Annotated in this window: 47 protein-coding genes (1 of these 47 only partly in view); 28 read left to right on the top strand and 19 right to left on the bottom strand. The window is 73.7% G+C overall.

The features are described 5' to 3' along the window. Window positions 1–233: hypothetical protein (locus ABZ321_RS45200; RefSeq protein WP_354902172.1), on the bottom strand; the 233-nt coding region annotated here is incomplete at its 3' end. Window positions 234–285: 52 nt separating this feature from the next. Further along, window positions 286–1,038: a tRNA(His) guanylyltransferase Thg1 family protein gene (locus ABZ321_RS45195; protein WP_354902169.1), complete on the bottom strand. Its 753-nt coding sequence runs from the start codon at window positions 1,036–1,038 to the stop codon at window positions 286–288. 150 nt (window positions 1,039–1,188) lie between these two features. On the opposite strand from ABZ321_RS45195, the gene ABZ321_RS45190 reads away from it, so the two are divergent. Further along, entirely contained in the window at window positions 1,189–2,358 is a 1,170-nt protein-coding gene (locus tag ABZ321_RS45190; protein ID WP_354902166.1) for a barstar family protein, read from the top strand. On the opposite strand, the gene ABZ321_RS45185 is transcribed toward ABZ321_RS45190, so the two are convergent. Continuing rightward, the gene (locus ABZ321_RS45185) at window positions 2,359–3,237 is read right to left on the bottom strand and encodes a helix-turn-helix domain-containing GNAT family N-acetyltransferase (RefSeq protein ID WP_354902163.1); all 879 of its coding nucleotides are present in this window, start codon (window positions 3,235–3,237) and stop codon (window positions 2,359–2,361) included. It abuts the gene before it with no gap. A 58-nt stretch (window positions 3,238–3,295) separates the two neighbouring features. On the opposite strand from ABZ321_RS45185, the gene ABZ321_RS45180 reads away from it, so the two are divergent. The 6 genes from ABZ321_RS45180 to ABZ321_RS45155 all read left to right on the top strand — a co-directional run bounded on the left by ABZ321_RS45180 (window position 3,296) and on the right by ABZ321_RS45155 (window position 8,392). After that, window positions 3,296–3,868, top strand: coding sequence for a hypothetical protein (locus ABZ321_RS45180; RefSeq protein WP_354902161.1), 573 nt, complete (start codon window positions 3,296–3,298; stop codon window positions 3,866–3,868). Then, complete coding sequence (locus ABZ321_RS45175) at window positions 3,861–4,268, top strand: DUF2809 domain-containing protein (RefSeq protein ID WP_354902158.1); 408 nt, start codon at window positions 3,861–3,863, stop codon at window positions 4,266–4,268. The genes ABZ321_RS45180 and ABZ321_RS45175 overlap by 8 nt, the downstream gene beginning before the upstream one ends. Before the next feature lie 66 nt (window positions 4,269–4,334). Next, window positions 4,335–7,145: a glycoside hydrolase family 9 protein gene (locus ABZ321_RS45170; protein WP_354902156.1), complete on the top strand. Its 2,811-nt coding sequence runs from the start codon at window positions 4,335–4,337 to the stop codon at window positions 7,143–7,145. A 53-nt stretch (window positions 7,146–7,198) separates the two neighbouring features. After that, entirely contained in the window at window positions 7,199–7,477 is a 279-nt protein-coding gene (locus ABZ321_RS45165; protein ID WP_344504059.1) for a hypothetical protein, read from the top strand. After that, on the top strand, window positions 7,477–7,998 hold the full coding sequence (locus tag ABZ321_RS45160) for an adenylyl-sulfate kinase (RefSeq protein WP_354902152.1): 522 nt from the start codon (window positions 7,477–7,479) through the stop codon (window positions 7,996–7,998). Before ABZ321_RS45165 ends, ABZ321_RS45160 begins: the two co-directional genes overlap by 1 nt. Before the next feature lie 31 nt (window positions 7,999–8,029). Then, window positions 8,030–8,392 carry a VOC family protein gene (locus tag ABZ321_RS45155; protein WP_344504057.1) on the top strand — a complete coding sequence of 121 codons (363 nt, stop codon included), beginning with the start codon at window positions 8,030–8,032 and terminating at the stop codon, window positions 8,390–8,392. 186 nt (window positions 8,393–8,578) lie between these two features. Here ABZ321_RS45155 and ABZ321_RS45150 read toward each other — a convergent pair whose 3' ends face one another. Beyond that, a complete protein-coding gene (locus ABZ321_RS45150; protein ID WP_354902149.1) occupies window positions 8,579–8,956 on the bottom strand; it encodes a nuclear transport factor 2 family protein in 378 nt (125 codons plus the stop codon). A gap of 216 nt (window positions 8,957–9,172) precedes the next feature. Here ABZ321_RS45150 and ABZ321_RS45145 point away from each other — a divergent pair, with 216 nt between their 5' ends. The 13 genes from ABZ321_RS45145 to ABZ321_RS45085 are packed head-to-tail and all read left to right on the top strand — an operon-like array spanning window position 9,173 to window position 20,983. Further along, window positions 9,173–9,868 carry a carboxypeptidase regulatory-like domain-containing protein gene (locus ABZ321_RS45145; RefSeq protein ID WP_354902146.1) on the top strand — a complete coding sequence of 232 codons (696 nt, stop codon included), beginning with the start codon at window positions 9,173–9,175 and terminating at the stop codon, window positions 9,866–9,868. Window position 9,869: 1 nt separating this feature from the next. Continuing rightward, a complete protein-coding gene (locus ABZ321_RS45140) occupies window positions 9,870–11,093 on the top strand; it encodes a phage tail sheath subtilisin-like domain-containing protein (RefSeq protein ID WP_354902144.1) in 1,224 nt (407 codons plus the stop codon). Window positions 11,094–11,105: 12 nt separating this feature from the next. Continuing rightward, window positions 11,106–11,594 (top strand): phage tail protein, encoded by a 489-nt coding sequence (locus tag ABZ321_RS45135; protein WP_344504053.1) that lies wholly within the window; start codon window positions 11,106–11,108, stop codon window positions 11,592–11,594. Next, a complete protein-coding gene (locus ABZ321_RS45130) occupies window positions 11,575–12,711 on the top strand; it encodes a hypothetical protein (protein WP_354902141.1) in 1,137 nt (378 codons plus the stop codon). The genes ABZ321_RS45135 and ABZ321_RS45130 overlap by 20 nt, the downstream gene beginning before the upstream one ends. Beyond that, window positions 12,699–13,424 (top strand): hypothetical protein, encoded by a 726-nt coding sequence (locus tag ABZ321_RS45125; RefSeq protein ID WP_344504051.1) that lies wholly within the window; start codon window positions 12,699–12,701, stop codon window positions 13,422–13,424. Before ABZ321_RS45130 ends, ABZ321_RS45125 begins: the two co-directional genes overlap by 13 nt. Before the next feature lie 8 nt (window positions 13,425–13,432). Next, complete coding sequence (locus ABZ321_RS45120; RefSeq protein WP_354902138.1) at window positions 13,433–14,917, top strand: phage baseplate assembly protein V; 1,485 nt, start codon at window positions 13,433–13,435, stop codon at window positions 14,915–14,917. Then, window positions 14,914–15,252 (top strand): hypothetical protein, encoded by a 339-nt coding sequence (locus tag ABZ321_RS45115; protein WP_354902136.1) that lies wholly within the window; start codon window positions 14,914–14,916, stop codon window positions 15,250–15,252. The genes ABZ321_RS45120 and ABZ321_RS45115 overlap by 4 nt, the downstream gene beginning before the upstream one ends. Continuing rightward, complete coding sequence (locus ABZ321_RS45110) at window positions 15,249–15,641, top strand: GPW/gp25 family protein (protein WP_354902133.1); 393 nt, start codon at window positions 15,249–15,251, stop codon at window positions 15,639–15,641. Before ABZ321_RS45115 ends, ABZ321_RS45110 begins: the two co-directional genes overlap by 4 nt. After that, window positions 15,638–18,229, top strand: a complete 2,592-nt coding sequence (locus ABZ321_RS45105) for a putative baseplate assembly protein (RefSeq protein ID WP_354902131.1) — start codon at window positions 15,638–15,640, stop codon at window positions 18,227–18,229. The genes ABZ321_RS45110 and ABZ321_RS45105 overlap by 4 nt, the downstream gene beginning before the upstream one ends. Beyond that, window positions 18,219–18,686 (top strand): phage tail protein, encoded by a 468-nt coding sequence (locus ABZ321_RS45100; RefSeq protein ID WP_354902128.1) that lies wholly within the window; start codon window positions 18,219–18,221, stop codon window positions 18,684–18,686. The genes ABZ321_RS45105 and ABZ321_RS45100 overlap by 11 nt, the downstream gene beginning before the upstream one ends. Window positions 18,687–18,698: 12 nt before the next feature. After that, on the top strand, window positions 18,699–19,757 hold the full coding sequence (locus tag ABZ321_RS45095) for a PASTA domain-containing protein (RefSeq protein ID WP_344504045.1): 1,059 nt from the start codon (window positions 18,699–18,701) through the stop codon (window positions 19,755–19,757). After that, entirely contained in the window at window positions 19,757–20,200 is a 444-nt protein-coding gene (locus ABZ321_RS45090; protein ID WP_344504044.1) for a hypothetical protein, read from the top strand. Before ABZ321_RS45095 ends, ABZ321_RS45090 begins: the two co-directional genes overlap by 1 nt. Window positions 20,201–20,203: 3 nt before the next feature. Beyond that, window positions 20,204–20,983 carry a hypothetical protein gene (locus ABZ321_RS45085; RefSeq protein ID WP_354902124.1) on the top strand — a complete coding sequence of 260 codons (780 nt, stop codon included), beginning with the start codon at window positions 20,204–20,206 and terminating at the stop codon, window positions 20,981–20,983. A gap of 1,234 nt (window positions 20,984–22,217) precedes the next feature. Here the strand turns inward: ABZ321_RS45085 and ABZ321_RS45080 are convergent. Next, on the bottom strand, window positions 22,218–24,869 hold the full coding sequence (locus ABZ321_RS45080) for a CHAT domain-containing protein (protein WP_354902122.1): 2,652 nt from the start codon (window positions 24,867–24,869) through the stop codon (window positions 22,218–22,220). A gap of 77 nt (window positions 24,870–24,946) precedes the next feature. Between ABZ321_RS45080 and ABZ321_RS45075 the strand changes: the two genes are divergently transcribed. From ABZ321_RS45075 to ABZ321_RS45065, 3 genes are read left to right on the top strand one after another with little or no spacing between them, the layout of a single operon-like run. Continuing rightward, window positions 24,947–26,131 carry a S8/S53 family peptidase gene (locus ABZ321_RS45075; RefSeq protein WP_354902120.1) on the top strand — a complete coding sequence of 395 codons (1,185 nt, stop codon included), beginning with the start codon at window positions 24,947–24,949 and terminating at the stop codon, window positions 26,129–26,131. After that, window positions 26,128–26,787, top strand: a complete 660-nt coding sequence (locus tag ABZ321_RS45070) for a sigma-70 family RNA polymerase sigma factor (RefSeq protein WP_344502350.1) — start codon at window positions 26,128–26,130, stop codon at window positions 26,785–26,787. Before ABZ321_RS45075 ends, ABZ321_RS45070 begins: the two co-directional genes overlap by 4 nt. Further along, complete coding sequence (locus tag ABZ321_RS45065) at window positions 26,765–27,250, top strand: hypothetical protein (protein WP_344502351.1); 486 nt, start codon at window positions 26,765–26,767, stop codon at window positions 27,248–27,250. The genes ABZ321_RS45070 and ABZ321_RS45065 overlap by 23 nt, the downstream gene beginning before the upstream one ends. 40 nt (window positions 27,251–27,290) lie before the next feature. Here the strand turns inward: ABZ321_RS45065 and ABZ321_RS45060 are convergent, their stop codons facing one another. The 5 genes from ABZ321_RS45060 to ABZ321_RS45040 form a co-directional block, all read right to left on the bottom strand. Beyond that, window positions 27,291–28,457, bottom strand: a complete 1,167-nt coding sequence (locus tag ABZ321_RS45060; RefSeq protein WP_354902117.1) for an RICIN domain-containing protein — start codon at window positions 28,455–28,457, stop codon at window positions 27,291–27,293. 144 nt (window positions 28,458–28,601) lie between these two features. Continuing rightward, complete coding sequence (locus ABZ321_RS45055) at window positions 28,602–29,618, bottom strand: ABC transporter substrate-binding protein (protein WP_354902115.1); 1,017 nt, start codon at window positions 29,616–29,618, stop codon at window positions 28,602–28,604. Between the two features lie 19 nt (window positions 29,619–29,637). After that, window positions 29,638–30,417 (bottom strand): amino acid ABC transporter ATP-binding protein, encoded by a 780-nt coding sequence (locus tag ABZ321_RS45050; protein WP_344502354.1) that lies wholly within the window; start codon window positions 30,415–30,417, stop codon window positions 29,638–29,640. After that, window positions 30,418–31,401: an amino acid ABC transporter permease gene (locus ABZ321_RS45045; protein ID WP_344502355.1), complete on the bottom strand. Its 984-nt coding sequence runs from the start codon at window positions 31,399–31,401 to the stop codon at window positions 30,418–30,420. Between the two features lie 176 nt (window positions 31,402–31,577). Continuing rightward, the gene (locus tag ABZ321_RS45040) at window positions 31,578–32,345 is read right to left on the bottom strand and encodes an alpha/beta hydrolase family protein (protein WP_344502356.1); all 768 of its coding nucleotides are present in this window, start codon (window positions 32,343–32,345) and stop codon (window positions 31,578–31,580) included. A 34-nt stretch (window positions 32,346–32,379) separates the two neighbouring features. Between ABZ321_RS45040 and ABZ321_RS45035 the strand changes: the two genes are divergently transcribed. The 4 genes from ABZ321_RS45035 (at window position 32,380) to ABZ321_RS45020 (ending at window position 39,167) form a co-directional block, all read left to right on the top strand. Next, the gene (locus ABZ321_RS45035; protein WP_354902111.1) at window positions 32,380–33,618 is read left to right on the top strand and encodes an MFS transporter; all 1,239 of its coding nucleotides are present in this window, start codon (window positions 32,380–32,382) and stop codon (window positions 33,616–33,618) included. A gap of 217 nt (window positions 33,619–33,835) precedes the next feature. Further along, window positions 33,836–35,743, top strand: a complete 1,908-nt coding sequence (locus ABZ321_RS45030) for a glycosyltransferase (protein WP_344502358.1) — start codon at window positions 33,836–33,838, stop codon at window positions 35,741–35,743. Next, window positions 35,740–36,852, top strand: a complete 1,113-nt coding sequence (locus tag ABZ321_RS45025) for a glycosyl hydrolase (protein WP_354902109.1) — start codon at window positions 35,740–35,742, stop codon at window positions 36,850–36,852. The genes ABZ321_RS45030 and ABZ321_RS45025 overlap by 4 nt, the downstream gene beginning before the upstream one ends. Continuing rightward, window positions 36,849–39,167, top strand: coding sequence for an Hsp70 family protein (locus tag ABZ321_RS45020; RefSeq protein WP_354902107.1), 2,319 nt, complete (start codon window positions 36,849–36,851; stop codon window positions 39,165–39,167). The genes ABZ321_RS45025 and ABZ321_RS45020 overlap by 4 nt, the downstream gene beginning before the upstream one ends. A gap of 16 nt (window positions 39,168–39,183) precedes the next feature. Here ABZ321_RS45020 and ABZ321_RS45015 read toward each other — a convergent pair whose 3' ends face one another. Continuing rightward, window positions 39,184–40,092, bottom strand: a complete 909-nt coding sequence (locus ABZ321_RS45015) for an MBL fold metallo-hydrolase (RefSeq protein WP_354902104.1) — start codon at window positions 40,090–40,092, stop codon at window positions 39,184–39,186. A gap of 92 nt (window positions 40,093–40,184) precedes the next feature. Then, window positions 40,185–41,132, bottom strand: coding sequence for an Lrp/AsnC family transcriptional regulator (locus ABZ321_RS45010; RefSeq protein WP_344502362.1), 948 nt, complete (start codon window positions 41,130–41,132; stop codon window positions 40,185–40,187). A gap of 85 nt (window positions 41,133–41,217) precedes the next feature. Here ABZ321_RS45010 and ABZ321_RS45005 point away from each other — a divergent pair, with 85 nt between their 5' ends. Next, the gene (locus ABZ321_RS45005; RefSeq protein ID WP_354902101.1) at window positions 41,218–42,657 is read left to right on the top strand and encodes an MFS transporter; all 1,440 of its coding nucleotides are present in this window, start codon (window positions 41,218–41,220) and stop codon (window positions 42,655–42,657) included. Window positions 42,658–42,818: 161 nt separating this feature from the next. Here ABZ321_RS45005 and ABZ321_RS45000 read toward each other — a convergent pair whose 3' ends face one another. From ABZ321_RS45000 to ABZ321_RS44970, 7 genes are all read right to left on the bottom strand, one after another. After that, on the bottom strand, window positions 42,819–43,241 hold the full coding sequence (locus ABZ321_RS45000) for a hypothetical protein (RefSeq protein WP_344502364.1): 423 nt from the start codon (window positions 43,239–43,241) through the stop codon (window positions 42,819–42,821). Next, window positions 43,238–43,654, bottom strand: a complete 417-nt coding sequence (locus tag ABZ321_RS44995; protein WP_344502365.1) for a MarR family transcriptional regulator — start codon at window positions 43,652–43,654, stop codon at window positions 43,238–43,240. Before ABZ321_RS44995 ends, ABZ321_RS45000 begins: the two co-directional genes overlap by 4 nt. 27 nt (window positions 43,655–43,681) lie before the next feature. Then, window positions 43,682–44,692, bottom strand: a complete 1,011-nt coding sequence (locus ABZ321_RS44990; protein WP_344502366.1) for a hypothetical protein — start codon at window positions 44,690–44,692, stop codon at window positions 43,682–43,684. Then, window positions 44,685–45,029, bottom strand: a complete 345-nt coding sequence (locus ABZ321_RS44985) for a hypothetical protein (protein WP_354902097.1) — start codon at window positions 45,027–45,029, stop codon at window positions 44,685–44,687. Before ABZ321_RS44985 ends, ABZ321_RS44990 begins: the two co-directional genes overlap by 8 nt. A gap of 45 nt (window positions 45,030–45,074) precedes the next feature. Continuing rightward, window positions 45,075–46,415: a HAMP domain-containing sensor histidine kinase gene (locus ABZ321_RS44980; RefSeq protein WP_354902094.1), complete on the bottom strand. Its 1,341-nt coding sequence runs from the start codon at window positions 46,413–46,415 to the stop codon at window positions 45,075–45,077. Further along, entirely contained in the window at window positions 46,415–47,068 is a 654-nt protein-coding gene (locus tag ABZ321_RS44975) for a response regulator transcription factor (RefSeq protein WP_344502796.1), read from the bottom strand. Before ABZ321_RS44975 ends, ABZ321_RS44980 begins: the two co-directional genes overlap by 1 nt. A gap of 65 nt (window positions 47,069–47,133) precedes the next feature. After that, window positions 47,134–47,438: the 3' portion of a flotillin family protein gene (locus tag ABZ321_RS44970; RefSeq protein ID WP_344502369.1), read on the bottom strand. It continues 835 nt past the right edge of the window; 305 of the gene's 1,140 nt are visible here — the last part of the coding sequence; the start codon falls outside the window, past its right edge; it ends in the stop codon at window positions 47,134–47,136.

Below are 47,438 nucleotides of genomic sequence, written 5' to 3'. Positions count from 1 at the left end.
CATGCCTGCCGGCGGCCGCCGAGGTGGCCGCCCCGGCCGGCGCCGTGCCTGGCGAACAGCGTCTCCCGCGCCGGCCCGCCCGGATCCCGCAGCGGCCGGCGGCCCGGCAGCAGTGCCCGGACCGCCACCGAGACGCACTCCCGGTGCCGCCGGGCCACGTAGCCGGCGACAACCACCGAGTCCGCCATCGCGAACACCCGCTCGAACCGAAGCACCCCGTGGTCGATCGTCATGCTTTGATCGCAACACGTGCCGCCGCCCCGCGCACGCGGTTTTCCGACCTCGTCAGGCCGGCGTGGCGAGCCGCGGCAGCGCGGGGATCGTGGTCGCCAGGAAGCCGTCCGGGGCCGCGGTGAAGTGCGGCGCCGGCCTGGTCTCCCACCACGAGCGCAGCGCGGTCACCGTCTCCGGCTCGCCGGTGCGCTTGTGCACGAAGGTCACCGTGCGCTCGCCGGACGCCTTGACGACCACGCGGCCGCGCTTGCAGCCGTCGGGGTAGTCGTTCCAGTTGATGCCATGCTCGGTGTAGAGCATGTCCTGGGCCTGCCCGGAGTGCACACCCTGGAGACGGCTGTGCGGGAACACCGCCTGTGCCGCCATGGTGATGCTGTTGCGGACGGCGTCACGCTGCCGCCAGATGAAGTAGTTGGCGACCTCCGCCGGGTCGGCGACGGTGAAGACCCGCGCGTCGAAGAGCGCGAGCTTCCCGGGCCGCCGCGCGTTCAGCGTCGCCGTGGCAACCGAGGCCGCGACGGAGCACCACTTCTGCACCTCGCCCCCGAACCACGCCTGCGTCCCGGCCCCCGCGAAGTCGACCACGAGCACCGACACCTCGTCGGACTGCACGTAGGCGAACACGCTGCCGGAGATCTCCGCGCACAACGCCTCCGCCACGGCGTCCATGTCCGCCATGAACCCGTGGTCGAACGGCTTCGCCGCCCCCCGCAGGTACCCGTGGAACGCCCGCCCGTCGACCCGCAGCAGCGTGTGGGTCCGCCGCGGCAGCACCGCCTTCGTCACCCGCTCGTACGACTTCATCCGGTCACCCAGATCATCCCGGTCGATCCGCATGCCAGATGCCACCACGCCGCTCCCACACCGCGCACGCGCTTTTCCGCCGGCGGATACGCTCGCCGGGTGAGCAGCACCACCTCCGACGCCGCCCGGCCCCACCGACGGTGGCGAATCTTGGACCTGCTGGACGACAGCGTCGACGAGGCACCGTTCGGCACCTGCGTGGACGTCGAAGGCATGTTCGGGGATGCGCCGCCGCCGTTGTACGAACGCTTCGTGCTGGTCGGGTGCCGCCCGGAGGGCCGGCTCCGCGCCGCCGTGACGGCGGGCGCGCCGGACGGCGATGTCGGCACCGTCGTCCTCGACGAACGGCACACCGCCGGGGACGGGACGGCATGCGGCCCGATCGAGCACCGCTTCTCCTGCGTCCATCTCCTGCTCGACGCCACGGTCACCGGGCACCGGCCGTCCGGAGGGGATCCGGAGCTGGTCGACGTCGAGCTCACCGGGTTGCTGCACATCGCGCCGGGGGATGCGAGCCGGTACAACGGCGCACCGCGGCCGGCCGGGCGCGCGTTCTTGCTCTCCGGCGAGGACGCCGATCCCCTCGGCTCCTGTCAGGACACTCTCGGGCTGTACCGGCACCGCCCCGAGCCAGAGCCAGGCGTCGTCACGTGGGTCGGTGTCCAGCCGGAGGCGCCGCTGGCGAAGCTGCTGACGTACGTGCCCGGCGGGTCGGCGAAGCGGCGGCGCGTGCAGGTCACGGTCGAGGTGCTGGACGGCGCCGGGACGCCGGTCGACGACCGGAACCTCGACGGGCTGGTGACCGCCGCCCGCCCGTCGCGGCATGACGGGCTGCTCGACATCGTGGTGGCCGACGCGGTGTTCGCCCCGTTCCCGAGCGGAGCCCCGGCGATCTGGCGCCTCTGGGACGGCGGGCGGCCGGAGACGCCGGGGAGCTGGACGGCGCTCGACCGGACGCTGCGGCACGTGTGGTCGGGAATCGCGATACGCCGGCGCCGGCAGGACGGCGACAGCCCGGCGGGCGGCACGTACCTCCTCGACGGCACCCACGTCACCGACATCGAAGGCCTCTACTGCGCGCTCGGCGAGGCGGTCAACGGGCCTGGCGGGTACTTCGGCTGGAACCTCAACGCCCTTGACGACTGCCTCCGCGGCGGGTGGGGCGCGCGGGCGCCGTTCACCCTCGTCTGGCAGCACGCCGGCGTCGCCCGGCGGCATCTCGTCGCGGGGTTCGACCGGCATCTGCGGCTCACGGCGACAACGATGGACGACGTGCTCGCGGTCCTGCACGAACGCGGCGTCGAGGTGCACCTGCGGTGACTAGAGGTGCTTCTCGAACCAGTGGTGGGCGTAGGGCTCGTCGTTGAAGGCGGGCACCTCCTTGTAGCCGGTGCTGCGGTACAGCGCGATCGCCTCGGTGAGGTTGCGGTTGGTGTCGAGGCGGACGGAGTGGTGGCCGGCCTCGGCGGCGTGGTGCTCCAGGGTGGTGAGGATGCGGCGGCCGAGGCCCAGGCCGCGGACGGTGCCGGAGACCCAGACGCGCTTGATCTCGGCGGGGGCGTCGCGGTGGAGCTTCAGGGCGCCGCAGCCGACGGGCTCGCCGGACAGGGTGGCGAGGAGGAACACGCCCCGGGGAGGGGTCAGGTCCTCGTCGTCGACCGGCCGGCTGACGCCCGTGTCGAAGCCGTCGTCGAAGCGCTGGGACAGCTCGCGGGCGTAGGCGCGCAGGCAGGCGCGGGCCCGTGGGTCGACCGGCGGGCAGACCGTGAGCTCGACCATCGACGCCAGGAGCAGCCGCTCGACCTCCGCCATCGCGGTCGCCAGGCGGGACCGCTGGGTGTCGCTGAGCGGCCCGAGGATCGAGTGGGCCAGGTCGTCGGAGGCGCTGTCGAGGATCGCCCACTCGGCCCGCCCGGCATCCGTCAGCGAGGCTTCGCGGACGCGCGCGTCGCCGCTCGTACCGACGCCGACGACGACAAGGCCGTCGGCCTCAAGTGCCCGCAGCAGGCGGCTCAGGTAGCCGGCGTCGAGGCCGAGGCGGGCGCGGAGGGCGGCCACCTCGGCGCCGGCGGGGCCGATCTCCCACAGCAGGCGGGCCTGGCCGAGCGGGCGGCCGCGGGACAGGTACTCGTCGTCGAGCGCGCCGACGCGCTGCGTCACGGTCCGGTTGAAGCGGCGGACGGTCTCCAGCAGTTCCACATGTCTGACTATAGTCAGGTAACGCTCCGCAGTGGTATCCGCCAGGCATACTCGACGCGTGAAACGAGGCTGGTTGCTCGCGGTGGTCGCGACAACGCTGATGGGCTGCATCGGGCCGTTCGCCGACACGGTCGACGAGGCGCTCCAGGACACCCCCGGTGACTACGACGAGTGCTGCATGAACGCCGAGCGGCCGCTGCTCGGCAAGCTCGCCGGCACCCCGATCACGGTGGTGACCGCCCCGGACTTCCCCGGGTTCCGGGTCGACGCCGTCGTCACGACGCACCAGTTCGACGCCGCCACCGAGAAGAAGGTGACCTGGGAGAAGGACGGCGACGGGCTGATCGCGCCGGACGACGCCCACGACTACGTGCTCGCCCTCGTCGCCGGCGTGCCGCGCGCCGACAAGTCGTATCCGCAGACGGTGATCACCGTCGGGAAGGGGTCCGCCACCTACGAGTCCACGCCGCTCGTCGACCCGTCCGACGGCAGCCGCATCAGCTCGGTGATCCTCGCCGTGCGGGTCCCCGCCGGGCAGACGGTCCTGCTCACCGCCGAGGACCCCGCCCCGGGCGACCCCGCGGTCGACCTGCGCACCGGCCGCGCCGTGAAGTTCCCCGCCGATGCGTAGCCGCCTGCTCGCCCTCGCCGGCGTCGCGGCGGCGCTGGCGGTCGCGTTCGCGATCCGGGCCGTCGACGACGGCGCGCTGCGCCAGTACTCCGGGACCGCGCTGTACGCCTCCATGATCTACGCCGGGGTCTTCGTCCTCCGGCCCCGGACGACCCCGCTCGTCGCGGGCGCCGTCGCGATCGCCTGGTGCTGGGCGGTGGAGCTGGCGCAGCTGACCGGCGTTCCCGCCGAGCTGTCCGCGCGGAGCCTCCTGGCGCGGTACGCGCTCGGCGTGAAGTTCGACCCCGCCGACCTGGCCTGGTACCCGGTCGGCGTCGTGCCGCTGGTGGTCGCGCACCTGCTCTTCCAAAGAAGAAAGTTTCACGCCGTGACCAGGCAGGACACCCTCGCCGGACGGTGATATGCCCGCGCCGGGGCGGTGACGCGGTTCAATCCGCGCACCGCCACCCGGAGAGGAGCACCACCCATGCGCAGGAGGATTCTCGGCGCAGTCGCGGCGCTCGGGGTCGCCGCCGCCACGACGGTCATCGCCGTGGCAGCCTCGACCCCGGCGACAGCCGCCCCCGCGTACAACTACGCGGAGGCACTGCAGAAGTCCATCTGGTTCTACGAGGCCCAGCAGGCCGGGCCGAAGCCCGCGTGGAGCCGGGTCGGGTGGCGCGGCAACGCCGCCACGACCGACGGCGCCGACGTCGGCCTCGACCTGACCGGCGGCTGGTTCGACGCCGGCGACCACGTGAAGTTCGGCTTCCCGATGGCGTTCTCGACCACCATGCTCGCGTGGGGCGCGGTGGAGTACCGCGACGCGTACGTGCAGTCGGGACAGCTGACCAACCTGGTGAACAACCTGAAGTTCGTCAACGACTACTTCATCAAGGCGCACCCGTCCCCGAACGTCCTCTATGGACAGATCGGCTCCGGCAACCCCGACCACGCCTGGTGGGGCCCGGCCGAGGTGATGCCGATGGCACGACCCTCGTACAAGATCGACGCCACCTGCGGCGGCTCGGACCTCGCCGGTGAGACGGCCGCCGCCATGGCCGCCTCGTCGATCGTGATCCGCCCGACCGACGCCGCGTACGCCGACAAGCTCGTCACGCACGCGAAGCAGCTGTACACGTTCGCCGACACCGTGCGCCGCAAGTACAGCGACTGCATCACCGACGCGGCCAGCTACTACAACTCGTGGAGCGGCTTCAACGACGAGCTCGTGTGGGGCGCGATCTGGCTCTACCGCGCCACCAACGACGCGGCCTACCTCGCGAAGGCCGAGGCCGGCTACGACAACCTCAGCAACGAGAACCAGACCACGACGAAGTCCTACCGGTGGACGATCGCGTGGGACGACAAGTCGTACGGCTGCTACGTGCTCCTCGCCAAGCTCACCGGCAAGCAGCGGTACGTCGACGACGCCAACCGCTGGCTGGACTACTGGACCGTCGGCGTCAACGGCCAGAAGGTGCCCACGTCACCCGGCGGGCAGGCGGTGCTCGACAGCTGGGGCTCGCTGCGGTACGCCGCGAACACGTCCTTCGTGGCGCTGCTCTACAGCGACTGGCTCACCGACGCCACCCGCAAGGCCCGCTACCACGACTTCGGCGCCCGGCAGATCAACTACATCCTGGGCGACAACCCCCGCAAGTCCAGCTACATGATCGGCTTCGGGGCGAACCCGCCGAAGAACCCGCACCACCGCACCGCGCACGGGTCCTGGACGGACCAGATCACCAACCCGGAGGTCTCGCGGCACACGCTGTACGGCGCGCTCGTCGGCGGGCCGTCGTCGCCGAACGACGCCTACACCGACAGCCGGTCCGACTACGTGATGAACGAGGTCGCCACCGACTACAACTCCGGGCTCACCTCCGCCCTGGCCCGCATGTACGGCGAGTACGGCGGCACGGCGCTGTCCGGCTTCCCGGCGGCGGAGACCCCGGACGGGCCGGAGATGTACGTCGAGTCCTCCATCAACACCCCGGGGACCACGTTCACCGAGGTCAAGGCGATGGTCTACAACAAGTCGGCGTGGCCGGCGCGGACCCTCGACCAGGGCTCGTTCCGCTACTACTTCACCCTCGACGGCACCACCACGCCCGCGCAGATCTCGCTCAGCAGCGCCTACAACCAGTGCTCCGCGCCCACCGGCCCGACGCTGGTCAGCGGCAGCACGTACTACGTCACCGTCAGCTGCGCCGGGCAGAAGATCGCCCCGGCCGGCCAGTCCGCGTGGCGGCGCGAGGTGCAGTTCCGCATCTCGTCCGCCGGCACCTGGGACCCGACGAACGACTGGTCGTTCCCGGCCGGCGCCACGCAGAGCCCGAACAACCACATCACGCTGTACGACGGGGCCACCAAGGTCTGGGGCGAGGCTCCCGGCACCGGTCCGGCGGACACCACGCCGCCGTCCACGCCCGGCGCGCCGACCTTCACCAACGTGACCTCGACGTCGGTCACCGCCTCGTGGGCGGCGTCCACCGACAACGTGGGCGTCGCGTCCTACCGGGTGTCCTCGGCGGCCGGGGTCGTCGGCACCACGACCGGCACGTCCCTGGCCATCACCGGGCTGTCGCCGGCGACCGCGTACAGCTTCCTGGTCGTCGCGGTCGACACCTCCGGCAACACGTCGGCGGCCTCGCCGGTCGGCACCGTCACCACCGCCCCGGCGACCGGTGACGTCACCCCGCCGTCGAAGCCCGGCACGCCCGTCGCGTCGGCGGTCACCAGCAGCGGCGCGACCCTCACCTGGGCCGCGTCGACCGACGCCGTCGGCGTCACCGGCTACGACGTCCTGCGCCTCGGCGGCACCGCCGGACCGGTCGTCGTCGCCACCGCCACCGGCACGACCGCCACGGTCACCGGCCTGACGGCGTCCACGGCGTACCAGTTCGCGATCCGGGCGAAGGACGCCGCCGGCAACCTGTCGGTGCTGTCCGACCCGGTCACGGTCACGACCACCGGCACCACCACCGGCAAGTCCTGCGAGGCCACCTACCGCGTCACGAACCAGTGGGGCGACGGCTTCAACGGCGAGGTGACCGTCCGCAACTCCGGTGGTCAGGCGATCACCGGCTGGACGGTCACGTTCACGTTCCCGGGCAACCAGCGGGTCACCAACGGCTGGTCCGGCGTCTGGACGCAGACCGGCGCCGCCGTCACGGTCCGCAACGCCGACTGGAACGGCGCCCTGGCACCCACCGCGTCGACGGCGGCCGGGTTCGGCGCGTCCTACAGCGGCACCAACACCGCTCCGGCCACGCTCACCTGCACCGCGAGCTGAGTCATCCGGTCGGCCCCGGCGCACCGCGCGCCGGGGCCGTACCATTGGCAGGGATGATCGACCTCGATGTGCCCGCCGCCGCCACGGTGCCACCCCGGCACCGTCGCGGCGTGCTGCCGCGCGTCGCGGTGCTGGCCGCGTGCGTCGTGACGGCCGCCGTCCCGGCCGCCGCGCCCGTGCCGGTGTCGGTGGGGCAGCGGCTGCCGGTCCCGAGCTACTGCACCGGCGACCCGCTGCCGGGCGGCCGCCTCAACATCGTCGAGGACCACGTGTACATCCTCCTCGACGGCCAGACCGGCGTGGTCCTGAGCACCGGCCGCTGCCCCCGCTGATGACCGACGCGAGCGAGGTGCTGTTCCTCGGCGGCAGGTCAGGGGTCGGCAAGAGCAGGGTTGCGGCGGAGCTGCACGCGCAGCTGTCGGCGGCCGGTGTACGGCACTGCGTCGTCGAAGGGGACAACCTCGACCTCGCGTACCCGCCGCCGTGGGAGCACCACCTCGCGGAGCGCAACCTCGCCGCCATGTGGGCCAACTACCGCGCCCTCGGCTACCGCCGCCTGATCTACACCAACACCGTCAGCGTCCAGCAGGTCTCCGCGCTCACGGCCGCGATGGGCGACGCCCCACGCGTCACCGCCGTCCTGCTCACCTCCTCCGACGCGACCGCCCGCACCCGGCTGGCCCGCCGCGAGATCGGCACCGCCTACGACCTGCACGTGCAGCGCAGCGACGCCGCCGCCAGATCCCTCGCCGCGTCGGTGCCCCCGTCGGTCCACCGGATCCCCACCGACGACCGGACCGTCGCCGACGTCGCCGCCTCGGTCCTGGCGCTCACCGGCTGGGCCACTCGTTAGGGTCTGTCCCGGAACGGGTAGCAGACGGTGTATGCCCCCTCACATCGCGCAGTGCACCATCGACGTCACCGACCTCGACCTGATGACCGGCTTCTGGTCCGACGCCCTCGGTTACACCGCCGGCCCCGCGGAGGAGGGCGGCACGCACCTGTTCGGCCCGCCCGGCGCGCCGTCGGTCTTCCTGCAGCGCGCGGCCACCCCACACTCTCCGAAGAACCGCGTCCACCTGGACCTCATCCTCGACGGCGACGTGGAGGCGGAGGTGGTCCGGCTCGTCGGCCTGGGCGCCCGCCCCACCGACGCCGGCCAGACCGGCACCGAACCCTTCACCGTCCTCGCCGACCCAGAAGGCAACGAGTTCTGCCTCCTGCACGTCGATCCCCGCTCCCGCTGACCTGTTGGTTGCCGCAGCACCACCGGGCGGCCGCGTCCGTATCATGCGGCAGCACCTCGACCCGCGTCTCCGACGTCACGCCCGCCTGCTGCAGGCACTTGCCGGAGTTGACGTTGACCAGCTGGCACCCGGACCGTCGGCGCCGCCGTCACCCGCGCCGCCGCCTGGGGCCGCCGCACCCGCCCGCTACGGCAGGCGGGTGTTCTGGTCGGCCACGACGAGCCACCTGCCGTCGACGAGCGCGTAGGTGAGGGTGAAGTACGCCCGGGTCTGCGACTCGACCGCGCCGGTGGCGTCGACGGTGGTCCACAGGTACTCGATCAGCACCCACCCGGTGCTGCCGGCCAGGGTGACCTTCCGGACGGTGCGCTCCTGCGTCCAGGTGTCGTCGGCGAACATCTCGCGGTGGAACTCGACCATGGCCGCCCTGCCGTCGACGACCGTGCCGTTGGGCAGGATCAGCACCACCTCCTCGGCGAGCGTCGCCGCGTACGCCGCGAGGTCCTTGCGCTCCAGCGCCCCTAGGTGCTCCTCGAGCGCCCGCTCCAGCCCGCTGTCCGCCACCGGCCGGTCTCCCTTCGACACCTGTCACTGTCCGCCCGAGCATCGTAGCCCGGTGCGGGTGCTGAGGCGGGGCGCCGGCGGAGGCGGCCGCGGGTGCCGCTGATACCGGTTCACCCAGTCAGGTAGGCGACACGGCTCCCCGTATCAACCGGGGCCGCCGGACGTCCTGCTTGCACCGAACCGAAACCCCGAGCCCATGAACGAGGGGACACCGTCATGCCTGAACCGGGCATCGTCGAGACCGCCACCACCGCCCTGCTGCGCTGGGTCGGCGGCGCGGGCCTCAGCGCGAGGCAGGGGCCGCCGAGCGGCGACACCAAGAGCGACGGCAAGGGTGCCAAGCCCGCGGACGTGCACGTGTGGCTCACCGCGCTGCTGCCTGAGCAGGGCATGCGGCCCACCACCGGGCTGGAGCCGGTCCGGTTCAGGATGCGGTTCCTGCTCGCCACCGCCCGCGCCGACGACGTCGCGGCGCTCGACCGGCTGCTGAGCGCGACGACCACCGGCCCGCACCGGCCCGTCTTCGACGAGGTGCCGGCGCACGTGTGGCAGTCGTCGGGGGTACCGACGAGACCCGCGTTCTATGTCGACGTCCCGGGGCAGCTCGACCGGCCCGCGCCCGCCACGCCGCGGGTCACCGCGCCGCTGCGGATCGAGACGGTGCCGCTGCGGCCGCTGTCGGGGGTGGTGCTCGGGCCCCGCGACACGCCGCTGGCCGGCATGCGGGTCGAGAGCGCCGACCGGACCGAGGTCACCTACACCGGCGCCGACGGCACGTTCGTCCTGGACGGGCTGCCCGCGGACCGGCCGGCCAGGTTGCGGCTGTCCGGCCGCGGCCTGCGGTTCCACCACACCGTCACCGCCGATGCCGCCTCCCCGGCGGTCATCCGGTGCGAGATCAAGGAGGCATGACATGCCCTACTACGCGTCTCCCGGCGTGTACGTCGAGGAGGTCAGCGGCGGCGCCCGGCCCATCGGCGCCGTCGGCACCAGCACCGCCGGCTTCGTCGGCACCGCGCCGGACCGCGACGCCCGCCGCAACGAGGCGGTCGCCGTCGGCAGCTGGTCGGAGTTCCTGCGGATCTACGCCGGCGGCACCGAGCCGGGCGCCGGCACACCGCTGTCCCGCGCCGTGTACGGGTTCTTCGACAACGGCGGCGGGCGGTGCTACATCGTCAACATCGCGCCGGGCGAGCCGATCGCCGGCGCCGGCCGCACCCGCTCCGGCCTCGGCCTGCTGGAGGCGATCGACGAGATCGCGATCGTCGCCGCGCCCGGGTACACCGACGTGCTGTCGCACGAGGACCTGCTGAAGCACTGCGAGAACCTCGGCGACCGGATGGCGATCCTCGACCCGCCGGAGGAGATCACCGACGTCGAGCGGCTCGTGCGGGTCGAGACCGCGCCCGCGCCCAAGAAGGCGAAGACCCCCGCGCAGGACGGCCAGCAGCCCGCGCAGCCGGCCCCCGCGACGGACGACGGCGGCCTGCGGCCCCGCAACAGCGACTACGGCACCTTCTACCTGCCGTGGCTGGTCGTCCGCGACCCGATGAGCGGCGACGTCGTCACCACCCCGCCGAGCGGGCACGTCGCCGGCCTGTGGGCGCGCAACGACAGCATCCGCGGCGTGCACAAGGCGCCCGCGAACGAGCCCGTCCGGGGCGCCGTCGACCTCACGTACCGGGTGACCCGCGCCGAACAGGATCTGCTGAACCCGGCCGGCGTCAACTGCATCCGCTACTTCCCGTCCGAGGGCATCCGCGTCTGGGGCGCCCGCACCCTCGCCGCCGAGGCGTCGGAGTGGCGCTACCTCAACGTCCGCCGGCTCTTCTCGATGCTGAAGGAGTCCATCGGCGACGGCACCCGCTGGATCGTGTTCGAGCCCAACGACGAGCAGCTGTGGCGCTCGATCCGCCGGGACATCAGCGCGTTCCTGACCCGCGTCTGGCGCGACGGCGCGCTGCTCGGCGCGACGCCGCAGGAGGCGTTCTTCGTCAAGTGCGACGCCGAGACCAACCCCGCGGAGGTCCGCGACGCGGGCCAGGTCGTCGCGCTGATCGGCGTCGCGCCGGTCAAGCCCGCCGAGTTCGTCGTGTTCAAGCTCAGCCAGTCCGCCATCGGCACCGAAGCCCAGTAAGGGAGCAGCTCGATGACCGCACCCGTCCCGGCCCCGTCCGCTCAGCCCGGCAACTGGGTCGACCCGTACCGCGCGTACAACTTCAAACTCCTCATCAACAACGTCAACGAGGGCCACTTCACGGAGGTGCAGGGGCTCGGCGTCAAGGTCGAGCGGATCTCCTACCGCGAGGCCGGCAACGGCAGCGTGGTGCGCGCGATCCCCGGCCGGGTCACGTACCCGCCGGTGACGCTGCGCTTCGGCCTGACCAACTCCGCCGAGCTGTGGAACTGGCTGATGACCGCCGTCGAGGGCAAGGTCAGCCGCCGCAACGTCTCCATCGTCATGCTCGACCCCGCCGGCACCGCCGAGGCGCTGCGGTGGAACCTCATCAACGCCTGGCCGCAGGAGTGGAGCGGCGCGCCGCTGGACGCCATGAGCCGGGAACTGGCCATCGAGACCCTGGTGCTCGCGCACGAAGGGCTGCAGCGGGAGGCCGGCGGTGGCCGCGCGGCTGCGTGACACCCTCGCCGGGTGGCTGCGGTGGGCGGCCGACCGGCTCGTGCCCACTGCTGAGACGGTCGTCGAGGAGCGGTCGCTGCCCGGAGCGCCGGAGCACTGGCTCAGCCTGGTCCGGGACCGTGCACCGCACCTGCTGCGGCCGGCGAAGGTGCTCTCCGTCGCGGCGGCGGCGTCGGTACGGGCAGCGCCCGCTCCCCCGCCGGCCGGCGAGACTCAGGTGCGATGGACGGGTGTGGCGGTCGCGGTCTCCGCGGCCGCCCCGCCCCCGGCCCGCCGGGCGTCCATCGAGGACGGCGAGCCACGACCGGCGGTTCATCGAGCGTCCACTGAGGACGCCGAGCCGTCACGGCGGGCGGTCCGCCGGGCGTCCACTGAGGACACCGGGCCGTCACGGCCGGCGGTCCGGCTGCGCCCGGCGGTCCCGGAGCCGGTCCGCTCCCCCGCACCGCGGCGACTTCCCGAACCTGCCGAGGCGCCGGCCGCACGCCCCACGCCGGCGTCGCAGGAGGACCTCGCCCCGCGGGCCAGACCAGTACCAGAGGACGACACCGCACCGCGGACGAAGCCGGCCGTGCGGGTCGAGGCGGACACCCACCCAACCCGGGCGGTCTTCACGGCACCGGTCGAGGAAGCCATGCCATCAAGCCCCCATCGCGAGAAGCCGGCGCCGCCCCAGACGCGTCGGGAGCAGCCCGCGCGGCGTCCCGCGGACCGGCCCCAGAAGCCCCAGAAGCCCCGGAAGCTCCAGAAGCCCGGGACGCCCGGCCGCGGCCCGGTGGTGCTGCGGTGGCCGGACCTGCCGGACTCGGCCCGCGACGCATGGAGTGACGAGACACCACCCGATGAGGTCCCGCCGCACCACACCGACGCTCCGCCGCGACGGCACGGGACCGCCGCGACGTGGTCCGAGCTTCCGGGCGCGCGGCCGGCGCGGCTGCCCGAGGTCGCGGAGCACGTGGTGAGGAGCGGGCCGTGGCCGCGGCTCGGGGACGAGACGCACCGCCGGTGGCCGGAGCTGCCCGACGACAGCGCCCAGTGGGAGGTCACCCCGCGGCCCGGCGGCGACCGGATCCGCCGGCTCGACGAGGAACAGCGAGGACTGCCATGGAACGCGTAGCGTTCGTCGTCGACGAGACCGGCGAGCGGATCGACTGCCTGCTCAACCCGGAGACGTTCGAGGTCAAACGGCTCGCCGGCATCCGCACGCCCGCCGCCGGTGAGAGCCGGCTCGTCGGGCGGGGCCGGGCCGACGACCCGGTGCGGTTCACCGGCGGCGGGCGCACCGAGCTGCTGCTGGACATGGTGTTCGACGTCGCGCTGGTCGAGTCGCGGTCCGCGCCGCAGGACGTGCGGCAGCTGACCGCGAAGCTGTGGAACCTGGCCGAGAACACCGCCGAGGAGCTCGGCTCCGCCCGCCCGCCGTTGGTCCGGCTCGTGTGGGGCCGGTCGTGGAACGTGCCGGGCGTCATCGCCGCCATCGCGGAGCGCTTCGACGCGTTCGGCCCCACGGGCGCGCCCGGGCGGTCGTGGATGCGGCTGAAGCTGGTGCGGGTCGACGAGCCGAAGCAGGCCGGCGCCCGCGACTTCGACGGGGAGCTGGCCCGCTCGGGCGCCGGCACCGCACCGGGCACAGCGCCCACGGCGGTGCAGGCGCTCGGCGACGGCAGCACCGGCCCGGGCGGCACCGGCAGGATCGACCTGCTCGCCATGGAGGCCCTCGGCAGCCCGATGCGCTGGCGGGAGCTCGCCGAGCACAACGGCGTCGACGACCCGTTCGCGGTCGCGCCGGGCCGGGTGCTGTCGGTGCCGGCGACGGGCGGCCGGCCATGATGCCGGCGGTGCACGCGACGGCGGGCGACCGGGAGCTCCCGGTCACCGGGGTGCGGGTCACCAGCCGGCTCTCGCAGCCCGCGCAGTGCGAGCTGACCCTCGACGACCCGCGCGGCGAGGCCCTGCACCTACTCGGCGCGAGCCTCGTCGTGCGCGTCGCCGGCGACGACGGGCCCCTGTTCACCGGTGAGGTGACCGGGGTCGGCCTCACCCGGGCCGCGGACGGCACCGCGGAGACCCGGCTGACCGGCTACGACCTGCTGCACCGGCTCCGCGCCCGGCAGACCGTCCGCTGCTTCGACCGCGTCGACCCGAAGGACCTGGTCGAGGCGGTCGCCGGCGACCTGGGGGTGCACGTGCACGGCGGCGGCGACGGCCCCCGGTTCGAGCGGGTGGTGCAGCACCGGCAGCGCGACCTCCAGCTGCTGACGGAGACCCTCGGCAGGATCGGGATGTACGTCGTCCTCGACGGCACCGACCTGCGGGTGCTGACCCTGCAGGGGCACGGCGACCCGGTCCCGATCCGGTACGGCCGGGACCTGCACCACGTCGAGGTGGCCGCCGGCGTCGACCGGCTCGCGGTCCGCTGCGAGGCGGTCGGCTGGCACCCGCAGCGGGCGAAGGCGTTCACCGAGACCGCCGGGCAGCCCCGGCAGGGCCGCGACATCGCGCTGCGGCCGGACAGCCCGGCGCCGCTGACGCTGGTCGACGAGTCCGCGCGGACCGGCGACGAGCTGCGCGCCGTCGCCCAGGGCGCCCTCGACGCGAGCGCGGCCCGGGCGGTCACCCTCGACGGCGTCGCCGCCGGCAGCGCCGCGCTGCGGGCCGGTCGCCGGATCGCCGTGCGCGGCGTCGCCGACGCCCTGGACGGCACCTACGTGCTCACCGAGGTCGTGTCCACTGTGGACGCCGACGGGTACCTGGCGGCGGTGTCGACCCGGCCGCCGGCGCGCGACGTGGCCCGGCCCGGCGCGTCGCTGACGCTCGGGCGGGTGACCGCGGTCGACGACCCCGACGGGTGCGGCCGGGTGCGGGTGGCGCTGCAGGCGCACGGCGGGCTCGACGCCGGCTGGGTGGCGCTGCTGGTGCCCGGCGCCGGCGACGGCAAGGGCCTGGTGCTGCTGCCCGACGTCGGCGACTCGGTGCTGGTCGCGCTGCCGCACGACGCGTCCGGCGACGCGGTCGTCCTCGGCTCCCTGTTCGGCACCGCCAAGGCGCCCGACGGCGCCGGGGTCACGGGCGGCGGCGTGCAGCGCTGGTCGATGCGGACCGCGCACGGCCAGTCGATCGTCGTCGACGACGCCGAGAAGTCGCTGCGGGTGGAGACCGCCGACGGCAGCTACCTCCAGCTCGCGCCGGACGTGGTGCGGCTGCACGCCGCCACCGACCTGGTCCTGGAGGCGCCCGGGCACGGCGTCACGGTCAAGGCCCGCACGGTCGACTTCGAGCACGCCCTCATCGCGGTCCCGACGCTCCCGGGAGGTCCGGCATGAAACTCGTGACGGTGCAGGCGGTCGTGCGCTGCGGCCACGACGGCCGGGTGCGCAACAACGCCTCGCAGCACTGGGTCACCGTCGGCGGCGCCGACGTCCTCGTCGACGACGACCCGCAGGGCCGCGCGGTCGCCGGCTGCCCCAACATCGGCCCGACCATGAAGCCCTGCACCCTCACCCTGGCGGTGCAGGCGGGGTACAGCGACTGGATCCGCGTCGACGGCAAGCGGGTCGCACTGTCCAACCTGGACGGTCTCACCGACGGCACGGTCCCCGGCACCGTCCACTACACGGTCCGCGACCCCGGCCAGTCCTTCGTGGGGGCAGACGCATGAGGGCGATCAGATTCGCTCCGGCGCTGACGGCGACCGGGTCGTTGTCCATGGTGGACGGTGACGCCGCGGTACGACAGGCGCTGCTGCTCCTCCTGGCGACGACGCCCGGCGAGCGGCTGATGCGGCCGCAGTACGGGTGCCATCTCAACCGGCTGCTGTTCGCCCCCAACGACCACACGACCGCCGGCCTCGCCGTGCACTACGTCCGGCAGGCGGTCCAGCGGTGGGAGCCGCGCGCGGAGATCGTGTCGCTGGACGCCGCCGCCGACCCCGACGTGCCGACCCGGCTGACCATCCACCTGCGGTACCGGGTCCTCGCCACCCTCACCCTCGCCGACCTCGACATCCCGCTGGACCTCGGTCCGGCGTCCGACGGGAGCCCGTCATGACCCTGCCGATCCCCAACCTCGACGACCGCAGCTTCACCGATCTCGTCCGCGAGGCCCGCGACCGCATCGCCCGGTCCTGCCCCGGCTGGACCGACCTGTCGGTGCACGACCCCGGCATCGCCCTCGTCGAGGTGTTCGCGCACCTGACGGAGGTCATGCTGTACCGGCTGAACCGGCTGCCCGACAAGGCCTACATCGAGTACCTCAACCTGCTCGGCATCACCCGGCACGCGCCCGCCGCGGCGTGGACGGAGCTGACGTTCACCCGTACCGGCGACGACACCACCACCAGGATCACGGTGCCCGCCGGGACGAAGGCGGCCGCGCAGGGCGCCGACCCACAGCCGGTCCTGTTCGTCACCACCGAGTCCGCGGTGCTCGCCGAGGGGCAGGCCGCGGTCACCGTACGGGCGCACCACTGCGAGCCCGTCGCGGCCGAGCTGCTCGGTCTCGGCACCGGCATGCCGGGGCAGGTGCTGCGCACGGCGCGGACGCCGATCGTGACCACCACCGAACACCTCGACGTGATGCTGGGCGTGCAGACGCCCGCCGAGGAGGTCGCCGACGGGGTCCCGGCGCGGGAGCACGACGGCCGCTCGTTCGTCATCTGGCAGCCCGTCGCGGGTTTCGCCGGTGTACCGGCGGACGCCCTCGTCTACCAGCTGGACCGCAGCACCGGCACGGTCACGTTCGCGCCGGCCGTCGACGCCGGTGGCGCGCCCGTCGCGGCGGTCCCGCCGGCGGGCCGGGAGGTGCGGATCTGGTACCGCGTCGGCGGCGGCTCGGCCGGCAACGTGGCCGCGCACACCGTGACGGCGCTGCGCGACCCGGTGCCGGGCGTGCGGGTCACCAACGAGCGGCCCGCGTTCGGCGGCCGGGACCTGGAGCCCGTCGACGCCGCGCTGACCCGCGGCCCATACGAGTTCTTCGCGCTGCGCCGGGCCGTCACCGCCCGCGACTTCGAGCTGCTCGCCACGGCCGCGTCGGCGGCGGTGGCCCGGGCGACCGCGTTCACCCGCGCCACCATGTGGTCCTTCGCGCAGCCCGGCGAGGTCGAGGTCGTCCTCGTGCCGCACGTCGGGACGGAGTCCCGGCCCGGCTGGCGGCTGCCGGTGGCGAGGCTGCTGGAGGTGCAGGGCGAGGACGTGCGCCTGCACACGCAGCAGGACCTCGAGGCGCGGCGGGCGCTCGGCACCCGGGTCGTCGCCGGCTGGGCCCGCTACAAGGCGGTCGCCGTGCGGGCCCGGGTCGTGGTCGGCGACCACGAGGACGTCGACGCGGTCCGCCGGCGGATCAACGACCGGCTGTACGCGACGATCAGCCCCCTGCCGACCCCGATGACCCCCACCGGCTGGGCGTTCGGCGAGCCGCTGCGCGCGTCCAACGTGTACCGGATGCTCGAGTCCGCGGAGCCCGGCGTCCGGTACGTCGACGACGTGCGGTTCGTGGTCGACGAGGCGCCCGACAAGGCCGTCCGGTCCGTCGTCGCCGACCGGTTCCAGGACGACACCTGGTACGCCGGCAGCGGCGAGGTCGTGTTCCGCTCCACCAACGGCGGCGCCGGCTGGGAGCCTGCCGGGCGGTTCCCGGGCGAGGATGTCCGCCGGGTCGTCGCGGCGCCCGCGCCGAACCGGCCCGGGATCACCGCCCGCCCGGGGCTGCTGGCCGCGGTCACCCACACCGCCGACGGGACCAGCGCCGTGCACGCGTCGCGGGACCTCGGCGAGACGTGGGACCTGGTCGCCGCCCTGGAGCCGGCGATCGCCGACGTCGCCTGGATCGACCGGGAAGGCGTGGCGACGCTGCTGTGCGCGACCGACGCCGGCCTGTACGAGGTCGCCGCCGAGCCCGGCGCGGTGCCGCTGCAGGTGCTCGTCGACAACACCGACCCGGGCCGCGGCTTCTCCGGCGTCCGGTCGTTCGTCTCCGAACGCGGCACCCACGGCGTCGTCCTCGCGGCCCAGGCGAAGTACGGCGTCTACCTGTCCACCGAGGGCGGCACCGCCGGCACGTTCGACCACGTCGGGCTGCGCGGCACCGACGCGCGCGCCATCGAGATCCAGTACGACGGCCCGTCCACCGTGGTGTGGGTCGGCGCCGGCGAGTCGGACCCGAACCGCCCCGGGCAGGGCTGCCACCGGGCCCGCCTGTTCGAGGCGGACGTGCGGTGGGAGCAGCTCAACGCCGGCTGGACCGGCGGCACCTGCTGGGACCTCGACTTCACCGGCCAGGCCGTCGTCGCCGCCACGCAGAGCGCCGGGGTGCTGCGGCTGGACCTGGCGAGCAAGACCCCGCAGTGGGAGGCGGCCAACGTCAACGGTGGCCTGCCGCTGCGGGACCGGACCCGGTTCGAGCCGGTGGCGGCCCTCGCGGCCAGCACTGTGACCAGCACTGCGACCAGCACTGTGGCCGGCGGCGTGGGGCGGGTCCTCGCGGGTGGGCCCCGCGGCGCGTACCGCAGCGACGACGCCAGGACGTGGTCCTTCACCGCCGACCGGGAGACCCGGCAGCCGGTGACGATCCCGCCGACCTGGCTGCTGTGCTCCGGCGAGCACGACGTCGAGGTGGTGCGTCTCAATGCGGCATGACGACATCGTGCGGCTGCTCCCGGCCGTGTACCAGCCGGCGGCGCAGCCCGGCAGTGTCCTGACCGCGCTGCTGGACGTCATGGAGGCGATGCACGCGCCGGCCGAGCGGCGGCTCACGGCCGTGGACGAGCTCTTCGCCGCGTACCGGACGCCCGACGCCTTCCTGCCGTTCCTGCTGCGGTGCGTGGCGATGGACCACATCGGACGGCCGCTGCCGTCCGGCCGGCAGCGCGACCTCGTCGCCCGCGCCGGCGACCTGGCCCGCCGCCGGGGCACCGCGGGCGGCCTGTGCGCGCTGCTGGAGACGGTGACCGGGGTGCCCGGCTTCACCATCGAGGAGCCCCGCCCCTTCCACGTCGTGGTGCGGGTGCCCGATCCCGCCCGCGACCAGCTGTCCCTGATCCGGCTCGTGGTGCAGCAGGAGAAGCCCGCGGCCGTCACCGTCTCGATTCCCTAGGAGCTGTGTGTCATGTCCACGAAGTGGGTCGTCACGACCGCCGCCGAGCGCATCGTCCTGGACGACGCGCACCAGGGCGGCACCACGTTCACCGTCACCAACCCCGGCAAGGCCGCCGACCGGGTCGTGTTCGAGCCGGTCGCCGGCGGCGACGCGGACCCTTCCTGGTTCACCGTCGACGACCCACAGCGCCGGGTCCTGCCGGCCGCGTCCGCGTCGTTCCTGCTGAAGGTCCACGTCCCGGCGCAGGCGAAGCCCGGCTCGTACGAGGTGCAGGGCCGCGCCTACTCGGCGGACTCCGCGCCCGAGGAGTCGTCGGTGCTCAGCGGACGGGTCGTCTTCGACGTCGCGGCCCCGCCGGCGCCGCCGGAGCGCCGGATCCCGTGGTGGATCATCGCGATCGCCGCCGGGCTCGTCGTCATCACCGCCGTCACGGTCACCCTGGTGCTGACGCTCGGCGGCTCCTCGCCGGCGCCCTCGGCGTCGGCGTCGGCCGCACCGGTCGTCACCGCGCCGCCGTCCGGGTCGATCCCCGTGCCGGACCTGGCCCGCCTCAACGAGACCCAGGCCGTCTTCGCGCTGAAGCAGGCGGGCCTCGTCGCCGGCACCATCAAGCACCGCAACGACCCGACCAGGGCCGACACGGTCGTGGAGCAGGGCGTCCCGGCGGCGAAGACCGTCGCGGCGGGCACGGCCGTCGACCTGGTCGTCGCGGTGCGGCTGGCGCCGCCCGTGCTGAAGACCCCGGCCAACGCGCAGCTGAAGCAGGCCGACGGCAGGCTCGTCTGGGACCAGCCGGAGGCGTACGTGACCCACTGGGTCGTCAGCCTGTCGATCTCGGTGTGCGCGCAGGGCCCCCTGACCCCGCAGGCGTGCAACACCGTGCCGATGGTGACGGCCCGCACCGACGCCAAGAGCTACGCGCCGTCGCTGCGCCCCGCCCAGAACATGGGCCTCGGCGGCACGGTCCTGACCTTCAACGGCACCTTCGTGTGGACCGTCCAGGCCGTCGACGACTTCGGCGGCATCGGCCCCGCCGCCGCCGTCCTGCCCGCCCAGATGGTGCCGTGATGACCAGGCAGACGAAGATCGTGATCGCGGCGCTCGTCGTGATCACGGCGATGTTCGCCGGCTCCGCCGCGCAACGCCCGGGCGGCGGCTCGCTCAAGGAGCCCGGGGCGCTCGTCGAATGGTTCGGGGCGAAGTTCGCGAAGACCCCGGACGCCGACCCGGCCGACCTCAGCGCCCCCTGCCGCTCCGGCGACACGTTCGTCGTGCGCGACGGCAGCTGCGTGCTGCGGGTCGCCGCCCGTCAGGGCCGCCGCACGGTCCGCCTGCGCGCCGACAGCGACGTCGGCGTGCAGGCCCCGGCCCCCGGCCAGGACACGCTCGTGCGCAGCGACGCCAAGGCCGGCGACACCGTCTCGGTCACCGTCGGCGACGCCGCCACCGACATCGACCTCATCTGCGCCGGCGAACGCACCTGCGTCCTCACCATCGCGAAGAAGGGCTGAGCCGTGGAACGCCTCCGCACCCCGTTCTTCATCGTCGCGCTCGTCGCGATGGCCCTCGTCGTCTGCGTCGAGCTCGGCGAGCAGCTGCTGATCGGCGGCGTCGACGCGGGCACCGCCCTCACCGACAACGCCGCCGCCCTCGGCGCCCAGGTCCCGGCCGGCGGCCACGTCGAACGCCCCTCCGGCGTCGGCATCCCGTACCTGGCGCTGCTGGATTTCGCGGCCCTCTTCACCGTCGCCCTGATGGCGGCCGGCCTCGTGGTCCCCCAGCGCCTGCACGGCCGCCTCCAGGGCGTCGTCACGCTGATCGTGGCGATCCTGCTGCTCCTGACCTCCATCGGCCTCATCCTTCTCGCCGTGGCGAAGCTGGTCCTGATGGTCGCCCTGCTGCTGGCATTCCCGTTCGGCACGATCGCCTACCTGATTCTCTTCGCCTCGTTCCCCCGCGGTACCGCCACCGTGATCCTCTCGCTGCTCATGTTCCTGAAACTCGTCTTCGCCGGCTCGCTGGTCGCCGCCCAGCCCCGCTTCCTGCAGAACAAGGGCCTGGTCCTGCTGACCCTGTGCTCCCTGCTGTGCAACGTGGTGGTGGCGTTCCTGCACGGCCTGGTGCCGGGCATCCTGGTCAGCATCACCGACGCCGTGGCCGGCATCGTCGTGGCGATCGTCGCCCTGATCTGGTCCGTGGTCCTGCTCGTCGGCGCTGTCGTCAGCATCGTGACCGCGGCCCGCACCACCGCCGACACCGCCCGCACCACCGCCACGGCCCTCCCCGCCACCTGACCACGACGCACGCCACAGCTCCCCTCTCCGCCTCCATTGGCGACAACCCCGCGGGCAACACATCCCCGGGCGCGACGTCCCCGGATAAGTCCAGGCGCAAGCGCCCGGACTTATCCGACATTTCGCATTTGCGCCAAAGGCGCGGAAGAACCGGAACCACAAGCGCGCCCCAGGCCTCGAAAAGTCCCCACCGTGATCGAATTGCAGATCTGGTCGTCCCGACAGCCAGATTCGCTATTGGATCACCGATCTCATGACCGATCTCCCGCGCAGTTCGGCTGGCGTGGTGACATTGCACGGCGACGGGCCCCAAGGGATGTAGCGCGCAGGTGGGTGAAATCCCCGCCGGTGCCCGCCGCGCCAGCGGCGGAGCGGAAGCTCAGCTCAGCCAGCGCAGTAGCAGACGAGTCCTGCGGCAGGCAGGCCTCGGCCAGGACCGGCTCGGGTCAGGGATCGATCCGGTCGCCAAGCGCGTCGCTGCTGGACCCCCGCCTGGTGATCAAAGGACGGATCCGGTCGTGCTGACGGCCAGAACTGTCCTTCGATCATGCCGCGGCGCGAAGATCAGCGTTGCGCACCTGGCGGCTGGGCCCGGAACACCGGCACGGGGGCGGACGCGGGATCGACCCAGACATTGAGCGCCGGAAGCACAACCCATCGCAGCCGGCCAGCGGATGCAGCGCGCAAGCGAGTGAGGCTGCCGCGCGCAAGCGCTGGCAGCGCGCCGCGCGGCGGCGCACTGGGGCGCGGGTGAGGATCCCGCCAGTGCCCGCCGCGCCAGCAGTGGGCCGGAAGCTCAGCCCGGCCGGCGCCGCCCCGGACGAATCCTGCGGCAGGCAGGCCGCGGCCAGGACCGGCTCGGGTCAGGGATCGATCCGGTCGCCAAGCGCGTCGCTGCTGGATCCCCCGCCTGGTGATCAAAGGACGGATCCGGTCGTGCTGGCGGCCAGAACTGTCCTTCGATCATGCCGCGGCGCGAGGATCGGCGTTGCGCGCGTGGTGGCCGGGCGTCGGGAGCACAACTCGTCGCAGGCCGTCCACCGGACGCCGCGCGCACGCGTCCGAAGCTGCCGCGCGCAAGCGCTGGCAGTGCGCCGCGCAGCGGCGCATTGGGGCGCGGGTGAGAATCCCCGCCGGGACCCGCCGCGAAGCGGTGGGGCGGAAGCACAGCGGTCGGGTGAGAATCCCCGCCGGGACCCGCCGCGAAGCGGTGGGGCGGCAGTACAGCAGCAGGTCAGCCGGCGCCGTAGCAGACGAAGCCGGCGCTGCTGTAGCGGGCGTCGCCGTCGGTGGCGAGCAGGGCGGCGGAGAGGGCGGCGGCCTCGGTGCAGCCGGTGCCCAGGCGCTTGTGGAAGTCGGTCATCAGGGTGCGGGTGGCCTCGTCGTCGACCGGGCCGGTGCTCGCGACCACGGTGCGGGTGCCGAGCTGGAGCAGGGTGCTGGTCAGGCCGAGCAGCTCCTCGCCGGGGTGCACGGCGGACAGGCCGGTGTCGCAGCCGGACAGCACCAGGGTGCCGGGCGGGCGGTTGAGGGCCGAGAGGTCGTACATCGTCAAGGGGCCGTCGGCGAGCAGGAGCGCGGAGAAGAGGGCGTTGTCGGTGCGGAACTGGCCGTGGCAGGCGATGTGGCCCAGCGAGGCGCCGTCCAGGGCGTGCAGCACGTCGCCGACGAGGGCGCGGTCGCCGGCGAGCAGCGTCGCGGCGGGTGTACCGGCGGCGATCCCCGTGACCTCGCGCAGCGCCTGCGGCGGGTCGGCGGCGCCGACGAAGACCGAGGGGCCGTCGGGGCGGGGGGTCCGCTGCGCCCGCCACCAGGTCGCGGCGGAGGGGGTGACGCGGACGGCGCGGCCGCGGCAGCGGGGCAGCAGGGACCAGGACAGCGCCTGCAGCTGGCCGGTCGGGGCGAGGACCAGGTCGCGGTCGCCGATGAGGTCGTCGAGCGGGGCGAGCAGCATGCGGTCGAGGTCGGCGGCGGCGTGGTCGGCGGCGAGGGTCGCGGCGCCGCGGTGGCCTCGGCGGGCGACGAGGCGGCGCTGGGCGAAGCGCAGGGCGTGCAGCTCGTCGAGGACCGGCTGGACCGGGCCCAGGGGGCGGTGCGTGACCCGGCCGCCGACGAGGACCAGCGCGTGCAGGCAGGCGTCGACGGCGAGCAGGTCGACGAACGCGAGGTCGCCGAGGGCCGCGGCCAGCACGTCGAGGGGCGGGCCGGCCGCGGTCGCCTCCTCGGTGCCGTGCGCCTGCCAGGAGCGGCGGCGCACCTGCTCCTCCAGGTCGCGCTGGCGCTGCAGCAGGCGGCCGGTGTGCGCGGCGCCGATCGGGGCGGCGGCCAGATCGGCGTGGACGCTGCGCAGGCGGGCCAGGTCGCGGGCGATCACTGGGTCGCCGCTGGGCCGGGCGGGCGGCAGCCAGAGCGCCGCGGCCCGGCACCGCTGCGACCACTGCAGAATCTGCTCCGCGGGCTCGTGCTCCACGGCCAGGCGCAGCCGGAACGCGGCGAGGTCGGCGACCGTGCCGCCGCTGCGGACGCGCAGCTCGGTGGCGCCGAGGCTGGCCCGGTGCGCCTCGAACTCGCGCAGCCCGGCGTCGGCGCAGCGCGCGGCGGCGGGGACGTCGCCGTCGGCGAGGTGCGCGACCGCCCGCAGGTGCCACCAGCGGGCGCGCAGCACGGCCGGGCCGCGCCGGGCGACGACGGCGGCCCGGTCCAGGCAGGCGGCGGCGCTGGCGCGGTCGCCGAGAGAGCCGAGCGACAGGGCGAGCTGGGCGGCGTCGAGCCACGACTCGCAGCCGGGCAGCAGCCAGCCGGCGGTGGTGAGCTCCGCCGCCACCTCCTGGACCGCGCGCAGCGTGCCGCGGTGCGCCCGGCCGGCGGCGATGACCGCACCCAGCTCGACGGCGCGGGCGCGGGCGGCGGGCAGGTGGCGGCGCTGCGCGGTGAAGGCGCGCCGCGCGGAGCGGGCCGCGTCGCGGGCCTCCTCGGCGTTGCCGCGGGCCAGCGCGACCCGGGCGAGCAGGAGCGCCGCCTCGCCGCGGGCGGTGTCGAGGCGGCCGCGCCGGCAGGTGTCGACGGCGTCCTGGGCCGCCTGCTGCGCCTCCGGGAGCAGCCGGGCGGAGCGCAGCAGCTCCGCGAGGTCGAGCAGGGCGTCGGCGGGCACCCCGGCCTCGCGGGTCAGCACGGCGCGGGCCTGCTCGTAGCGGGCCAGGGCGAGCGGGACGTCGCCGGCCTGCGCGGCGACGAACCCGAGGTTGTGGTGCACCTGGGCGGCCGCCGTGGGCAGGTCCAGGTCGGCGTAGATGGCGGCGGCGGCGCCGAGGTCGGCGGCGGCGAGGCGGTGGCTGCCGTGGTAGCCGTGCAGGATGGCCCGGTTGTTCAGTGCCCGGGCCTCCCAGAGCCGGTCGCCTTCGCGCCGGAAGACCCGCAGCGCCGACCGGTAGCCGGCCATCGCCTCCTCGTCGTGGCCGAGCCGGCGCAGGATCAGCGCCCGCTGCATCACGGCCCGGCCCCGGCGCAGCCCGCGCAGGCTGCGCAGGGCGACGTCGATCTCGCGGACCGCGGCGGCCGGCCGGCCGAGGTCGTCGAGCACCAGCGCGAGGCTCATCCGCGCCTCCGCGGCGAGGGTCATCCGCTCGTGCCGCTCCGCGACCCGCAGCGCGGCGCGCAGGTGCCGGGCCGCGGTGTGCGCGTCGTCGCCGACGCGGGCGGCCAGTCCCAGCGCCCGGTGCGCCACCGACGTCGCGTCGGGGTCCTTCGCCCGGCGGGTCGCGGCGAGGGCCGCCACGGCCAGGGCGCGGGCCTCGTCGGGGTCGGCGGCAACCGCCTCGACGGCACGCGTCGCCAAGGTCAAGGCAGACGGCGGCGCCGGCGTCGGGCCGGAAAGCGGCGGCTTCACAACCGACGATCCTTCCACCGCTGGGAACTGTCGGGTACCCGACGTATCGGCGGACTCGCTCGAACGTCACGTTGAACATGACTGACTTCGAAGGCGGCCCCGTGGACCCGACCCGGCGACTCGAGCGGTGGCGGCAGCGGCGCGCGGCGCACCTGGCCGGCCTGCGCTGGCTGGGCACGGAGACCAGCGGCGGCCAGCCGGTGCGGTACGTCAGCGGCGAGCTGCTGGTCGTCGACGAGCACTACGACGACGCCCGGCGGGTCGTGGAGGGCCTCGGGCACCGCGCCGCCGACGTGGCGACCGACGAGCCGCTGCCCGGCGTGCGCCGGCTGCGGGCCCCCGGTCTCGACGCGATCAAGGCGACCCGCCGGACCCGCGAGCGCGCGTCCGACGGCACCGTCGCCGGCCCGAACCACGTGCTGCTCGCCTCGCCGTTCGAGCAGGGCGGCCCCTTCGGCCGGCCGATCGCGGCGGCGGCCGCCTCGATCGACGCGGCACCCGCGGCCGCCGGCGCCGCCCGGGTCGTGGTCATGGACACCGGCGTGTGGGCCGACAGTCCGCTGCCGGCCAGCCGGTACCGGGTCGGCGAGAGCGACTACGAGACCGAGATCGACGTCGACCGGGACAACGTCATCGACTCCGACGTCGGGCACGCCAACTTCATCGCCGGGGTGATCCTGCAGGGCACCCGGCGGGCGCAGGTCCGCATCGTCAAGGTGCTCGACACGTTCGGCGTGGGCACCGAGCTGCAGCTGGCGCTGCGGATCGCCGCGCTCACCGACACCGACGTGCTCAACCTGTCGCTCGGCTCGTACACCGTGGACGGCCAGCCGCCGGTGCTGCTGCGCTGGGCGCTCAACCGCTTCCTGGTCGGCCGGGACCGGGTCGTGGTCGCCGCCGCCGGCAACGACGGCGTCACCGACCGGCCGTTCTGGCCCGCCGGGTTCGCCGGCGCGGACGTGCCGTGGCGGCAGCAGGTCGTCGCGGTCGCCGCGCACAACGGCACGGCGCTGTGCGAGTGGAGCAACAGCGGGCCGTGGGTGACCGTGGCCGCGCCGGGCGCCGACGTGGTCAGCACGTACATCCACCACCCGGACTTCGGCACCGGCTGGGCCACCTGGAGCGGCACGTCGTTCGCCACCCCGCACGTGGTCGCGCTGATCGTGGAGCGCGCCGCGTCGACCGGAAGCGTGCTTTCGGCGACCAAGGAGGTGACGTCGGAATCGACACGATCAGTTGGCGGGTACGCTGCTGTGCTGTGACGGCATTCGATCCGACCATCGCCCTGATCGAGGCCGCGGACGGCGATCAGCGGGCCTGGGACGCACTCGTGGCCCGCTACTCGGGGCTTGTATGGGCGGTCGCGCGCGGCTTCCGGTTCAACGAGGCCGACGCGAGCGACGTGTTCCAGGCGACCTGGTTCCGCCTGGTCGAGAAGCTCGGTCAGATCCGCGACGGCGACGGTCTCGGGTCGTGGCTGGCCACGACCGCCCGCAACGAGGCGATCGACATGATCCGCAGGCGCGGCCGGGAGTCCCCGGCCGACGTCGCGGAGCACCTCGGCCGGGCGCCGTCGACGACGGACCTGCCGGAGGAGGAGGCTCTGCGCGCGGAGGAGCAGCGGCTGCTGTGGCAGGCGGTCGACCGGATGCCGGACCGGTGCGCGCGGCTGCTGCGGGCGATGGGCGCACACCCGGCACCGTCCTACGCGGAGCTGGGTGCCGCGCTGGACATGCCGGTCGGCAGCATCGGCCCGACCCGGGCCCGCTGCCTGGAGACGTTACGCGGCCTGCTCACGGGCGAGCCGTACCCCGGAGCGGCCGCACACAGGCAACAGGCGGCCGCGCCCAGGCAACAACACGGACAGCACGGACCGACGGTGAAGGGAGGCACACATGACGCAACCACCCGCGGGTGAGGATCTGGGCGAAGCGGTGGCTCGACTGTACGTCGACACCGACCCCGTCCCGGCGAGGCTGCTGCAGGCGGCGTCGGCCGGCCTGGCCTGGCGCGACCCGGACGCGGCGCTGGCCGCCCTGCTGCTGGACAGTGCCGTCGCGGGCGCGCCCGCCGGGGTCCGTGCCGGCCCGGGACCGGACGGTGACGCGGACGACCCCCGGCTGCTGAGCTTCGACAGCGGCGGCACCGTCATCGACGTCGAGGTCGTCGTCGACGGCGGCCGGGTGCGGCTCGTCGGGCAGGTCAGCCACCCGGTCGAGGCGCCGGTGCGGGTCCGGCACTCCGGCGGCGAGTGGACCGGCACGACCGACCGGCTCGGCCGCTTCTCGGTGCCGGACCTGCCGGTCGGCCCGCTGCGCATCTGGTGGGGCCCGGCCGGCCCCGAGACGACCCAGGTCGGCACCGCCACGTTCCTCACCTGAGGAACGCGGCGGTGCCGCCGCATCCGCGGTCGCTACCTGGTCAGCGCAGCGACCAGACCTGGTTGGACTGGGTGCCTCCGCCGCCGTAGCAGTCCCAGATCTGCAGGCCGGTGCCGTTGGCGGTGCCGCGGCCGGACGCGTCGAGGCACTTGCCCGACGCGGGGTTGACGAACGTGCCGTTGCCGTTGACCACCCACTGCTGGGCGGAGTTGTTCAGGCACGTCCACAGCCACACCTGCGCGCCGTTGGCGGTGCTGGCGCCCCGGACGTCGAGGCACTTGCCCGACTGCGGGTTGACGAACGTGTTGCCGCTGCGGGTCCACTTCTGCGCGCCGCTGCCGTTGCAGTCCCACAGCTGGACCTTGGTGCCGTCGGCGGTGCCCTGCGCGTCGACGTCGACGCACCGGCCGGAGCCCTGACCGACGATCGTCTGCCCGCCGCCGGTGTTGCCGCCGGTGGTGCTGTAGTTGAAGTCGGTGACGGCGAGCCCGGCGCCGCCCTGCCACGGCTCGAACCCGGCCTGCACGCTGGTCAGGTACCAGCTGTTCTGCGCGTACCCGCGGGCCATCATGTCGTTGTAGAAGTCGCGGACCGCGAAGTTGATGGAGCCGGTCCCGGCGGTGCGCACGTACGACACGACGTTCCAGCCGATGTTGCCGAACCACACGGTCCAGGTGCCGCCGGCGATGTTCACGGTGCCGACGGGCGAGCCGACGGGCTGCGGCGCGCCCGCGTGGTTGAGCCACACCATGAGCTCCGCGCCGGTGTTCTGGCCGTTGGTCCGCGGGGTGGGGTCGAACCAGACGTCGTACGCAGCGTCCCACTGCCCACCGGCGTACGTCATCGACACGCTGGTCGTCACGTTCTGGAACGCGCTGCTGGAGACCTGCATCGGCAGGCCGCTGCCGGTGGTGCAGTTGCCGTAGTGGCAGCCGGCGTAGATCGAGGGGTAGGAGGCGGGGGCGCCGTTCGTGGGCACGTTGTGCCCGGACTGGGTGATCGTGAAGCCGCGGTCGGTGGCGTTGATGCACTGCGGCGTGCTGGCGCCCCAGACGTTGTTCTGCACGATGTACTTCCCGCCGGCGACGCTCGCCGAGCCGAAGGTCGCGCAGATCTGGGTGTCGGCGCTCGCCGCCTGCGGGCTGACCGCGACGGCGGCGGTCAGCAGCAGCGCGAGGGCGCCGAGCGATTGCAACAAGCGGGGCATGGTACTGCCTTTCGGAAGGTTGGCGGACATTCCGGAAGGCAGGGTGCGGCCGGGGCCACGCCGCCCGGGAGTTTGTCCCTGCGGCGCGGCCCGATTCCGTGAAACTTTCACGCCGCCCCGGGACGACCGGGGCACGCGACAGCGTCAGGCGTTGGACTTCGGCAGGCCCGGCGGGTTCACCTGGGAGGTCGGCACGGCCTCCGTGTCCAGGTTGTAGGCGGCGAGCCACTGCTTGTACTGGCTGTTGGCGATGAGGTAGTTGATCGCCTCGGCGAGCGCCCTGGCGAGCTGGTTGTCCTTCTTCGTGGTGGCCGCGATCAGCCCCTGGAGGGTCTCGCCGGCGCCGGAGTACACGCCCGCGTTCCGCACGGCGTCGGCGGTGCCTTTGGTCCGGCTGATCTGGTAGGCGATGCCCGGGTTCGGGCCGAAGTAGGCGTCGATCTGGCCGGAGACGAGCGCCTTGAAGGTGGTGGGTGTGTCGGCGAAGTACTTGATGTCGAGGGTCTTGCCTTCGGCCTTCAGCTTCTCCTGCCACGCGACCAGGATCTTCTCCTGGTTGGTGCCCGCGCCGACGGCGACCTTGAGGCCGGCCAGCTTCTTGTGGTCCTTGTCGAAGTTCCAGGCGTTGCCGTCCTTCACCGCGAAGCCCAGGTTGTCCTGCCGGTATGAGGCGAAGTCGTACTTCTCCTTGCGTTGCTCGGTGTCGGTGATGTTCGAGAAGCCGACCTCGGTCTTGCCGGAGTCGATGCCGACGAACAGGTTGTCCCACGTGGCGTTGTTGATCTCGGGTGTGAGGCCGAACACGGCGGCGACGAGGCGGCCGAGGTCCGGCTCGGCGCCGGTGAGGGTCTTGTCGTCGTCGCCGACGAAGGCGAGTGGCGGGAAGCCGGTCGGCAGCGCGCCGAGCCCGATGGTCAGCTTGCCGTCGGCCTTGATCGCGTCCGGGACCAGGTCGGCGATCGCCTGCTGCTTCTCGACCTTCAGCTCGGTCTGCTTGCCGATGCCGTTCGCCTGCGCGCCGATCGTCACCGTGCCGCTCGCGGCGGCCGCGGTGCCGGCCTCGGCCTCGTCGTCGCTGCCGCAGGCGGCCAGGCTCGCGGTGAGGGTGACGGCGATGGCCGCGGCCGCGAACGCCCGGCGGGATGGTCTGACGGTGCGCATGGTTCTCCTTCGATGCATTTCAGAGGACTTTGGAAAGGAACTCGCGGGTGCGGGGCTGCTGCGGGGCGGTGAGCACCTGGGCCGGCGGCCCCTGCTCGACGATCACGCCGTCGTCGATGAACACCACGGTGTCAGCGACTTCGCGGGCGAACCCGATCTCGTGGGTGACGATGATCAGCGTGGTGCCGCTGTCGGCGAGCTGCCGGATGACCGAGAGCACCTCGCCGACCAGCTCGGGGTCGAGCGCGGAGGTCGGCTCGTCGAAGAGCAGCAGATTCGGTTCGAGGGCCAGTGACCGGGCGATCGCGACGCGCTGCTGCTGCCCGCCGGACAGCCTCCGGGGGTACGCGTCGCCGCGGTCGCCGAGGCCGACCTTCGCCAGCAGCTCCGTGGCCCGCTCGTACGCGGCGGGCCTGGCCAGCCGCTTGTGCGCGATGAGCGGCTCGGCGACGTTGTCCCGCGCGGTGAGGTTGGGGAACAGGTTGAAGCTCTGCGCCACGAAGCCGATCCGGGTGCGCTGCCGCCGCACGGCACGCGGGGACAGCTCGTGCAGCCGGGCGCCGCGGGCCTCGACCCCGATCAGCTCGCCGTGCACCGCGACATAGCCGTGGTCGGGCTGCTCGAGGTGGTTGATGGTGCGCAACAGCGTCGACTTGCCCGACCCGGATGGGCCGAGGATCGCCACGACCCCGCCGGGCCGGACGGTCAGGTCGACGCCGCGCAGCACCTCCCGGGTGCCGAACGACTTGTGCACATTGCGGATCTCCAGCGCAGCCGCCGTGTCCAGGGTCGCGGTCATCTACAGGCCCCTCCGGGTCAGGCGGACGTAGGACGAGACGGTGAGGCGGCGCAGCCGCTGCAACGGGGTCGGCGGCAGTACCCGGACGGTGCCGCGGGCGTAGAACCGCTCGACGTAGAACTGCACGACCGACAGGGCGGCGGTGATGACGAGGTACCAGACGGCACCGACGATGAGAATCGGCACGAGCGACTCGGGGTGCCGCGACTCCAGCACGAACACCGCGCCGAACAGGTCCAGCAGCGAGACGTAGTAGACCAGCGAGCTGGCCTTCACCAGGCCGACGAGCTGGTTGCCGTAGGCCGGCACGATCGAGCGCAGCGCCTGGGGCAGCACGATCCGGCGCAGCTGCCGGGCCTTGGACAGGCCGAGCGCGTTGGCGGCCTCGATCTGACCGGGCTCGACCGACAGGATGCCGCCGCGGATCACCTCGGCCGCATACGCCGCCTCGTTGAGGCCCAGCGCGATGACGCCGATCACGAGCGGTGTGAGGCTGGCGGTCCGCACCTCGGCGAACACCGGCCCGAAGGGCACGCCGACGCCCAGCCGCGGGTAGAAGTACGAGAAGTTGAAGGTGATGATCAGCAGCAGCGGCAGGGGCAGCGCGCGGAAGAACCACACGTACGCCCACGACAGGCCGTTGACCAGTGGGTTCGTCGACAGCCGGCCGAGCGCGACGAGCACGCCGAGGACCAGCCCGACCAGCGCGCTGAGCGCCACGACCTTCAGGGTGACCACGACGCCGTCGACGATCGACTCGCGGGTGAAGTACGCCCAGAACTTGTGCCACTCGTAGCGGGGGTTGGTGAAGACGCCGACGACGACCTGGGTGAGCACCACCAGCACGACGGCGCTGACGAACCAGCGCCAGGGGCGCGGCCGTGGGGTGACCCTGCGCTGCGCCGCCTGCGGGTCGAACCGGACGGGCGGGGTGTCGATCGGTGGACCGGCGGGTGCGGCTTCGAGGGTTGCGGGCTCGCTCATGCGCGCGCTCCATCAGGGTGCGACGAATCCACCCACGACGAGGGGGGCGTGGGCGGATCGGGTTGCGGATCGGGCTTTCCAGCAACCTAAAGAGACGCGAATAAGTTGTCAATCCCTATCGGAAAACTAGTATTTACACATGGCGCAGGACACGTCCGCGGCGCACGGGAGCGCCGCTACGGCAGGGGCAGCCAGGCCAGGACGTCGCGGATCTTGTCGTCCCAGTGGGACCACTCGTGCGTCCCGGCGCTGAACTGCGACGTGAGCGGGACACCGCGGGAGGCGCAGGCGTCGCGGAAGCGCACGTTGCCGGGGTACAGGGCGTCCTCGGTGCCGCACCACTGGAACAGCGGCGGCGGGTCGCTGACCTTGTCCAGCAGGGCGAACAGGTCGTTGTCGCCGCCGTCGAACGGGGCGTCGCCGAAGACCCGCCGCCACATGAGCGGGTCCACCTCGGAGGTCATGGTCCGCATCCGGTCGCCGAGGTCCAGGACCCCGGAGAGGCTGGCCGCGGCGCCGAACCGGTCGGGGTGGCGCAGGGCGAGCTTGAACGCGCCGTAGCCGCCCATCGACAGGCCTGCCACGAACGTCTCCTCGGGCCGCGCCGACAGCCGGAAGAACTGCCGCGCGATCGCGGGCAGCTCCTCGGCGACGAACGTCCAGTACGGCCGGCCCCACACCTCGTCGGTGTAGAAGCTGCGCTGCACCTGCGGCATGACGACGGCGATGCCGAGCTCCGCCACGTACCGCTCGATCGAGGTCCGCCGGGCCCAGATGGTGTCGTCGTCGCTGAGACCGTGCAGCAGGTAGAGGGTCGGCACGTCGCCGTCGCGCCCGCTGCCACCCATGCCGACCTGCCCGGACGTGCGCTGCGGAAGCACGACCGTCATCGATGTACTGAAGCCGAGGACATCGGAGAAGAAATCACACCGCACAAGGGCCATGCCCCTTACCCTAAACAGCACTTATGGTGGTCAGGTGGACCGCCGCGCCAACGCCGCCCTCGCCGCGTTGTCGGTTGCGACATTCACGTTCGTCACCGTCGAGGTGATGCCGATAGGGCTGCTCACGGTGATCGCCGACGACCTGGGGCGCACCCGGGCCGAGGCCGGCCTGCTGCTGACCGGGTATGCGGCGGTCGTGCTGGTGCTGTCGGTGCCGATGGCGGTGCTGACCCGGCGGCTCCCGCGCCGGCTGCTGCTGGGTGCGGCGCTCGGGGTGTCGGCGGCGGCGACGGCGGTGTCCGGGCTCGCGCAGGGGTACGCGATGCTGCTCGGCGCGCGGCTCGTCGTCGGCCTGACGCAGGCGCTGTTCTGGTCGATCGTGGCGTCGACGGCGACCGCCATGTTCCCGCCGTCGCGGCGGGGGCGCACCGTCGCCCGACTGTCGATCGGGGCATCCCTCGCGCCGGTGCTCGGGGTGCCGCTGGGCACGTGGCTCGGCCAGCAGCTCGGCTGGCGGGCCGCGTTCGGGGTGATGGCCGTCATCGGCGCGGCGACCTGCGTGGCCGTCGTGGCGCTGCTGCCCGGCGCGCTGCCCTCCGGCGCCGCCTCGGCCCGCGGCGCGGCCCCCGACCTGCGGCGCTACCTGTTGCTGCTGCTCGTCACGTCGCTCGGGGTCGCGGGGGCGATGACCGCGCAGACCTACGTCACGCCGTTCCTGCTGGACGTGACGCACTTCGACGCGTCGTCGCTCGGCCCGCTGCTGCTGGTCTCCGGCGTCGGCGGCGTCGTCGGCACCCTCGCCGTCGGCCGCTTCCTCGACCGCTACCCGTGGCCGGCCCTGGCCGTGCCGATGTCGCTGCTGTGCGCGGCGTCGGTCGCGCTGTATGCCGGCGGCACCGTGCGGGCCCTCGTGGTCGCCGCGCTCGCCACGTCCGGCGGCGCGTACGCGGCGTTCGCGGCCGCGGTGCAGAACCGGGCGCTGCAGATCGCCCCCGGCAGCACCGACATGGCGTCGGCCGGCGGCAGCTCCGCGTTCAACATCGGCATCTCCGCCGGGTCGTTCGTCGGCGGCCTGATCATCGAGGGCGCCGGCCCGCGGGCCGTCGCGCTCGCCGCGGCCGTCCTCATCGCCACCGCCCTCGCGGCGCTCCTGCTCGACCCGCTGCTGTCCGCGGCCGGGCCGCCGCCGTCCGGGCACCCAGTACCGAAGCAGCGCGACCCTCAGCAGCACGCCGCCGCATGGGGCGAAAAGTCCGGTAATCCGAACGCGTGACCCGCTGTCGGATCTCCTACATTCACCCCGGGAACCCGCCGGCGAATACACCTTCCCCGAATCGCGAGCACCGCTGCCAGCAGCGCAAACAGCGGCACTTGAATCCACACGTACCAATGCGGAAACGGCGAAAAGACAGCACCGCCGGATGGCTGTGCTCCCCTACGATCGGGCTGGTTCAGGCAGTTTCTTCGGGACCGGTGAGGGGGGCAGGGACGTGGCGGACGAGCATGCCGCGACCGTCCGCACCACACCCGCCGAGAAGCGAGCGCTGGCGCGCCGGCTCCGCGACGCCGACACCCACCGCGCCTACGCCGCCTGCAACACCCTCACCGGTCCGCTCACCACCCCCGCCGGCCCCCATCTGCCGGTCGTGTACAGGAACACGGCCCGGCCGGCGCAGCGGTTCATGCTCAGCGTCCTCATCTCGCTCAACTTCCTAACCGCGATCGTCTTCATCGGCTGGCTCGCGCTGCCGCGGCACGTCCCGGGCGCGATGACCGGCGAGCTGTCGGGGACCGTGGTCGTGGCGCGGGTCGCGTTCTGCTTCGTGCTCCTCGTGGAGCTGGTGCGCCTGCTGCAGAACCTGGCCGTGTGGGTGTTCGCGTGGAAGGCCGCCGACCCGGTGCCGATGGTGCCGGAGCCCGGGCTGCGCATCGCGATGCTCACCACGATCGTGCCGGCGAAGGAACCGATCGACGTCGTCGAGCGGTCCCTCAAGGCGATGCAGCGGGTGCGGTACCCGGGACACGTCGACATCTGGATCCTCGACGAGGGCAACGACCCGCGGGTGAAGGCGATGGCGAAGAAGCTCGGCGTCAAGCACTTCAGCCGCCGCGGGAAGCCGGAGTTCAACCAGCCCGACGGGCCGTTCCGCGCGAAGACCAAGGCCGGCAACCACAACGCGTGGCGCTTCACCCATGAGCACGTCTACGACGTGGTCGCGCAGATGGACCCCGACCACGTGCCGCTGCCGAGCTTCCTGGAGCGCACCGTCGGCTACTTCCGCGACCCCGACGTCGCGTTCGTCGTCGCCCCGCAGGTCTACGGCAACATGTACGGCGGCTGGGTCGTGCACGGCGCGTCGGTGCAGCAGTACCTCTTCAGCGGCCTGATCGAGCGTGGCGGCAACGGGCTCGGCGCGCCGCTGCTCATCGGCACCAACCATCTCTACCGGCCCCTGGCGTGGGCGCTGATCGACGGCTACCAGGACAGCATCATCGAGGACCATCTCACCTCGATGGTCGTGATGGGCGCGAAGAACCCGCTGACCGACCGGCGCTGGAAGGGTGTCTACACCCCCGACGTGATCGCGGTCGGCGAGGGCCCGACGACCTGGACCGACTACTTCAACCAGCAGAAGCGCTGGGCGTACGGCGTGTGGGAGATCCTGCTGCGCTCCAAGCGTTTCCTGAAACCGCTGAGCCTCACCCAGCGGCTCTGCTACGGCCTCGTGCAGTCGTACTACCCGAGCGTCGCGCTGTCCGCGGTGTCGGGCACCGTCGCGACCGCCGCGTACCTCGCGTTCGGCATCGGCGCGATGCGGGTCGAGTGGCAGCTGTGGCTGGTCCTGTGGTCGGCGAGCATGGGCAGCTGGGCGCTGCTGTGGCTGTGGCTGCGCCGGTTCAACCTGGCCGAGCACGAGCGTCGCGAGCTGGGCGTGCACGGGATGCTGCTCGCGTTGTTCGCGGTCCCGGTGTACGTCGTGGCCGGCGTCGCCGCGCTGCTGCGCCGCCCCCTGGCGTACGCGGTGACCGCGAAGGGGCGGCTCGCGTCCGCGGACGGGCTGAAGTCGTTCCGGCTGCACATGGCGTGGGCCGGGGTGTCGGCGGCGTTGCTCGGGGTGAGCATGTGGCTCGGCCACCACTCCGACGCGCTGCGGTTCTGGTCGGGGCTCAGCATCGTCGCCGGGCTCTGCCCGCCGCTGATCGCGTGGGTCACCGGGCTGCGCAACCGGCGTCTCGTCGCCCAGGAGGTCGACCTCACCACGCAGACCGGTCCGCTGGTCATGACGGTGCGCGGCAAGGCCGCCGTGGTCCGCGAGTCGCTCACCACCACCTCGACGATCCGGCTGTCGGACCTGCCGCAGGTGCCGGGCCTCTCCGTCACCCGGGGGCCGGCGTGATCACGCTGCCCCGGGTCATGCTCGTCGTGCTGCTGCTCGTCGGCGGCTACACGTTCGTGGTCGCGCCCGCCGTCGCCGCCTCGTCCGGCCCGGCCGTGCGCTGGGAGACGAAGCGGAGCGAGCCGCGCCCGACCTTCCCGCCCGCACCCGGGCGGCCGGTCGCCTTCCCGCAGGCCGGGAAGGCGTTCTTCGGCGTGTTCACCTCGCGCGGCCCGGCCGACCTCACCGAGTACGACGGGTTCGTCGCCGCCGCCGGCCGGCAGCCGCAGGTGATGATGTTCGCGCAGGGCTGGGCGGGGGCGAAGACGTTCGACCGGCAGCCGTTCGACCGGATCGTGAACCGGGGCATGCTGCCGATGCTCGCATGGGAGCCGTGGAACTTCCGCTCCGAGCCCAAGCAGGACGCCTCCCGCGGCGACCAGCCCGGCTACCGGCTGTCGAGGATCACCGGCGGCTCGTACGACGCCTATATCAAGGCGTGGGCCGCCGGGATCAAGGGGCTCGGCTACCCGGTCGCGGTCCGGTTCGCGCACGAGATGAACGGCTACTGGTACCCGTGGTGCGAGTCCGCCAACGGCAACCGCAAGGGCGACTACGTCGCGGCGTGGCGGCACGTGCACGACCTCTTCGAGGCCGCCGGCGCCGGCAACGTCATCTGGGTGTGGAGCCCCAACGTCGCCTACGACGGCTCGACGCCGCTGCAGCAGCTGTACCCCGGCGACGACTACGTCGACTGGGTCGGCCTGTCCGGCTACTACGGCACCGGTGGGCTCGAGCAGTACCAGACCTTCGACCAGATCTACCGCAGGACGCTCGCCTCGGTCACGGCGATCTCGAAGCGGCCGGTCGTCGTCACGGAGGTCGCCGCCACCGACGCCGCCGGGCGCAAGGCGGAGTGGATCACCGACCTGCTCCGGTCGCTGCCGAAGCACCCGGAGATCATCGGGTTCCTCTGGTACGAGGCGGTCAAGGAGACCGACTGGCGCATCGCGGCGACCCCGGCGGCGGCGAAGGCGTTCGCGGCCGGGATCGCGCAGCCGTACTTCACCGCGTCCTGGTCACCCGACATGACGCCGTCCGTCGTTCGTCGCTCAGGGGGCACCTCATGACGGGTCACGTCGTCGGCATCGACCTGGGCACCTCCAACACCGTCGCGGTGATCCGCTCCCCCGACGGCCGGCGCCGCCCCGTCCTCTTCGACGGCGCGCCGATCCTGCCGTCCGCGGTGTACCTCCAGGACAACGGGCAGCTCGCGGTCGGCCGCGACGCGCAGCGCCTCGCCCAGCTCGACCCGGCCCGCTACGAGCCCAACCCGAAGCGCCGCATCGACGAGACGACGGTCCTGCTCGGCGGCACGGAGGTCCCGACCCGGGAGATGCTCGCCGCGGTGCTGCGGGCCGTCGCCGCCAGCGTCGCCGAGATCACCCGGACCCCGCCGCCGGCCGTGCTCACGTACCCGGCGTCGTGGGCGCACACCCGCCGCTCGCTCCTGCAGGAGGCCGCGGCGCTCGCGGGCTGGCGGCAGGTCAGCCTGGTGCCGGAGCCGGTCGCCGCGGCCCGCTACTTCATCAGCGCCCTCAACCACCCGCTCCCCCCCGGCGCGGCCATGGTCGTCTACGACTTCGGCGGCGGCACCGTCGACATCGCCGTCGTCCGCCACTCCCCCGAAGGCTTCACCGTCATCGGCGCGGGCGGCCTGGAGGACGTCGGCGGCCTCGACCTCGACGCGACCCTGGTCGAGCACGTCGGCGACCTGCTGCGCCGCTCCGACCCGATGGCGTGGCAGCGCCTGCACCAGCCGCACACCGCCCAGGACCGCCGCGACCGCCGCCTCTTCTGGGAGGACGTCCGCGGCGCGAAGGAGATGCTGTCGCGGACCGCGGCCGCGCCGGTCTCCGTGCCCGGCGTCGAGGCGGCGCTGCACCTCACCCGCGACGAGCTGGAGGCGCTCGTCGAGCCGATGCTGCGCCAGACCGTCGCGGAGACGGCCCGGGTCGTCGCCTCGTGCCGGCTCGCCCCGAACCAGCTCGCCGGCATCATGCTCACCGGCGGCTCGTCGCGGGTGCCGCTGGTCGCCCGGATGCTGCACCGATCGCTCGGCGTGGTGCCGACCGTCCTCGAGCAGCCGGAGCTCCCGGTCGCCGAGGGCGCCGTCGTCCACCCGTCGGAGCTGTCCGCCGCCCCGGCCACCGGCACCGCCTCCGTCGCCCGCACGCTCCCCCAGCAGACCACCTACCAGACCGAGGGCTACCGGGCGCAGCAGCTGACCGGCGCCACCACCGGCGTCTACGGCGCCCCGGTCTCGCCGGCGTCCCCGCCCGACGCCCCCGTGTCGGGCGTGCCGGTCTCAGGAATGCCGGTCTCGGGCTCCCCCATGTCCGGCGCTCCCGTCTCGGGCCCGCCGGTGTCCGCGCCGCCGGTGCCTGTCCCCGCTCCCGGCCGGCGGCGCCTCGCGCTCGTCGCGGCCGCCGTGGTGCTGCTGCTCGTCGCCGGCGGCACCGCGTGGTGGCTGACCAGACCGGATCCGCTCGGCTCGTGGGAGACCCTGCCGGACGTGCCGACCACGACCGGCGGCGGTCCCGTCGGCATCGAGGGCGCCGCCGCGGCGGTCCTGGGCGGCAAGCTGTACGTCATCGGCGGCTTCACCGCGGACGACCCGCGCACCCGGCTCGACACGGTCTGGGTGCTCGACACCGCGACGAAGACGTGGACGGAGGGGCCGCGGCTGCAGCAGGCGGTGAGCCAGACGGCGGCCGTGGTGACGCCCTCGGGCGAGCTGTTCATCATCGGCGGCTGGGCGAAGGACGGCCCGATCCCGAACGTCTACCGCCTCGACCCGGCCGCCGGGAAATGGGTCGGGGCCGGCGCGCTGCCGGTGCCCCGGCAGGCGGGTGCCGCGGTCTTCGACGGCAAGGGCATCGTCTACGCCGGCGGCAAGGACAGCAACGGGCAGCCCACGGCCACGATCTTCGTGCAGCAACCCACCGGCGACGGCTGGGGCGTGGCGGACGCCTCGCTGCGCCAGCCGCGGGAGAAGCTGGCCGGGGCCAGCGACGGCGCTGGCACCTCCTGGTTCATCGGCGGCAACGGCACCGGGGGCACGACCAGCGACATCGACGTCCTCGTCGAGCGCAAGCTCGCCGACGACCATCCGAAGCTGCCCGAGCCGCGGCAGGGCGCCTCCGCCGTGCGCCTCGAAGGCTTCGGGCTGTGCGTGCTCGGCGGCAACAACGACGAGAAGGTCTTCCAGTGGTGGTGCCAGCAGGACGGGGTCGCGGAGCGGCTGCCCGAGCTCGCCGTCCCGCGCGCCGGCATGGCGGTCACCACCAGCGGCAACACCGTCTACGCCGTCGGCGGGTACAACACCGCGAAGAACTCCCACGGCACCACCGCCGCGGAGCGCTTCACCGCCCACGAGTCGTAAGGCTCCCGGAACGCTGCTAGTCGTTGGCGAGGCTCCAGGCGACGGTGTTGAGGTTGTCGGTCAGGAAGATGTCGTGGCCGCCCAGGCGCTGTGCCCAGGAGGTCGGCATCAACTCGGCGGCCCGTGTGACGACCGCGTCCATCCAGACCTTGAGTCGAGCCTGCCGGTTGTCGTCCGGCACGCCGGCGGCCGCGGCGGCCTGTGGCAGGGCGACGGTGCGTAGCGCTTCGGCGGCGCTGGTGCGCAGGTCGTGGATGTACTCGCGGTTGACCACGACGTCCTCGGGGGTGCCGGGCAGCGCCATGTGTCCGGACACGATGGTGTCGAAGTCGTACCGCAGGATGCGGTCCATCGCGTCGAAGTACGCGGGCACGTTCGGTGAGAAGAGCAGGCGGAAGAACGGCGCGTTCTTGACCGTGAAGCTGTCGATCGCGGTCAGGATCCGCCGTTGTGGCAGATGGATGAAGAGGTTGCCGGGTTGGTGCCAGTCGCCGGTGTACTCCAGGACGAGCCGTTCGCCGTCGATGGTCAGGTCGTGCCTGGGTCCGTTGAATGCCTCGGTGGGCAGTGGGCGGCGGTCGTCGTGGGCGTGCTGGATGAACCGGCCGGTGAATTCGTGGGCGACGATCTGCAGGTCGGCGCGGGCGAGGAGGTGCGCGGAGCCGATGTGGTCGGCGTGGGCGTGGCTGTAGATGAGGTGGGTGACCGGTTTCGGGGTGACCTCCCCGATACCGGCCAGCAGGCGTTCGCCGAGGTCTGTCGGGGCGTCCACGAGGACGACGCCGTTGCGGGTCTCCAGGAACATGGTGTTCACCGTGCCGCTGGTGATGAAGTAGGCGCCGCCGCCGAGCTCCGTGACGAGGTAGCCGGCGCCAGGGATGTCGGGGCCTCGGGCGAACGCCGGCACGGGTGCGAAGACCGTCATCCTTCCGAAGCTAGGACGGTGCCGGCCCGGCCATGCCGGCGTTTCCGGATTTTCATTCGTCGCCGCCCCGACCCGACCACGGACCGACACGCCTAAAGCACGGCGCCGACCTGCTTCACGTGGCGCAGGGCCGGGGCGGTCTCGACGCGCTCGATGCCGGGCAGCGGGCCGATCCGGCGGGTGAGGTAGTCGTACAGGCCGGCCATGTCGGGGCAGATGACGGTGGCGACGAGGTTGGTGGCCCCGGTGGTGGCCGCGGCGAAGACGACCTCCGGGTGGGTGGCCAGGGCGCGGCCGGCGGCCTCCAGGTGGGCGGGCGCCACGGCCATCCAGAGCAGGATGCGGGCCCTGAAGCCGAACAGCGCCGGGTTGACCTCCACGTCGAAGAACAGGGCGCCGGTGCGCAGGAGGTGCTCGAGGCGGCGCCGCACCGTGGACTCGGACCAGCCGGTGGCGGCGGCGAGCTCGGGCAGGCCGGTGCGGCCGTCGCGGGCGAGGGCGGCGACGAGCGGCCGGTCGGTGTCGAGCAGGACGGCCTCGCCCGCGGGCGGCTGCGGCTGGACCGCCGCGGTCTGCGCCTGGGTGAGGGCGGTGGGTCCGGCGGCGTCGACCGCCCCACCGGCGAAGTCGTGGATCAGGCAGTGCGCGCGGACCGACACGATCCGCGGGGTGCTCGGCAGCTTCTGCAGCAGCAGCGCCTCCCGGTCGGCGGTGCCGGGGTTCTGCACGATGCAGGTCACCTCGGTGCCGCCGGACGCGATCGTCACCCACGTCGTGTCGGGGCGGCGGGCGAGGGCCTCCGCGATCGCCGACGCGCCGCCCGGGGTGCTCTGCACGCGGATCATCCACTTGTCGTAGCCGAGCCGGACCCCGTTGGGCAGGCCGACGACCCGCACCCCGGCCTCCGCGCGCAGCCGCCGGAACCGGCGGGCGACCGTCTGGTCGGAGACGCCGAGCACCTCGGCGATGCGGCTGAAGCCGGCCCTGCCGTCGACCCGCAGCGCGTCCACGATCTGCCGGTCCAGCGTGTCGATTTCCACCACCCGAGCGTACGTCGTGTCGAAATCCGCAGGATCTGCCCCGTTCGCTTCGCGACAGCGTCAGGGAAGCCGCAGAGTCGTCGGCATGCGAAAATGGTCCCCCCTGCTTGCCGTGTGCATCGGCACGTTCATGCTGCTGGTCGACGTCACGATCGTGACGGTGGCGCTGCCGGCCGTCGCCGGCGACCTGCACGCCTCGCTCGACGGGCTGCAGTGGGTCCTCGACGGCTACGCGCTCGCCCTCGCGGCCCTGCTGCTCGGCGCGGGCGCCCTCGCGGACCGGCACGGCCGGCGCCGGATGTACCTTGCGGGCACGGTCGTCTTCGCCGCCGCGTCGCTGCTGTGCGCGGTCGCGAACAGCGCCGGGCTGCTCATCGCCGCGCGGTTCCTGCAGGGCGCCGGCGGTGCCGCGATGTTCGCGACCACCGTGGCGCTGCTCAGCGTGACGTACAGCGGCAAGGACCGCGGCGTCGCCTTCGGCGTGTGGGGCGCGGTCAACGGCGCCGCCGCGGCGGCCGGGCCGATCGTCGGCGGGCTGCTCACCGAGCACCTCGGCTGGCGCTGGATCTTCCTGGTCAACCTGCCCGTCAGCCTCCTCGCCGTGTGGTTCACCGTCCGCGGCGTCACCGAGTCGAAGGGCCGCCCCGGCACCCGCTTCGACCTGCCCGGCACCATCGCGTTCACGGTCAGCGCCGCGGCGGTGACGTTCGCGCTCATCCGCGGCGGCGAGGCGGGGTGGACCGCGCCGTCGACGTCGGCCGCGTTCGGGATCTCGGCGGCGGCGCTGGTGGCCTTTGTACTGATCGAGCGCGCGACCGAGCAGCCGATGCTGGACCTGCGGCTGTTCCGCAGCGCCTCGTTCGGCACGCTGATGGTGGCGGCGGTCCTGGTGCAGGCGGCGGCGTTCGCATACCTGCCGTTCGTGACCGTGTGGCTGCAGGAGTTCCTCCACAAGGGCCCGGTCGACGCGGGCCTGCTGGGCGCGCTGCCGATGAGCATCGCGTCGTTCGTGGTCGCCGCGCTGGGCGGCCGGCTGCTGCAGCGGCTCGCGCCGCGCTGGACGGTCGGCATCGGCCTGCTGCTCATCGCCGCCGGCGACCTGTTGCAGGCGCGCCTCACCGCCTCGAGCCCGGCGACGGCGCTCATCCCGGGCCTCGTGGTGGCGGGCGTCGGCGTCGCGGCCGTGCTGCCGGTCCTGTCCTCGGCCGCCCTCTCCGCCGCCCCGCCCGAACGCAGCGGCATGGCCAGCGGCGCGGTGAACACGTTCCGCCAGCTCGGGTTCGCCCTCGGCGTGGCCGTCTTCGGCGCCGTGTTCAGCCACCGGCTCGCCGCCCACCAGGACCCCCGCGCCGGCGTGGCGGACGCGCTCAACCAGACCCTGTTCGTCGCGGGCGGCCTGGCCCTGCTCGCGGGCGTGCTGGTCCTGCTCCTGGTCCGCCACGCCGCCGCCGCGCCGTCGGCCGGCCGGCCGGTCGCGCCGGCCACGTCCGGGGTCACGGCCGCGGCCACATCCGGCGGTCACTGACCCGGCCACGTCCGGCGACTGACCCGCACGGGCCGCGCCGGTCCTGCTGTGGCGGTGGAACGCCTCGTACGACCAGTCGTGGGACATCAACTACACCTACTGAACCGTGCGGGGCGCGTCCGGCGGCGGGCGCGCCCCTACGAACGGACGGCCGGCCAGGGTCAGTGCGCGCCGGCGGGGATCGGGCGGAGGTCGGGCTCGACCCAGCCGGTCCTGGCGGCCTCCGACGCCAGGGTGGCGGAGCGGTAGAAGCGGGTCAGGAGGCGCTTGTCGAGCAGGTCGGGAAACCTGGCCAGGAACGCGTCGAAGTCGTCCCCGCCGGGCTCGTCGTGGCAGGCGACCAGCTCGACCCAGGCGCGGCTGACGGTGGCGTGGTACTTCTGCGGCACGCCGGCATACCTGGCGGTGCGGCGGATCCCGTCGCTGATCAGCTCGACGGCCGCCGCGGTGCCGTGCCGCCGGACCGCGAGCCAGGTGACGTGGACGTGCTCCCGGTGGCCGAACCGGCCGGCGGCCCCGACGACCTCGGCGAACAGTGCCTCGAACGGCCCGGCATCCGCCCGCGGCTCCTGCGTGGGGCTCATGTCAGGGCCCGCAGGACGGTGAGGGCGGCCTCGACGGTCCCGGCGGGCAGGTCCGCCAGGGCCTCGCGCTCCAGATCGGCGATGGCCCGGGTGATGACGGCCGCGGTGGCGGCGCCCTCCGCGGTGAGGGTGACGAGGACGGCCCGGCGGTCGCCGGGGTGCGCGGCGCGGGTGATGAGGCCGCGCCGCTCCAGGCGGTCCAGGACGCCGGTGAGCGTGGTGGGGCGGGTGCCGGTGGCGGCGCCGAGCTCCGAGACGGTGCGGCCGGCGCCCTCCTCCGGCCGGTCCCCGGAGGCGGTGCGGCCGAGGTTGCCCAGGGCGTTGAGCTCCGACGGGGTCAGGTCCAGGTCGGCCAGGCGGGCCGACAGCACCTGCAGGGTCGCGTGGGTGGCACGCTGCAGCTCAAGTATCACGGTTTCGGATTATACGGATCCGTAGTATCAGGGCAACGCGTCGACCCAGGCGTCGTCGAGGTGGTCGGCGTACGGGCCGCCCGGCGGGTCCACGGTCCACACGTGGATCATCTCCGGCAGGGTCGTGGCGAAGGTGAGGCCGGGGCACGAGCCGAACGGCGACACCACGCCGAAGCCCGGCGGGAGCAGCCCCACGCACACGTCGTGCGCGTGCCAGCGGGCGCCGCCGATCGAGGGCCCGGCCGCGCCTGCGACGGGCACCTGGAACACCACGCCCAGCAGGATCGCGCGGTCCGGGCGGACGGCGTAGACGAGCTGCTCCGGCGCGGCGGGGTCGAGGACCCGGCCGTCGTTCTGGTGGCCCTTGTGCTCGAAGTGCACCTGCGTCCCGGTGCGCGGGCCGGTCGCGTGGTATCCGTCGGCCTCGGCGGCGGCCAGGTCGGCGTAGCGGGCGGTCGACGCGCGGACCCGCGCGGCGAGGTCCCGGGCGCCGGCCCGCTCGACGGCGCTCGGCGGCGGGCCGGCCGGGCGCCGCACCGTGCCGGCCTGGATGCGGTCGGGGCCGTCGTGGTCGTGGGCGGCGAGGGACACGGCCCACATCGCGGTGCCGAACACCAGCACCAGCGCCACCGTGCCCACCCGCGCCAGGAAGCGCCGGCAGGAGACGGCGAGCAGCGCGAGCTCCAGGCACGCCACCGTCAGGGCGACCTGGTCGGGGGCGACCGCCCGTACACCCGACGCCGCGACGAACAGGAGCAGCTGCGCCGGCACGAGGAACCCGGCCTGGACCCGCCACGAGCGGCCGGCGAGGCAGCGCACGGCGAGCCACCCGAAGAGCCCGGCGGACAGCACCGAGCCGAGCGGCCACGGCAGTCCGATGTGGACGACGGCGAGGGTGGCGAGCAGGCCGGAGCACCAGCGGACCTCGGAGCCGGCCCGGCGCCAGGCGGGGAGCTGGACGAGCAGCAGCGGCGACGCGACCAGCAGCAGCAGTGCGACGCGGTGCGCGGGGGCGATGCCGAGCCAGAAGTCACGCACGGGCGGTCACCCGCCGCGCGCACAGCACGAGCACCGTCAGCGGCAGGGCGAGGGTGGTGAGCAGGCCGGTGAGGTTGACGGTGAAGTCCAGCTGCGGCAGCAGCCCGAGCAGCAGCTGCCCCTCCCAGCCGGCCACCGCCAGAACCTCCGCGACCAGCGTCGCGACGAGCGCCCAGCGGCGGCGCTCCAGCAGCCCGCCGAGGGTCATGAGCAGCGCGGCGTGCGCGACCGGCGCGACCGCGTACACCGGGTTGAACCCCATCAGCGTCAGCATGCCCAGGGTGCCGGTCAGCCCCAGCGCGCCCTGCAGCAGGAGCAGTCCCCGCAGCACAGCCATGCCGGCCATGCTCGGCCCCGGCGATGAGCCGCGGATGAGCGGAAGCTAAGAAGACGATGAGAGCGGCAGGTCCGCGACGAACGACGCCCCGCCGGTGGCGTTGTTGGCGGCGACGATCGTGCCGCCGTGGGCATCCACGATGGACAGTGCGATGGCGAGGCCGAGCCCGGCGCCGGGGCCGGTGCGGGCCTCGTCGCCGCGGTGGAACCGTTCGAAGATCTGGCGTTCGGCGCCGGGCGGGATGCCGGTGCCGTCGTCGGTGACGTTGAGCTGCGCCCGGTCGCCGCGCTGGGTGACGGTGACCCACACGTTGCCGCCGGTCGCCGAGTACTTCACGGCGTTGTCGAGCAGGATCCACACCAGCTGGGTGAGCGCGTCGGGCGAGCCGTGCACCGGCGGCGCGGGGGTGATCGCGCGGTGGAAGTGCCGGTCGGGGTGCTGCGCCTCGGCCTGCCGGCACACGTCGGACACGAGCGCGCCGAGGTCGACCGGCCGCAGCTCGAGACCCGACGCGTCGGACCGGGCGAGGGTCAGCAGGTGCTCGACGAGGCGGCTCATCCGCGCGCTCTCCCCGGCGATGTCCCGCACCGCCGCGGCCACGTCCTCCGGCGCCGCGTCCGGGTGCCGCCGCAGGAAGCCCGCGTTGTTGCGGATCGTGGTCAGCGGCGTGCGCAGCTCGTGCGACGCGTCGGCGACGAACCTGCGCTGCGCGGCGTAGCTGCCCTGCAGCCGCTCCATCATCGTGTTGAACGCGGCGGTGAGCCGGCCGACGTCGTCGCGGGCCGGGGCGGGCGGCAGCCGGCGGGTGAAGTCCTGCTCCCGCCCGATCTCCTCCACGTGGCCGGTGAGCTGCCGCAGGGGTTTGAGGGCGCGGCCGGAGACGAGCCAGGTGGCGCCGGCCGCCGCCGCGAGCGACAGCACCGCGTAGACGCAGACCAGCACGAACAGCCCGCGCCGGTCGTCGGTGACCTTCCGGGTCGTCTGCGCGGCGACGACGTGCCCGCCGGCGGCCTCGCGCACCGCGACCCGCACGGGCACCCCGATGTCCACGGTGGACCTCGAGGTCAGCGTCGCCGTCGCCGGTACGGGCGGCAGCCGGCCGTCCAGCGCGCCGGTGCTGACGAGCACCCGCCCCTGCGCGTCGAGCACCATGACGAAGACGTCCGGGCTGGTGCGCACGTCGACCGCCGCGGGCGCCGGGCCGTCGGCGGCGGCCGGCAGGCGGGTCAGGGACCGCGCGACCTCGTCGGCCCGCTTGCCCAGGGCGGTGTCCTGGCCGGTCGCGGCGCCGGCGGCGAGCAACAGGTACACGGCGGCGCAGAACAGCCCGAGCACGGCACCGGCGACGCCGAGCCCGAACAGGGTGATGCGCAAGCGGATCGACATCACGGCGCCTTGAGCACGTAGCCGACGCCGCGGACCGTGTGCAGCAGGCGCGGCTCGCCGAGCTTGGCCCGCAGGTAGCCGACGTAGACGTCGACGACGTTGCTGGCGCTGGCGAACCCCATGCCCCACACGGCGTCGAGCAGCTGCCCCCGGCTGAGCACCTGCCGCGGGTGGGTGAGGAAGTGTTCGAGGAGCCGGAACTCCAGGGCCGTCAGCTCCAGCGGCGTGCCGCCGCGCCGGCACTCGTGGGCGCCTGGGTCGAGCCACAGGTCGTGGAACTCGAGGCCGTCCTGCCTGGTCCGGCGCAGCAGCGCGCGGACCCGCGCGAGGAGCTCGTCGGGCTCGAACGGCTTGACGAGGTAGTCGTCGGCGCCGGCGTCGAGCCCTTCCACGCGGTCGGCGGTCGTGTCGCGGGCGGTGAGCATGAGCACGGGCAGGTCCCGGTCGGTGGCCCGCAGCCGCCGGCACACCCCGACACCGTCGAGCCCCGGCAGCATCCTGTCGAGGACCACGAGGTCGGGCCGTTCGTGCGCGACCGCGTCGAGCGCCGCCGGCCCGCTGCCGGCGACGGTGACGCGGTAGCCGCTGTAGACGAGCGCCCGCCGCAGCGAGTCCGCGAGCGGCGGGTCGTCGTCGACCACCAGGACGTGCACCACGGCAGCATCGTAGTTCCGCGGCGCACGGTGCACCTGGCTCAGCAGAAGAACGCGGCGGGAGGTCAGGCGGCTTCGCGGCGGGCGAGCGCGGTCGACGGGGCGGCGGGCTCGGCGGCGGGGACGGCGGTCATGCCCTTGCGCACGGCCTCCAGCAGGGCGGTGCCCTGGGCGGCGAGGGACGCCACGACGCTGTTGAGGCCCTCGGCGCCGTCCAGGACGGTGAGGTTGGCGCCCTGCAGGCCCTCCGCGGCGGCGCGGAGCAGGTCCGGCAGCTGCTCGATCATCATCTGGTCGAGGGCGATGCGGCCCTGCGCGGCGGCGGCCTCCGCGGACAGCTTCGTGGCGTCGGCGTCGGCGCGGGCCAGGG

The sequence above is a fragment of the Dactylosporangium sp. NPDC006015 genome, from assembly GCF_040614215.1.
Classification (GTDB): Bacteria; Actinomycetota; Actinomycetes; order Mycobacteriales; family Micromonosporaceae; genus Dactylosporangium; species Dactylosporangium maewongense.
This window is presented reverse-complemented; position numbering and strand designations above follow the sequence as displayed.

Excerpts from the sequence above, each read along its gene's own strand:
- ABZ321_RS45195 (WP_354902169.1), bottom strand. The coding sequence starts at position 1,038 with ATGAAGTCGTACGAGCGGGTGACGAAGGCGGTGCTGCCGCGGCGGACC.
- ABZ321_RS45175 (WP_354902158.1), top strand. The coding sequence starts at position 3,861 with ATGCGTAGCCGCCTGCTCGCCCTCGCCGGCGTCGCGGCGGCGCTGGCG.
- ABZ321_RS45170 (WP_354902156.1), top strand. The coding sequence starts at position 4,335 with ATGCGCAGGAGGATTCTCGGCGCAGTCGCGGCGCTCGGGGTCGCCGCC.
- ABZ321_RS45165 (WP_344504059.1), top strand. The coding sequence starts at position 7,199 with ATGATCGACCTCGATGTGCCCGCCGCCGCCACGGTGCCACCCCGGCAC.
- ABZ321_RS45160 (WP_354902152.1), top strand. The coding sequence starts at position 7,477 with ATGACCGACGCGAGCGAGGTGCTGTTCCTCGGCGGCAGGTCAGGGGTC.
- ABZ321_RS45155 (WP_344504057.1), top strand. The coding sequence starts at position 8,030 with ATGCCCCCTCACATCGCGCAGTGCACCATCGACGTCACCGACCTCGAC.
- ABZ321_RS45145 (WP_354902146.1), top strand. The coding sequence starts at position 9,173 with ATGCCTGAACCGGGCATCGTCGAGACCGCCACCACCGCCCTGCTGCGC.
- ABZ321_RS45140 (WP_354902144.1), top strand. The coding sequence starts at position 9,870 with ATGCCCTACTACGCGTCTCCCGGCGTGTACGTCGAGGAGGTCAGCGGC.
- ABZ321_RS45135 (WP_344504053.1), top strand. The coding sequence starts at position 11,106 with ATGACCGCACCCGTCCCGGCCCCGTCCGCTCAGCCCGGCAACTGGGTC.
- ABZ321_RS45125 (WP_344504051.1), top strand. The coding sequence starts at position 12,699 with ATGGAACGCGTAGCGTTCGTCGTCGACGAGACCGGCGAGCGGATCGAC.
- ABZ321_RS45115 (WP_354902136.1), top strand. The coding sequence starts at position 14,914 with ATGAAACTCGTGACGGTGCAGGCGGTCGTGCGCTGCGGCCACGACGGC.
- ABZ321_RS45110 (WP_354902133.1), top strand. The coding sequence starts at position 15,249 with ATGAGGGCGATCAGATTCGCTCCGGCGCTGACGGCGACCGGGTCGTTG.
- ABZ321_RS45105 (WP_354902131.1), top strand. The coding sequence starts at position 15,638 with ATGACCCTGCCGATCCCCAACCTCGACGACCGCAGCTTCACCGATCTC.
- ABZ321_RS45100 (WP_354902128.1), top strand. The coding sequence starts at position 18,219 with ATGCGGCATGACGACATCGTGCGGCTGCTCCCGGCCGTGTACCAGCCG.
- ABZ321_RS45095 (WP_344504045.1), top strand. The coding sequence starts at position 18,699 with ATGTCCACGAAGTGGGTCGTCACGACCGCCGCCGAGCGCATCGTCCTG.
- ABZ321_RS45090 (WP_344504044.1), top strand. The coding sequence starts at position 19,757 with ATGACCAGGCAGACGAAGATCGTGATCGCGGCGCTCGTCGTGATCACG.
- ABZ321_RS45075 (WP_354902120.1), top strand. The coding sequence starts at position 24,947 with ATGACTGACTTCGAAGGCGGCCCCGTGGACCCGACCCGGCGACTCGAG.
- ABZ321_RS45065 (WP_344502351.1), top strand. The coding sequence starts at position 26,765 with ATGACGCAACCACCCGCGGGTGAGGATCTGGGCGAAGCGGTGGCTCGA.
- ABZ321_RS45060 (WP_354902117.1), bottom strand. The coding sequence starts at position 28,457 with ATGCCCCGCTTGTTGCAATCGCTCGGCGCCCTCGCGCTGCTGCTGACC.
- ABZ321_RS45055 (WP_354902115.1), bottom strand. The coding sequence starts at position 29,618 with ATGCGCACCGTCAGACCATCCCGCCGGGCGTTCGCGGCCGCGGCCATC.
- ABZ321_RS45050 (WP_344502354.1), bottom strand. The coding sequence starts at position 30,417 with ATGACCGCGACCCTGGACACGGCGGCTGCGCTGGAGATCCGCAATGTG.
- ABZ321_RS45045 (WP_344502355.1), bottom strand. The coding sequence starts at position 31,401 with ATGAGCGAGCCCGCAACCCTCGAAGCCGCACCCGCCGGTCCACCGATC.
- ABZ321_RS45040 (WP_344502356.1), bottom strand. The coding sequence starts at position 32,345 with ATGGCCCTTGTGCGGTGTGATTTCTTCTCCGATGTCCTCGGCTTCAGT.
- ABZ321_RS45020 (WP_354902107.1), top strand. The coding sequence starts at position 36,849 with ATGACGGGTCACGTCGTCGGCATCGACCTGGGCACCTCCAACACCGTC.
- ABZ321_RS45015 (WP_354902104.1), bottom strand. The coding sequence starts at position 40,092 with ATGACGGTCTTCGCACCCGTGCCGGCGTTCGCCCGAGGCCCCGACATC.
- ABZ321_RS45005 (WP_354902101.1), top strand. The coding sequence starts at position 41,218 with ATGCGAAAATGGTCCCCCCTGCTTGCCGTGTGCATCGGCACGTTCATG.
- ABZ321_RS45000 (WP_344502364.1), bottom strand. The coding sequence starts at position 43,241 with ATGAGCCCCACGCAGGAGCCGCGGGCGGATGCCGGGCCGTTCGAGGCA.
- ABZ321_RS44985 (WP_354902097.1), bottom strand. The coding sequence starts at position 45,029 with ATGGCTGTGCTGCGGGGACTGCTCCTGCTGCAGGGCGCGCTGGGGCTG.
- ABZ321_RS44980 (WP_354902094.1), bottom strand. The coding sequence starts at position 46,415 with ATGTCGATCCGCTTGCGCATCACCCTGTTCGGGCTCGGCGTCGCCGGT.